The sequence below is a fragment of the Planobispora rosea genome, assembly GCF_014648175.1.
GTDB classification, from domain to species: Bacteria; Actinomycetota; Actinomycetes; order Streptosporangiales; family Streptosporangiaceae; genus Planobispora; species Planobispora rosea.
Map to the genome: position 1 here is coordinate 1 of NZ_BMQP01000054.1, position 53,870 is coordinate 53,870.

At 69.5% G+C, this 53,870-nt stretch carries 59 protein-coding genes, 2 tRNA genes, 1 pseudogene and 1 riboswitch (1 of these 63 running past the window's edge); of the genes and pseudogenes, 34 read left to right on the forward strand and 28 right to left on the reverse strand.

Annotated elements, in window-relative coordinates; all coding sequences use genetic code 11:
- Window positions 1–303 precede the first annotated feature (303 nt).
- From IEZ08_RS34765 to IEZ08_RS34780, 4 genes are all read left to right on the forward strand, one after another.
- A complete protein-coding gene (locus tag IEZ08_RS34765) occupies window positions 304–531 on the forward strand; it encodes a hypothetical protein (RefSeq protein ID WP_189243871.1) in 228 nt (75 codons plus the stop codon).
- Entirely contained in the window at window positions 512–1,027 is a 516-nt protein-coding gene (locus tag IEZ08_RS34770) for a DUF6879 family protein (RefSeq protein ID WP_203863648.1), read from the forward strand. Before IEZ08_RS34765 ends, IEZ08_RS34770 begins: the two co-directional genes overlap by 20 nt.
- Window positions 1,028–1,036: 9 nt before the next feature.
- Window positions 1,037–1,891 carry a helix-turn-helix domain-containing protein gene (locus tag IEZ08_RS34775; protein WP_189243872.1) on the forward strand — a complete coding sequence of 285 codons (855 nt, stop codon included), beginning with the start codon at window positions 1,037–1,039 and terminating at the stop codon, window positions 1,889–1,891.
- Window positions 1,892–2,554: 663 nt separating this feature from the next.
- Window positions 2,555–3,517, forward strand: a complete 963-nt coding sequence (locus IEZ08_RS34780) for an ankyrin repeat domain-containing protein (RefSeq protein ID WP_068920527.1) — start codon at window positions 2,555–2,557, stop codon at window positions 3,515–3,517.
- On the opposite strand, the gene IEZ08_RS34785 is transcribed toward IEZ08_RS34780, so the two are convergent.
- Complete coding sequence (locus IEZ08_RS34785) at window positions 3,468–3,761, reverse strand: hypothetical protein (protein ID WP_141703463.1); 294 nt, start codon at window positions 3,759–3,761, stop codon at window positions 3,468–3,470. The genes IEZ08_RS34780 and IEZ08_RS34785 overlap by 50 nt on opposite strands.
- A 232-nt stretch (window positions 3,762–3,993) precedes the next feature.
- Between IEZ08_RS34785 and IEZ08_RS34790 the strand changes: the two genes are divergently transcribed.
- Both IEZ08_RS34790 and IEZ08_RS34795 read left to right on the forward strand, forming a co-directional pair.
- Window positions 3,994–4,536 (forward strand): RNA polymerase sigma factor, encoded by a 543-nt coding sequence (locus IEZ08_RS34790; protein WP_068920528.1) that lies wholly within the window; start codon window positions 3,994–3,996, stop codon window positions 4,534–4,536.
- Entirely contained in the window at window positions 4,533–5,522 is a 990-nt protein-coding gene (locus IEZ08_RS34795) for a hypothetical protein (protein ID WP_176728338.1), read from the forward strand. The genes IEZ08_RS34790 and IEZ08_RS34795 overlap by 4 nt, the downstream gene beginning before the upstream one ends.
- 31 nt (window positions 5,523–5,553) lie before the next feature.
- Here the strand turns inward: IEZ08_RS34795 and IEZ08_RS34800 are convergent, their stop codons facing one another.
- The 3 genes from IEZ08_RS34800 to IEZ08_RS34810 form a co-directional block, all read right to left on the reverse strand.
- Window positions 5,554–5,907: a VOC family protein gene (locus IEZ08_RS34800; protein ID WP_068920530.1), complete on the reverse strand. Its 354-nt coding sequence runs from the start codon at window positions 5,905–5,907 to the stop codon at window positions 5,554–5,556.
- 253 nt (window positions 5,908–6,160) lie between these two features.
- Window positions 6,161–6,778 (reverse strand): LysE family translocator, encoded by a 618-nt coding sequence (locus tag IEZ08_RS34805; RefSeq protein ID WP_068920531.1) that lies wholly within the window; start codon window positions 6,776–6,778, stop codon window positions 6,161–6,163.
- Window positions 6,779–6,812: 34 nt separating this feature from the next.
- The gene (locus IEZ08_RS34810; protein ID WP_068920532.1) at window positions 6,813–7,136 is read right to left on the reverse strand and encodes a DMT family transporter; all 324 of its coding nucleotides are present in this window, start codon (window positions 7,134–7,136) and stop codon (window positions 6,813–6,815) included.
- Window positions 7,137–7,155: 19 nt separating this feature from the next.
- Window positions 7,156–7,222: riboswitch (guanidine-III (ykkC-III) riboswitch) on the reverse strand.
- Window positions 7,223–7,336: 114 nt separating this feature from the next.
- Here IEZ08_RS34810 and IEZ08_RS34815 point away from each other — a divergent pair.
- Window positions 7,337–7,951 (forward strand): cadmium resistance transporter, encoded by a 615-nt coding sequence (locus IEZ08_RS34815; protein WP_189243873.1) that lies wholly within the window; start codon window positions 7,337–7,339, stop codon window positions 7,949–7,951.
- 83 nt (window positions 7,952–8,034) lie between these two features.
- Here IEZ08_RS34815 and IEZ08_RS34820 read toward each other — a convergent pair whose 3' ends face one another.
- Window positions 8,035–8,634: a hypothetical protein gene (locus IEZ08_RS34820; protein WP_229803848.1), complete on the reverse strand. Its 600-nt coding sequence runs from the start codon at window positions 8,632–8,634 to the stop codon at window positions 8,035–8,037.
- A gap of 250 nt (window positions 8,635–8,884) precedes the next feature.
- On the opposite strand from IEZ08_RS34820, the gene IEZ08_RS34825 reads away from it, so the two are divergent.
- Both IEZ08_RS34825 and IEZ08_RS34830 read left to right on the forward strand, forming a co-directional pair.
- The gene (locus IEZ08_RS34825; protein ID WP_068920534.1) at window positions 8,885–10,108 is read left to right on the forward strand and encodes a sensor histidine kinase; all 1,224 of its coding nucleotides are present in this window, start codon (window positions 8,885–8,887) and stop codon (window positions 10,106–10,108) included.
- Window positions 10,105–10,764: a response regulator gene (locus tag IEZ08_RS34830; protein WP_068920535.1), complete on the forward strand. Its 660-nt coding sequence runs from the start codon at window positions 10,105–10,107 to the stop codon at window positions 10,762–10,764. The genes IEZ08_RS34825 and IEZ08_RS34830 overlap by 4 nt, the downstream gene beginning before the upstream one ends.
- 39 nt (window positions 10,765–10,803) lie before the next feature.
- Here IEZ08_RS34830 and IEZ08_RS34835 read toward each other — a convergent pair whose 3' ends face one another.
- From IEZ08_RS34835 to IEZ08_RS34850, 4 genes are all read right to left on the reverse strand, one after another.
- Window positions 10,804–11,535, reverse strand: a complete 732-nt coding sequence (locus IEZ08_RS34835) for a nuclear transport factor 2 family protein (RefSeq protein WP_189243874.1) — start codon at window positions 11,533–11,535, stop codon at window positions 10,804–10,806.
- A 170-nt stretch (window positions 11,536–11,705) separates the two neighbouring features.
- Window positions 11,706–12,569 (reverse strand): NUDIX hydrolase, encoded by an 864-nt coding sequence (locus tag IEZ08_RS34840; RefSeq protein ID WP_068920537.1) that lies wholly within the window; start codon window positions 12,567–12,569, stop codon window positions 11,706–11,708.
- A gap of 152 nt (window positions 12,570–12,721) precedes the next feature.
- The gene (locus IEZ08_RS34845) at window positions 12,722–13,132 is read right to left on the reverse strand and encodes a hypothetical protein (RefSeq protein ID WP_189243875.1); all 411 of its coding nucleotides are present in this window, start codon (window positions 13,130–13,132) and stop codon (window positions 12,722–12,724) included.
- A gap of 98 nt (window positions 13,133–13,230) precedes the next feature.
- A complete protein-coding gene (locus tag IEZ08_RS34850; RefSeq protein WP_189243876.1) occupies window positions 13,231–14,583 on the reverse strand; it encodes a hypothetical protein in 1,353 nt (450 codons plus the stop codon).
- Window positions 14,584–14,762: 179 nt separating this feature from the next.
- On the opposite strand from IEZ08_RS34850, the gene IEZ08_RS34855 reads away from it, so the two are divergent.
- Entirely contained in the window at window positions 14,763–15,215 is a 453-nt protein-coding gene (locus IEZ08_RS34855; protein WP_068920540.1) for a hypothetical protein, read from the forward strand.
- Between the two features lie 137 nt (window positions 15,216–15,352).
- Here IEZ08_RS34855 and IEZ08_RS34860 read toward each other — a convergent pair whose 3' ends face one another.
- Window positions 15,353–15,787 (reverse strand): DoxX family protein, encoded by a 435-nt coding sequence (locus IEZ08_RS34860; protein ID WP_068920541.1) that lies wholly within the window; start codon window positions 15,785–15,787, stop codon window positions 15,353–15,355.
- A gap of 261 nt (window positions 15,788–16,048) precedes the next feature.
- Between IEZ08_RS34860 and IEZ08_RS34865 the strand changes: the two genes are divergently transcribed.
- Together IEZ08_RS34865 and IEZ08_RS34870 are read left to right on the forward strand one after the other, a co-directional pair.
- Window positions 16,049–17,005, forward strand: a complete 957-nt coding sequence (locus IEZ08_RS34865; RefSeq protein ID WP_189243877.1) for a GlxA family transcriptional regulator — start codon at window positions 16,049–16,051, stop codon at window positions 17,003–17,005.
- Between the two features lie 171 nt (window positions 17,006–17,176).
- On the forward strand, window positions 17,177–17,800 hold the full coding sequence (locus IEZ08_RS34870) for a DJ-1/PfpI family protein (protein WP_068920543.1): 624 nt from the start codon (window positions 17,177–17,179) through the stop codon (window positions 17,798–17,800).
- A 114-nt stretch (window positions 17,801–17,914) separates the two neighbouring features.
- Here IEZ08_RS34870 and IEZ08_RS34875 read toward each other — a convergent pair whose 3' ends face one another.
- The gene (locus tag IEZ08_RS34875) at window positions 17,915–19,084 is read right to left on the reverse strand and encodes an amidohydrolase family protein (protein ID WP_189243878.1); all 1,170 of its coding nucleotides are present in this window, start codon (window positions 19,082–19,084) and stop codon (window positions 17,915–17,917) included.
- A gap of 292 nt (window positions 19,085–19,376) precedes the next feature.
- A complete protein-coding gene (locus IEZ08_RS39985) occupies window positions 19,377–19,841 on the reverse strand; it encodes a M15 family metallopeptidase (RefSeq protein WP_229803850.1) in 465 nt (154 codons plus the stop codon).
- A 1-nt stretch (window position 19,842) separates the two neighbouring features.
- Here IEZ08_RS39985 and IEZ08_RS39990 point away from each other — a divergent pair, with 1 nt between their 5' ends.
- Window positions 19,843–20,301, forward strand: coding sequence for a hypothetical protein (locus IEZ08_RS39990; protein ID WP_229803852.1), 459 nt, complete (start codon window positions 19,843–19,845; stop codon window positions 20,299–20,301).
- Between the two features lie 441 nt (window positions 20,302–20,742).
- Window positions 20,743–21,915, forward strand: a complete 1,173-nt coding sequence (locus IEZ08_RS34885; RefSeq protein ID WP_425312286.1) for a DUF8462 domain-containing protein — start codon at window positions 20,743–20,745, stop codon at window positions 21,913–21,915.
- 40 nt (window positions 21,916–21,955) lie between these two features.
- Here IEZ08_RS34885 and IEZ08_RS34890 read toward each other — a convergent pair whose 3' ends face one another.
- A complete protein-coding gene (locus IEZ08_RS34890; RefSeq protein WP_189243879.1) occupies window positions 21,956–22,942 on the reverse strand; it encodes a MauE/DoxX family redox-associated membrane protein in 987 nt (328 codons plus the stop codon).
- Window positions 22,943–22,974: 32 nt separating this feature from the next.
- On the reverse strand, window positions 22,975–23,925 hold the full coding sequence (locus IEZ08_RS34895) for a hypothetical protein (RefSeq protein WP_068920547.1): 951 nt from the start codon (window positions 23,923–23,925) through the stop codon (window positions 22,975–22,977).
- A 379-nt stretch (window positions 23,926–24,304) separates the two neighbouring features.
- Between IEZ08_RS34895 and IEZ08_RS34900 the strand changes: the two genes are divergently transcribed.
- Window positions 24,305–24,850, forward strand: a complete 546-nt coding sequence (locus IEZ08_RS34900; protein ID WP_229803853.1) for a SigE family RNA polymerase sigma factor — start codon at window positions 24,305–24,307, stop codon at window positions 24,848–24,850.
- 45 nt (window positions 24,851–24,895) lie between these two features.
- Here IEZ08_RS34900 and IEZ08_RS34905 read toward each other — a convergent pair whose 3' ends face one another.
- The gene (locus IEZ08_RS34905; protein ID WP_189243880.1) at window positions 24,896–25,474 is read right to left on the reverse strand and encodes a MarR family winged helix-turn-helix transcriptional regulator; all 579 of its coding nucleotides are present in this window, start codon (window positions 25,472–25,474) and stop codon (window positions 24,896–24,898) included.
- 96 nt (window positions 25,475–25,570) lie between these two features.
- Here IEZ08_RS34905 and IEZ08_RS34910 point away from each other — a divergent pair, with 96 nt between their 5' ends.
- The 6 genes from IEZ08_RS34910 to IEZ08_RS34935 all read left to right on the forward strand — a co-directional run bounded on the left by IEZ08_RS34910 (window position 25,571) and on the right by IEZ08_RS34935 (window position 30,846).
- Entirely contained in the window at window positions 25,571–26,131 is a 561-nt protein-coding gene (locus IEZ08_RS34910) for a YceI family protein (RefSeq protein WP_068920549.1), read from the forward strand.
- A gap of 434 nt (window positions 26,132–26,565) precedes the next feature.
- Window positions 26,566–27,087, forward strand: a complete 522-nt coding sequence (locus tag IEZ08_RS34915; protein ID WP_068920550.1) for a hypothetical protein — start codon at window positions 26,566–26,568, stop codon at window positions 27,085–27,087.
- A gap of 147 nt (window positions 27,088–27,234) precedes the next feature.
- A complete protein-coding gene (locus tag IEZ08_RS34920; protein ID WP_189243881.1) occupies window positions 27,235–27,783 on the forward strand; it encodes a hypothetical protein in 549 nt (182 codons plus the stop codon).
- Between the two features lie 130 nt (window positions 27,784–27,913).
- Window positions 27,914–28,003: transfer RNA gene (locus tag IEZ08_RS34925), tRNA-Ser, on the forward strand.
- Window positions 28,004–29,221: 1,218 nt separating this feature from the next.
- The gene (locus tag IEZ08_RS34930) at window positions 29,222–29,590 is read left to right on the forward strand and encodes a nuclear transport factor 2 family protein (protein WP_229803855.1); all 369 of its coding nucleotides are present in this window, start codon (window positions 29,222–29,224) and stop codon (window positions 29,588–29,590) included.
- Between the two features lie 377 nt (window positions 29,591–29,967).
- Window positions 29,968–30,846, forward strand: coding sequence for a hypothetical protein (locus IEZ08_RS34935; RefSeq protein WP_068920553.1), 879 nt, complete (start codon window positions 29,968–29,970; stop codon window positions 30,844–30,846).
- Window positions 30,847–30,966: 120 nt separating this feature from the next.
- Here IEZ08_RS34935 and IEZ08_RS34940 read toward each other — a convergent pair whose 3' ends face one another.
- A complete protein-coding gene (locus tag IEZ08_RS34940) occupies window positions 30,967–31,782 on the reverse strand; it encodes an LLM class flavin-dependent oxidoreductase (RefSeq protein ID WP_189243882.1) in 816 nt (271 codons plus the stop codon).
- A gap of 214 nt (window positions 31,783–31,996) precedes the next feature.
- Here IEZ08_RS34940 and IEZ08_RS34945 point away from each other — a divergent pair, with 214 nt between their 5' ends.
- The 6 genes from IEZ08_RS34945 (at window position 31,997) to IEZ08_RS34970 (ending at window position 36,901) form a co-directional block, all read left to right on the forward strand.
- Window positions 31,997–32,326, forward strand: coding sequence for a PadR family transcriptional regulator (locus IEZ08_RS34945; protein ID WP_068920555.1), 330 nt, complete (start codon window positions 31,997–31,999; stop codon window positions 32,324–32,326).
- The gene (locus IEZ08_RS34950) at window positions 32,323–33,339 is read left to right on the forward strand and encodes an HD domain-containing protein (RefSeq protein WP_068920556.1); all 1,017 of its coding nucleotides are present in this window, start codon (window positions 32,323–32,325) and stop codon (window positions 33,337–33,339) included. The genes IEZ08_RS34945 and IEZ08_RS34950 overlap by 4 nt, the downstream gene beginning before the upstream one ends.
- 97 nt (window positions 33,340–33,436) lie before the next feature.
- Window positions 33,437–34,054 (forward strand): DedA family protein, encoded by a 618-nt coding sequence (locus tag IEZ08_RS34955; protein WP_068920557.1) that lies wholly within the window; start codon window positions 33,437–33,439, stop codon window positions 34,052–34,054.
- 22 nt (window positions 34,055–34,076) lie between these two features.
- Window positions 34,077–35,123 (forward strand): sensor histidine kinase, encoded by a 1,047-nt coding sequence (locus IEZ08_RS34960; RefSeq protein ID WP_229803857.1) that lies wholly within the window; start codon window positions 34,077–34,079, stop codon window positions 35,121–35,123.
- Entirely contained in the window at window positions 35,114–35,758 is a 645-nt protein-coding gene (locus IEZ08_RS34965; protein ID WP_068920559.1) for a response regulator, read from the forward strand. The genes IEZ08_RS34960 and IEZ08_RS34965 overlap by 10 nt, the downstream gene beginning before the upstream one ends.
- A 78-nt stretch (window positions 35,759–35,836) precedes the next feature.
- Window positions 35,837–36,901 (forward strand): serine hydrolase domain-containing protein, encoded by a 1,065-nt coding sequence (locus IEZ08_RS34970; RefSeq protein WP_189243883.1) that lies wholly within the window; start codon window positions 35,837–35,839, stop codon window positions 36,899–36,901.
- A 23-nt stretch (window positions 36,902–36,924) separates the two neighbouring features.
- Here the strand turns inward: IEZ08_RS34970 and IEZ08_RS34975 are convergent, their stop codons facing one another.
- Window positions 36,925–37,386 carry an SRPBCC family protein gene (locus IEZ08_RS34975; RefSeq protein WP_229803859.1) on the reverse strand — a complete coding sequence of 154 codons (462 nt, stop codon included), beginning with the start codon at window positions 37,384–37,386 and terminating at the stop codon, window positions 36,925–36,927.
- A 190-nt stretch (window positions 37,387–37,576) separates the two neighbouring features.
- On the opposite strand from IEZ08_RS34975, the gene IEZ08_RS34980 reads away from it, so the two are divergent.
- A complete protein-coding gene (locus tag IEZ08_RS34980; protein WP_189243884.1) occupies window positions 37,577–38,410 on the forward strand; it encodes a DinB family protein in 834 nt (277 codons plus the stop codon).
- A gap of 95 nt (window positions 38,411–38,505) precedes the next feature.
- On the opposite strand, the gene sigJ is transcribed toward IEZ08_RS34980, so the two are convergent.
- The 6 genes from sigJ to IEZ08_RS35010 form a co-directional block, all read right to left on the reverse strand.
- Entirely contained in the window at window positions 38,506–39,402 is an 897-nt protein-coding gene (gene sigJ / locus IEZ08_RS34985; protein ID WP_068920562.1) for an RNA polymerase sigma factor SigJ, read from the reverse strand.
- 91 nt (window positions 39,403–39,493) lie between these two features.
- Window positions 39,494–39,691 carry a DUF5708 family protein gene (locus IEZ08_RS34990; RefSeq protein ID WP_068920563.1) on the reverse strand — a complete coding sequence of 66 codons (198 nt, stop codon included), beginning with the start codon at window positions 39,689–39,691 and terminating at the stop codon, window positions 39,494–39,496.
- 167 nt (window positions 39,692–39,858) lie between these two features.
- Complete coding sequence (locus IEZ08_RS34995; protein ID WP_189243885.1) at window positions 39,859–40,953, reverse strand: serine hydrolase domain-containing protein; 1,095 nt, start codon at window positions 40,951–40,953, stop codon at window positions 39,859–39,861.
- 28 nt (window positions 40,954–40,981) lie between these two features.
- Window positions 40,982–41,926: an RNA polymerase subunit sigma-70 gene (locus IEZ08_RS35000; RefSeq protein WP_068920565.1), complete on the reverse strand. Its 945-nt coding sequence runs from the start codon at window positions 41,924–41,926 to the stop codon at window positions 40,982–40,984.
- Between the two features lie 300 nt (window positions 41,927–42,226).
- Window positions 42,227–43,126: a hypothetical protein gene (locus IEZ08_RS35005; RefSeq protein WP_176728342.1), complete on the reverse strand. Its 900-nt coding sequence runs from the start codon at window positions 43,124–43,126 to the stop codon at window positions 42,227–42,229.
- Window positions 43,127–43,322: 196 nt separating this feature from the next.
- Window positions 43,323–44,579 (reverse strand): esterase-like activity of phytase family protein, encoded by a 1,257-nt coding sequence (locus IEZ08_RS35010; protein ID WP_084779456.1) that lies wholly within the window; start codon window positions 44,577–44,579, stop codon window positions 43,323–43,325.
- Window positions 44,580–44,691: 112 nt separating this feature from the next.
- On the opposite strand from IEZ08_RS35010, the gene IEZ08_RS35015 reads away from it, so the two are divergent.
- Genes IEZ08_RS35015 through IEZ08_RS35025 form a run of 3 tightly spaced genes read left to right on the forward strand, consistent with a single transcriptional unit; the run spans window position 44,692 to window position 47,160 of the window.
- Window positions 44,692–45,171 (forward strand): SigE family RNA polymerase sigma factor, encoded by a 480-nt coding sequence (locus IEZ08_RS35015; RefSeq protein ID WP_229803860.1) that lies wholly within the window; start codon window positions 44,692–44,694, stop codon window positions 45,169–45,171.
- A gap of 32 nt (window positions 45,172–45,203) precedes the next feature.
- A complete protein-coding gene (locus IEZ08_RS35020) occupies window positions 45,204–46,682 on the forward strand; it encodes a hypothetical protein (RefSeq protein ID WP_189243886.1) in 1,479 nt (492 codons plus the stop codon).
- A 19-nt stretch (window positions 46,683–46,701) separates the two neighbouring features.
- The gene (locus IEZ08_RS35025) at window positions 46,702–47,160 is read left to right on the forward strand and encodes a MaoC family dehydratase (RefSeq protein WP_068920568.1); all 459 of its coding nucleotides are present in this window, start codon (window positions 46,702–46,704) and stop codon (window positions 47,158–47,160) included.
- 134 nt (window positions 47,161–47,294) lie between these two features.
- Here the strand turns inward: IEZ08_RS35025 and IEZ08_RS35030 are convergent, their stop codons facing one another.
- A complete protein-coding gene (locus tag IEZ08_RS35030; protein WP_068920569.1) occupies window positions 47,295–47,957 on the reverse strand; it encodes a response regulator in 663 nt (220 codons plus the stop codon).
- A gap of 16 nt (window positions 47,958–47,973) precedes the next feature.
- Window positions 47,974–49,104, reverse strand: coding sequence for a sensor histidine kinase (locus IEZ08_RS35035; protein WP_229803862.1), 1,131 nt, complete (start codon window positions 49,102–49,104; stop codon window positions 47,974–47,976).
- Window positions 49,105–49,292: 188 nt separating this feature from the next.
- Here IEZ08_RS35035 and IEZ08_RS35040 point away from each other — a divergent pair, with 188 nt between their 5' ends.
- A complete protein-coding gene (locus IEZ08_RS35040) occupies window positions 49,293–49,841 on the forward strand; it encodes a hypothetical protein (protein ID WP_189243887.1) in 549 nt (182 codons plus the stop codon).
- A 238-nt stretch (window positions 49,842–50,079) separates the two neighbouring features.
- Window positions 50,080–50,155, forward strand: a tRNA-Arg gene (locus tag IEZ08_RS35045).
- A gap of 357 nt (window positions 50,156–50,512) precedes the next feature.
- On the opposite strand, the gene IEZ08_RS35050 is transcribed toward IEZ08_RS35045, so the two are convergent.
- Entirely contained in the window at window positions 50,513–51,415 is a 903-nt protein-coding gene (locus IEZ08_RS35050; protein ID WP_189243888.1) for a VOC family protein, read from the reverse strand.
- A gap of 728 nt (window positions 51,416–52,143) precedes the next feature.
- Between IEZ08_RS35050 and IEZ08_RS35055 the strand changes: the two genes are divergently transcribed.
- Window positions 52,144–52,941: a type I restriction enzyme HsdR N-terminal domain-containing protein gene (locus IEZ08_RS35055; protein WP_189243889.1), complete on the forward strand. Its 798-nt coding sequence runs from the start codon at window positions 52,144–52,146 to the stop codon at window positions 52,939–52,941.
- A 258-nt stretch (window positions 52,942–53,199) separates the two neighbouring features.
- On the opposite strand, the pseudogene IEZ08_RS40720 reads toward IEZ08_RS35055, so the two are convergent.
- A pseudogene (locus IEZ08_RS40720) lies at window positions 53,200–53,424 on the reverse strand (DUF2625 family protein); the annotation flags it as partial.
- Window positions 53,425–53,452: 28 nt separating this feature from the next.
- Window positions 53,453–53,870, reverse strand: the 3' portion of a protein-coding gene (locus IEZ08_RS35065) for a transposase (RefSeq protein ID WP_229803864.1). It continues 110 nt past the right edge of the window; only the last 418 of its 528 coding nucleotides appear in the window; its start codon lies beyond the right edge, outside the window — the gene reads right to left on this strand; the stop codon is at window positions 53,453–53,455.

The window sequence follows — 53,870 nt, forward strand, 5'->3', positions numbered from 1 at the left end:
GACATCCTTTCGGGGGCGAGCCCCTGATCTCGGATGTCCGTCCAACCGGATCAAGCCCAGATGCGGGGGCCGCTCGCAACGTCGAGCCGGAACGCGCCCGCAACGGCGGTGGTGGAGGGCGACATACCCAGGACGGTAGAAACTCGCAGGCCAGCGCCTCAATGAGTTTGCTGCGCTTTGCGTATGGTCACTGTTCGACGGGCCTCCCCAAGCTGATCAAGCAAATCCAAGCAAACTCCTTGAGCAGTCGTATAAGCCGAAGCACACTCAAGCAACAACCCCCGATGCCCGAAGGAGCCTGTCATGGCCCTTGAGTTCCTCGGCAAAGACCCCAACAGCCCCAACGGCGACTCCGCCACGGTGTGGTGGGACACCGAAGCCCGGGAGTACGTCCTTCAGGGCTACATCGAGACCAATCCGGCCACGCTCACCGAACTCGGCCCCCTTCCCGTCGGAGAGGTCCGCATCCGCTTCCCTCAGCGCATGATGCAGTTCTTTCCGGAGGTGAACGGTGGTCGAGCGGACGCTTGAGCAGCACCTGGCCGCATGCACGCGCTCCGCGCTGCACCTGGAGATGCGCGACGGCTATACGCTCAACGACCCCGATTACCATGCGTGGCGGACCGGCCACCGCATCGACCTGAACGATCGCTCCTCCTGGTGGCGACCGTGGTTACAGAACATCGTGGACGCCTCCGCTCGAGGTGTGCAGGTCCGCCGGGCGCGCATCGTCTCGGAGCCGATCAGCTCCTACATCCGCTACGAGTACGACATCACCGTGCCCAACGTCCGTGCCGGAGAGCATGTGCGCTGGCTGCCTCGCCGCCAGACAACTGATCTTGCCCTACCGGGTAACGACTTCTGGCTGTTCGATGAGGAGGTGCTGCTGGTCCACCACTTCAGCGGCGAGGGCGACAAGGTCGGATCCGAAACGATCACCGACCCCAGGGTGGTGACGTTCTGCCTGACTACGTTCGAGGCCGTATGGGAGCGCGCCATCCCCCACGATCACTACCAGCCCCTCTGACTCACCGCCGTGCGATCCTCGTCTTCCAGCGCGCATCAGGCGCTTCAAGCTCTCGGGCAGCGGCTGCGCGAGATCCGCATCGACGCCGAGCTGTCTGGCCGCGACCTTGCTCGGCGAGTCGGCTGGCACTCCTCGAAGATCAGTAAAATTGAGTACGGCAAGCAGACGCCCACCATCGCCGATATACGCGCTTGGTGCGAGCAGTGCGGCGCAGGCGAACAGATCGCTGACCTGGTCGCCTCGCTGCGCGCGGTGGAGGGCATGTTCGTCGAATGGCGGCAGATGGAGCGCACCGGCCTGCGTCGCGCTCAGGAGGCGGTGCTGCCATTGTGGGAACGCACCCGCCACTTCCGGATCTACTCACCCCGAATGGTTCCGGGTCCGTTGCAGACCCGCGCCTACATCACCGCCGTGCTCACCTCGCTCACCCGGCGGCGCTCCATCCCCGACGACGTCGAGCAGGCCGTTCAGGTCCGCGTGGACAAGCAGCACGTCATCTACGAGGGCGACCACCAGTTCGCGATCCTGCTGGAGGAGAACGTCCTGCATCACCCCATCGGCGGGGCAGAGGCCATGGCCGGGCAACTCGGGCACCTGCTGACGGTGAGCACGCTGCCCTCAGTGTCACTGGGAATCATCCCTCTCGGCGCCGACCGGTCGGATATCTGGCCGGTCGAGGGCTTTTGGATGTTCGATGAGGCAGAGGTGACGGTCGAGCTGGTGTCCGGACACTTGACGATCACTCAACCACGAGAGATCGCAATGTACGGTGCAACCTTCGCCGAGATGGCCAACCTCGCGGTGTACGGCGCATCGGCTCGCACTTTGATCACTAAGGCCATCGCTGTGCTTGATGGGCAGTAGTCGGAGACGTTTGGTCTACTGACCAGGCCATTGAAGGGCGCCCTTCGATACCCGATGGGAACAAATTGGGAACATGGAAGCCGGGCATAGTCGGTTTTGATCAACGAAGATCGGCGTTCCTATGCCCTGCTGACCTGGTAAGCCACCAACGAGCAGGATTGGTCAATGGTGGCCGACTTCGACGTCAGGGGACTTGAAAACCGCTAGGTCGGGTGACCGGCCTCGTGGGTTCGAATCCCACGCTCTCCGTCGAGCACGCGAAACGGCGCCTGACCGGGGGATCCCTCGGGCCGGGCGCCGTTGATCGTTTCCAGGATGCGCAGCCGTACGCCGCCGTGAGCGATCCTCGGCCGGTGTCCGCAGAATGACGTTGGTCTCGTTTCCCCAGGTTGCGCCTGTAACGCCTCGGTGGTTGTGTCGGATCCGCTCACCGGATGCCAACCGGCGCCACGACGATGACGCCTGTCGGTATCGGCTGCGCCCTCGTGGCGGCGGGCCTACTGACTTTTGTCGGCTTCGCCCAGCCTCTCGCCAGCGGGTATGACCATGAGCGTCGGAGAGTGCCGTTCTCTCGTGAACCCACTGCGTCCGCGACCCGAATCTGTCGGCCTCGTACGCCATGATCAGCGGTTGTATATCCCGTGCATCCCCTCAAGGAGAGCCATGGTTGGCAACGACGGATCCGGGTGGTCCGGCATCGGCTGGGACGACTGGACGAACCTCAGCTTGATCCGCGCCCGGCTCGACGCGGGCGCCGACCCGAATTCGGGGGCGCACTTCCACGGACGGCCGCTCCACGCGGCGGCCGAGTGCGGATCGCCCGAGGTGGTCGCGGAACTGGCCCGGCGCGTCGACGATGTCGATGCGGAGTGCGAAGATCGTACTGCGCTCTGGGGGGCCGTCTTCGCCAACCGCCCCGACAACGCCCGTGCCCTGGTCGCCGCCGGGGCGGACCCGTGGCGGCCGATGATGAACGGCTGGTCCCCCGGACGGCTCAGCCTGGCCACTCCCACCCCTGACCTGTTCGCCCTCCCCACCGGGAAGACGGGCCTGTCCGCTGAAGAGAGCACCGCCGTGGCGGAGGCCAGACGCCTGATCGCCGCGCTGGGGGACTTCGACGACGACGGTTACAGCATCGCCTGCGTGGCCGGCATCACCGCAGCCGAGGCGGCACGGCGCCTGGAGGCCGTACCGGCCGACGACGCCGACGTCGAAGAGATCATGGAGGATCCCTGGGCGGACTTCGACGCCAGCCTGAGCATCATCGGCGTCACGGACGTGCCCGGCGGATGTGTCGTCGTCCAGCCGTGTGGATATGCCGCATCCGATCCCGGCGTCATCAAGCGCTTGTCGGTGGGCACCGTCTGCTACGGGCTGTTCGCCAATCCCAAGAGCGGCAACCAGGGGGCCGTTGCCCGCGACGGTGAGATCGAGGAATGGGACACCCACCCCGGCGGGGGGAGCACCTATTCCGGAGATTCCCCGCAGGAGATCCTCGCCACCTACCTGTACCACGGCCATGCCGAGGCCTACTGCTATGCCGGAGCGGGCCTGCGGCCGACCGACAACCGGTCGATCACAGGCCGGGCCGACATGTGGTTGAGACTGCCCGAAGCCCTGCGTTAGGGAGAACCGATCTTCCACACGCAGAAGCCATACCGAGCGCCTGAACCGCCAGCAGATCGAAGCCGAGCGCCTGCACCTCGTGATCAGTGTCCGACCACCAGCTTCGGGCCAGGACGATGACCTCGTCGGGCGCTGAGAGGGACTCGAACAGCCGGCCCATCGCGTCGACATGCTCACGGAAAGAGTTTTCGTCCCATTCGAGCAGTTCAGTGAGCAGGCCGTCAGGGAGCTGCGGTGTCGGCATGTCCTCATGCTCCCTATGGCGGATGCCGGAGACGGTAACCGGGCGGGCATCCCGGGTGAGGGTGCGAGTATGCCGAGGTGGTGTGAGAGAAGGCGATCGTATTTCGGGGAGCTTCGAGGTGCTGCCCCTCGGGACAGAGGCGCTGCCCCTCGGGACAACGTCACGACCACGCGTAATGGGATCGGCATTCCGGACATGGGGTGAATGTAGATGACCCACATAAGGAGCCCGGATGGGAGTCGATCCCGAAAGTCGGTTTGAGGAGATCTATGAGTCTTCGTACGGACTGCTCCTCGGGTACACGTTGCGTCGCTGTCTGGATCCGGACGACGCGGCCGACGTGGTGGCCGAGACGTTCGTGATCGCTTGGCGTCGCATAGAGGAGGTCCCCCAGGGGGACGAGGCGAGACTGTGGTTGTTCGGTGTGGCGAGGAGGGTGCTTGCCAACCACCGGCGCGGCGAGCGCAGGCACGAACAGCGCACCGCCGCCCTTCGCGAGGAACTGGCCGCCTCACGATTCGTAACCGAACTGCCCGGAGAGGACCTTTCCCGGATGGGACAGGTTTTCCGCACGCTGTCCGAGGAGGACAGAGAACTGCTCTCCCTGATCGCCTGGGAACGGCTGGATCCCGGACAGATATCAAAAATCCTCGGCATCTCCCGTAATGCCGTGAGGGTCAGGCTCTACCGCGCCCGTAAGCGCTTCGCCCGCGGCCTGTCCGAGGCTGGGATCGAGTACCCGCATGTCGTCACTGTCGAAGGGAGTGCGCTGTGAACATCGCCGATCTCGCCCGGTTGCGGGACGAGGACCTGGCCAGGGAGCCCGTGGGGCAGGCGTCCGGCGCGGGGGCGCGGGCACTGATGGAGGCGATCATGGCGGAGGAGCGCGCCCCCGTGCGACCGAGACCCCGGTGGGTGCGTCTTCCCGTACGCCGTGGGGCCACCTGGCGGGGCCTTCCTGTACGCCGCGGGTCCACCTGGCGGGGCTTTTCCGTACGCCAGGGGTCCACGTGGCGGCGTGGGGTCGGATTCGGTGTGGCGGCGGTCGGGCTGGCCGTGGCACTCGTCGTCGGCACGCCCTTCGGCGGTCCCGCCACCGAGTACGCCAACGCCGCCGTAAGCCTCAAGACGGGCGAGGAATTCCTCGAGGTCGTCATCAACGACCCCGAGGCCGACGCTGCGACGTTCACGGAGGCGTTCCGAGCCGTGGGTCTGGACGCCGAGGTGAAAAAGGTGCCGGTGGCGCCGGAGGACGTCGGCACGCTGGTCGGTCCGGCCACGCCGGGCGACTTCCCTCCTGGCACGGGGGTGACGACGGCCCGCAGCGGGGGGAGCTGTCCGTCCGTCTGGTGCGGCAAGATCTCCATGCCCGTCCGTTACACCGGGCGGATCGTCTTCGGGGTCGGCCGTCTCGCGGCACCCGGCGAGCCCTATGCCGTGCCCGTACAGATCATTCCGATCCCACCGGATGGCTCTCCGGATGGCTACGAGGGGCGCGGCAAACCGGTCTCCGAGGTCAGAGCCGAGATGGAGCGGCGCGGGATGAAGATCAAGTACAGCCTGGTGTGGCTGGAGCCCGATGGTTCAGGCCACGGATACACCGTCGACGCGGACCGGGTCAGGGACCACTGGATCGTCGAATCGGGCCTCAAGCGCGCCTCCGACACGGTCGAACTCCGGATCGAGCCCGGTCCGGACGTCCCGCCGGACTCGGTTCCCAGAGCGGACGAACCGCTCCCGCGTGGATGGTGGGAGGACTGAGCACTTCCGGCGCCACGGCCCACGACCCGGTTCAGCCCGGGTGGCCGACGACGTTGACGACGTTGCCGTGCGGGTCGCGGACGAAGAAACGGCGCACGCCCCACGCTTCGGTCGTCAGCGGGTGCACGATCTCGTAGCCGAGCCGGCGGGCACGGGCGTAGGCGGCGTCGACGTCGTCGACATCCACGGAGATGACCGAGTCCTCGGCGGCGGAGGCGTCCCCGGAGACGAGGCTGACTTGGGCGGTAGGGTTGCCCGGGGCGCGGAAGCCGACGACCCAGCCCAGGTCGAAGGCCTTCTCCAGACCGAGGAACTCCTCATAGAAGTCGTGGCCGGCCTGTGCGTCGGCCACGTTGAGGTTGGGCACTATCCGGTTGATCGACATCGCTCTCGCCTCTCGTGTATCAGGTCGTTACTGATCTTCTCGGCGCAGGGCTCCGCCTGTCCGGGAAATGCCGCTGCATTTTGGGATCTTCGCCTTCTGGGCGTCTGCGGACGGGAGCAGGCGATGGCAGAGGTGACGGGAGGGCGACAGCGGGAAAGGCCGGGTAGGAACGCATTCTGAGGGTACGGAAGATCGCGAGTCTGGTGCAGGACGGACGGGCGGCGGGGAGCCGTTCACAGAACGGAGAAGCCGCTCACTGGTGCTGCGTCGCCAGCCGCAGACCGAAACCGATCACGATGAGACCTGTGAGCCGGTCCAGGCCGCGCTTGACCGACGGCCGCTGCAACCAGCCGCGCACCAGACCGGTGAACCCGATGAGCAGGGCACTCCACAGCAGCCCCTCGCAGACGTGGACACCGGCCAGCAGGACGCCCATCACGGTGTGGGACACGCCGTCCGGCATGAACTGGGGGAGCGCCGCGACATAGAAGGCGCCCACCTTCGGGTTGAGCAGATTGGTCAGCAGGCCCCGGCGGAACACCGGCCACCACCGCTCGTCGCGGGGCGCGTCCACCGTCACCGCCTCGTCCGCGGCGCCCTTGCGGCTGTGCCACACCATCCGGCCGCCTATCCACAGGAGGTAGGCGACACCGGCCCAGCGCAGCACCTCGTAGGCGAGCTGGGAGGCCGCGAGGAGAGCGGCCAGACCGGCGGCTGTCAGCAGCCCCCAGAGCAGCGTTCCGACCTGGATGCCGAGAACCACGGCCCAGGCCGCCTTCTTCCCGGAGAGCAGGGAGGTACGGAGGATCAGGGCCGTGTCCAGGCCGGGGGTGAGGGTGAGCAGGCCGACCACGACGGCGAACGACGCCATAGATCCATAGATGTCCACAGTTGGTCACCGTACTTCAGTGACCGCCGCCCGCCAGGTTGAGGCCGACGACGCCGGCGAGGATGAGCACCACTGAGATGATCTTGATGGGGGACGTGTCCTCCCCCAGAAGGATCATTCCCAGGGTGGCGGTGCCGACAGCACCGATGCCGGTCCAGACGGCGTAGGCCGTACCGACATCGAGGCTCTTCAGGGCGAGCGCGAGAAGAGCGAAGCTGAGTACGGCGGAGACGGCGAAGCCCAGGCTCGGCAGCGGCTGGGAGAACCCGTCGCTGAGCTTGAGCGAGTAGGCCATGGCGACCTCGAACAGACCGGCGGCGACGACCATGAGCCAGGCCATGACGGCTCCCTTCCCTCAAGGAGCGTCGTCTTTGCAGGCCGGGTACGGCGCGTCTCGTCCGGGCGGGGCCCGGTCGGGGCCCGCACCGGTGACAACGACGGCGATTGTGCACGGATTCCCGGTGCCTCCCCACTACGCCCATGGCGGTTGGGGCCCACGAGCCGGAGTCCGTGAGCCGGGCGGGCCTACTCTGATCGGCCATGGACAACCTGTTCGCGACGGCCGGTACGGCCGCTGCCGTCTTCGCCGGGACCAACGTCGACGACATCATCGTCCTGACCGTCCTGTTCCTGTCCTCCCGCACCAGGGGGAGGCCCCGTCCCTGGCAGATCGTCACCGGCCAGTACGCGGGAATCGCCGCCCTGGTCGCGCTCTCGGCCGTGGCGGCGCTCGGTCTCACCGTGGTCCCCGACGAGTGGGTCGGCCTGCTCGGCCTGCTCCCGCTCGGGCTCGGCCTGTGGAGCCTGGCCGGGGCCGTTCGCGCCGGTGGGACGGAGGACGGGGAGTCTCCCGTGGTCGCGACCGGGTTGCTCTCGGTGGCCGGGGTCACTGTCGCCAACGGTGCGGACAACATCTCGGTCTACACCCCGGTGTTCCGCACCATCGGTCTGACCTCCAGTCTGGTCACCGTGGCGGTCTTCACCGTCCTGACCGCGCTCTGGTGTGCCGCCGGGTCGTGGCTCGGCTCACATCCGAAGGTCACCGCGGCGGTCGGGAAGTTCGGGCACTGGCTGGTGCCCGGGGTCTTCATCGTGCTCGGAGCCGTCATCGTCCTCGAATCCGGCATTCTCGGCCGCCTCGCCGAACTCCTGTGAGGCCGCTCTCGCCGCTCGCTCCGCGGGTCCCGCCGTTCCCTCCGGCAGTCCCGCCGCTCTCTCCGCGCACCGGACATCCTGTCTCACGTGCGGACGGCGCCGGGAGCGACCGGGGCGGAGACGGTGGCCCGGCGGGCCAGGGGGACGAAGGAGACGAGCAGGCAGACGGCGCTCAGCGGGATCAGGTCCTTGTCGATGAGCGGCAGGAGAGAATAGGCCAGGACCAGGACGGGAACCCATGCCCTGACGCGGCCGAGGAACGCGAGCTGGACGGCGAGGGCGAGCTGGCCGATGGAGAACAGGGCAGGGCCGACGCCGTAGACCACCGGTGAGACGCCCGGGATGGACTGGACCCGGTCGAACAGGGGACCCATGGCGGCGTGGTCGGCGGCCATGAAGCCGACCACGATGTCGATGGTGAACTGCGCGAGGAAGGCGGCGCCTCCCGCGAGGCCGGTCACGGCGCTCACCGTGGCGACGGTGTCCCGGCCCGCCATCCGGCGCAGCTGCCAGAAGATCGGAACGAACAGGATCAGTGCCGCGATGAAGGCCAGGTGGCCGGTCGTCCAGGCCAGGCCCGGTCCCCGGCTGCCGTCGAGGCCGTCGAGAATGCGGATCACCCCGTAGGCCAGGACGAGCAGGGGCGCTGCGACGAAGGGGGTGCGGAGGATGCGAGGATTCACAGGAGGGCTCCCAGGAGGCGGCACGCGTCGGCGCGCGGATCAGTGAACCAGCAGGTCGGCGGGCCAACGGCTCAGCGGGCCAGCGGGCCAGCGGGCCAGCGGGCCAGCGGGCTAGTGGGCCAGCGGACCAGTGGAATGCCTCGATTCTCGGAACCCCGCCCTCCACGGCGCATCGCCGACGCGAGGGGTCCCGGATATCCCTCGTGCGAGGGAGACGGCAGACCGGAGCAGTCCGCGATACTCGGGTGCCATGGGTCGTTTCCCCTTCATCGCACGGATCAGGGCGCTTCCTCCCCTCCTGCTGGACGTGGCGCTGGCCGTTGTGGTGCTCGTCGCGCAGTCGGTGCCGTTCCTGTACGAGACGCGCCGCCTCAGCGACGAACCGTGGACGGTGGCCCACTACCTTCCCGTCCTCGCCTCCGCGCTGCCGCTGGTCGCGCGCCGCCGCTACCCGTTCACGGTGCTGGTCCTGACCCTCCTGGCCGCGGGCGCCTACTCCCTCAACGACCCGGACAACCCCTCCCAGCCCATCTGGTACGGCATGCTCGTCGCCGTCTACACCGTGGCCGAGCGATCCTCCTGGAGGAGGGGGATCGCCGCCACCGCCATCGTCATCGGAGGTTCCCCGCTCGTCGTGGGATCGGTGCCCACGTTCGTCCGCGGGATGGTGACCTGGATCGCCGCCTACGCGATCGGCCGGGCCGTGGCGGTGCACCGCGCCTCCGCAGCGGCTCTGCAGGAGCGGGCCGTCCGGCTGGAACGCGAGCGCGAGATCGAGGCCGAGCGCGCGGCCGAACGCGAACGCGCCAGGATCGCCCGGGACATGCATGACATCCTCGCCCACGCGGTGAGCATCATGGTGGTCCAGGCCGAGGCCGGTCCGCTGGCCGTACGGGCGAACCCGGAGCGCGCGGAGGCGGCCTTCGACGCGATCGGCTCCGCCGGGCGGGAGGCGATGGCGCAGTTGCGGCGCATGCTCGGCCTGCTCAAGGAGGCCGAGGGCTCACGGGATCCGCAGCCCACGCTCGACCGGATCCCCGAGCTGGTCGGTCAGGTCGGGCGGAGCGGTCCCCGGGTGGCGCTGACCGTCACCGGTACCCCGGCCGGCCTGCCCGCCGACGCCGAGGTGGCGGCCTACCGGATCGTCCAGGAGTCGCTCACCAATATCGTCAAGCACGCCCGCGCCACCACCGCGGAGGTCCGCCTCGAATGGAAGGACGACGCACTGGTGATCGACATCACCGACGACGGCACCGGTCCCGCGCCCGCCGACCGGCCCCGCGAGCCCGCGCTCTCCGGCGGCGACGGGCTGATCGGCATCCGTGAGCGCGCCACGGCCTGCGGCGGCACCGCCTCGTTCGGCCCGGACCCGGGCGCGCACGGTTTCCGGGTGTCGGTACGGCTCCCGCTCTCCCCTCCCGCCGGGACGTCCGTACGGCTCCAGCCCGCGCAGCTCGCCGAGGTGACGCGGTGACGGTCAGTGTGGTGGTCGCCGACGACCAGGAACTGGTGCGCAGCGGTTTCGCGATGATCCTCGACGCCCAGCCGGACCTGACGGTCGTCGCCGAGGCCGGTGACGGAGCCGAGGCGGTGGAGGCCGTCCGCCTGCACCGGCCGGACGTGCTGCTCCTCGACATCCGGATGCCCCGCATGGACGGGATCGAGGCGGCCCGGGCAGTGTGCGCGGAGACCACGACCAAGGTCATCATGCTCACCACCTTCGACCAGGACGACTACGTCTACGACGCGCTCTACGCCGGGGCGAGCGGCTTCCTCCTCAAGGACGTCCGCCGGGACGACCTGGTCCACGCCGTCCGGGTCGTGGCGGCCGGGGATTCCCTGCTGGCCCCGGCGGTGACCCGGCGGCTGATCGACGACACGGTGCGCAGGCGGCCCGTGCCCGCCCCGGCGCCCGTGGGCCTGGACGCGCTCACCCAGCGCGAACGGGAGACGCTGGTCCTGCTGGGCCGGGGTCTGTCCAACGCGGAGATCGCCGCGGAGCTGGTGGTCAGCGAGCACACCGTCAAGACGCACGTGAGCAACGTGCTGATGAAGCTGGACCTGCGGGACCGGGTGCAGGCGGTGATCGCCGCCTACGAGTCCGGTCTCCTCCGACCGGGCACCCGCTGAGCGCCGCGGACCGGATCGTGCCCCGGCCCGGCAGGCTTCTCACTTGGGCGGCGGGGTCGCGGTGGGTGCCGTAGGGGTGCCGGGCGGCTGGGTCGTCCTGGGCGGTTGAGTGGTCCCCGGTGGCTGGGTCGTGCCGGGCGGCTGGGTGGTGCCGGGTGGCAGGGTCACGCCGGGTGGCAGGGTCACGCCGGGTGGCAGGGTCACGCCGGGTGGCAGGGTCACGCCGGGTGGCAGGGTCACGCCCGGCGACGGGGACGTCCCGGCCGCGCCGCAGGTACCGGCGGACCGGCGGAGCTGGACGATCTGGTCGACGGACTTGGTCCGGTACTCCTCTTCCTCCTCCGGGGGCAGGACGTACCGCCATCCGCCGTTCTCGAAGAGGAAGTCGTAGTCATAGGAGGTCGGGTCACCGGCCCGGGTGGCCGTCACCAGGGCGGAGTCACCGGTGACCGTGACGTTTGTGATCGTGAACCCCATGTCGGGGATGGGCTGCGGGCAGAGCTGGAACAGCCGTATGTACTCATCGCGGCTGATCGTCTCCTGGGCGGGCGTGCTCCAGGTGTCCCAGAACTCTCCGGAGGCGCCCGTCGCGTAGGCGTCGAACGCCGCCTGGGCGGCCAGCCGTACCGCCTCCTCCGACCGCTCCTCGTCCGGGCCGCCGGTGGCCGAGCCGCTCGGCGTGGGGACGTACTGCCCGGAGGGCGGGTTCAGTGCCGTCGCCACGGTCATGGCCGTCCCGATCAGCAGGCCGGCGACCATAAGGATGATCACAGCCAGCCCTCGACCCGTCTCACCCCTCGGTGGCTGGCCGTACTGTGGCGGCGGGTAGCCCACGTTCGGTCTCCGGGGCCGGTCGGAACAGATGGATGTTGATCGTAACGCTCCGGCCTCCGGGTCGGCCACGGGTCGCCGCCATCGGGGGACCCCGGCGCCGGACGGCCTCAGAGCTGGGAGAGGAGCCAGGTGGGTCCCGTGACCTCGGCGCCGTGCTCGGCGACCCGCTCACGCAGGGCGCGGTCGGCGGTGACCACCAGGACGTGCTCCCAGGCCCGGGCATCCTGTACGGCGCGCACGATGGCGTCGTCGCCGCTGCCCGGGGCGGGCAGGACGGTGACGCCGGGCACTCCGGCCACCTCCCGGGCGGCGCCCTCGACCACCATCAGGATCCGCGGGAACCAACGGGCCAGGGCGGGGAGATGACCGGGGACGGCGCGCAGCCCGCCGCCGGCGAGGGCACTGACCTCGGCGATCAGTTTGGCCGTGGCTCCGGCGCGGTCCTTCCACCAGCCGTGCTCGGCACGGGCGCCGATGATGTTGGCGGCGTCCAGGACGATCACCAGGGGGCGCAGCGCCCGGCTGACCACGGGCCAGGTCTCGGCGAATCCGGGATGGAGCCTCCTGGCCTCGATCTCGGGCAGTGGCAGCCAGCGCAGGTCGGCGCTCTCGCGGTTGGCGGGAGCCGCGTGCAGCAGCCCCTCCGCCTCGGCGATCACGGTCTCGAAGGACCAGCCGCCGTGGTCGTCCAGGTAGACGCCCTGCACGCGCAGGCCGTCCCCGTGCAGGGCGGCCTCCTCCCGGGCCTCGCGGAGCGCGCTGGTGATGGAGTCCTCGTGGCTGTCCCGGGCACCGCCGGGCAGTCCCCAGGTGCCGCCGTGGTGGCTCCAGAAGGAGCGTTTCTGCATGAGGACGTGCGGCACGCCCGCGGCGTCGTGGTGCACCGCGAGCAGACCGGAGGCACCGTGCACCCCCCAGTGCCGGTGCCCTCGCTCGCAGTGGGCCCAACCGTCCCCATCACCGGCCGCCATAGGTCAATGATGCACCACGGAGGAGCGCGCCCCGGAAACGGTCGCTCGCCGTACCGCCGTACCGCCGTACCGCCGTCCACAAGGCCGACGGGTCCCGCGGTCCGAGCGGGTGCTCGGACCGCGGGACCCCGGAACCGGCGCGGGCCGGTGGGTCAGCTCCGGCGCAGGCCCATGTACTGGAACTCGGCGAGGGCGAAGACCAGCAGCGCCTGGGCGACGACGAAGGCGACGCCGAGCGGGTTGGGGTCGACCCAGCCGGTGAACAGCAGGCCGATGCTGTCGACGGCCCAGAGCACGTTGACGGCGATCAGCGCCTGGACGCCGCGCTTGGGCGGAGCCGGGCGGGTCGCGAGGTAGGCGATGAACGCGGTGAGCGGCAGCAGAGCGATCCCGGCCCAGCGCAGCAGCGGCACGGGGAGGTCGAGCAGGCCGGCGAGCGGGGTCGCGGCGGCGGTCAGGATGACCGCGAACCCTCCGCCGAGGACGGCGTCGATCTGGAGCGCGCGGGTCAGCAGGGGAGTGCGGCGGGCGCTGGCGGTGGTGGCGGCGGCGGTGGCGGTCATCGGTTTCTCCCGTGTGAGTGTGTCTGAGAGTGCGTCGGCTTCCGACGTCCTCAGCACACCGCCTCACCCACTGCCAACTGCAGACATGGCACTGCCATTCACTGCCAGTTCTCCGTACGGAGATCGTCGGCGACGAGTTTGGCCGCCGTGTTCTGCCAGTTGTAGAGCGTACGTTCGGGAACTTCGCGGAGGAACCAGTCGAACGCCTGCCGCTCCTCCGGGGTGAGCCCGTTGCGCGTCGCCCCGCGCCGGTAGGGCCGGAGTCCCCGGACGTACGGGAAGTAGAGGACGTTGTAGAACCGCCACTCCTCGCTGGTGCCGAACTCGCCGTCGCGGGGCTTGAGCCGCTGGATGCTCTCCAGCAGCAGGTTCCTCAACTCGGCCGCCCGCTCCAGGGGGCTGTCGCCGGTGACCCGTTTGTCGATCACCGGAAGGTTGGCGAGCGGGCTGCTGGAGAGCTTGCCCAGATCGCCGTATCCGGCCAGGGCCCGCCGCGTCAGGCGGGTGAACTCGGCCTCGTCCATCGGGGGCGGGCCCGGCTCGCGGCGGGGCAGCGCCTCGGAGGAGTCGTGCAGCTCGGCCCGCTCGCGGCGGATCTCCGGGTCACCGGGGAAGGCGATCCGGTCCAGCGCCCGGTGCACCGGACCGGCCAGCGTCTGTACGGCGACCGCCACCGCGACCACCCCGAACAGCAGCACGGCGAGGGCGGGGGTGGGGCCGCCGAGCACGATGGCCAGAGCCACCTGCCCGCCCGACGCCAGCATCACGACCACCGCCCCCAGCAGGGAGCGCAGCATGTCGCGCCAGAGCGCCTCACCGGCCTGGAACGCGCTGGACATCGCGATGGCCACGCCCAGCAGGGCCATGTCCACGTCCACCGCCAGTACGGCGAGCAGGTTGGCCGGGCCGAGCAGGGGGAACAGCAGCAGCGCCGCGCCCAGCCCGAAGAACAGCGTGGCGACCGCCGCGAGCCAGCCGACCCGTGGCGGCCTGGCCCGCACCAGCAGGACCAGCACCCCGGCCAGCGGCCCCAGCAGCAGCACCCCCGTCACCGCCCGTACCGCGAGGCTCACCTCGGTCCCCCAGCCGGAGACCGCCAGCCATCCGAGCCCCGCGAGGGTGATCGGGACGAGCACCCTCGACCAGATCCGGTCCAGCCGCTCGCTGCCGGGGACCAGTGTCAGCATCGCGCCCGTCCACAGCAGCGCGGGCAGATAGACGAGAACGGTCTCCGCCGCGGCCAGCGCCTCGGCTCCGGTGTTCTGCAGGGTGGCGCTCCCTGCGACGGCGTCTCCCGTGGCGGCGCGCACCTGGCCGGTCGCCAGCGCGAGGCCGTACGCCAGCAACCCCAGCCCGGCCCGTCGCGGCCCGCGCTCCCGAGGGTCCCTCACGATCACGTACAGCCCGAGCCACCAGGTGAGCCCGGCCACCGTGGCGACGGCGAAAAGCATCGAAAACCCCTTTCCCCGCCGCGAGCGTACCGAGCACCGGAGGATTCCGTCCCTCGTGACCGGCGTGGCGGAGCGGGGACCCGGTCCGGCGGCACCTTCCGGAGAAACGGGTACCACTTCCTCCATTCTTCACGTACGATGTACGGTACGTTGTACGGAAACTGACGAAGGGAACCGCGATGCGACAGGAAGACGAGCGGAACGAACTGTTCACGCCGGGCGCCGAGGACCTCGCCGCCATCGACGCCTGGTTCGCCGAATACGACGCGCTGGCCGCACGGGGAGCCGTTCAGGAGATCGCCGACCTGGCGGTCTTCCCGCTCAACCTCGCCACCGACACGCCCGGCGGATTCGGCGCCGTCACCCAGTGGGACCGCGAGGAGTTCGTGCGGGTGATGAGCGATGTCATGGGCGGCGGCACGGCGGACATGGAGATGAAGTCCGTACGGACTCCGCGCTTCCTCACGCCCAACCTCGTGCTCGTCGAGACGGAGGCCACGGTCACCGCGGAGGGGCAGCGGCAGTCGATGCGCTACGCCGACCTGCTCGTGCGCACCGCGGACGGGTGGGCGTTCCAGACCATGGTCCAGGGAGGCTGGGGTCACGGCTGGCCGCCCGCGACCCGCGGATGACGCGGTCTGACATGACCGGCCCGGCCTGAAGCGGCCGAACCGATCCAACCGGCCGAACCGATCCAACGCGGACGGCCCGTGCTTCCGGAAGAAGCACGGGCCGTCCGCCCGGAGCACCCGCCGCAGCGGGGAAGAGATCAGCGGAACAGCGAGCGGACCAGGTTCCGGGTCTGCTCCCGGCGGTCCCAGGCGATCAGGGCGAAGATCAGTGCGAAGGCGGCCGGCAGCAGCGCCCAGGCCGGCTCGATGACCAGGATCTGGGTCAGGGCGGCCCCGGCCATCAGACCGATCAGCCCCGTGGCGGCGGCTCCGGCCAGCCGGGGGACCAGCAGGCCGATCCCGCCGGCCAGCTCCACGGCACCGGTCACGTAGCGGAACCACTGGCCCCAGCCGATCAGCTCGAAGGTCTCCACCGCGTCGACCTGGCCGACGAACTTGGGCAGTGCCGAGGCGACGATCAGGAACGCCGCGATGAGGATCTGGAAGACCCACAGGACCCGGCGCAGGACCCGGCGGCGGGCGGAGATCTCGGCGGTGGCGGTGCTGGCGGTGAAGGTCTGCGTGGCGGCCATGGTGGCTGTCCTTCCGGGCGGTGGTCGTTGCGGTGGTCGTTTCCCTCTTTGACCAGGCGTCGTCCGGCCGGAGGCGGAATCGACACGTCCCCGGATTTTTCTTCAAGATTTTTCACGCGCTCTCGCGGAGGCCGCCGGTGGCGGAGAAAACGCAGCTCAAAAGGGTGCAGTTCCACCGGCCGACACCGGTCACCGTCATGGCGCAATCTGCAATATCTGTGTCGTGGACGCCACCTCCCCACGCTGACCATGATGAATGCCATGCGGCGAGTGGTGGCGGTGACCTACGAGGGCTTCCAGCTCCTCGACCTGGCCGGTCCGGCGGACGTGTTCTCCGGGACGAGCCTGCTCGTCCCGGAGGACGGCTACCGGGTGGAGGCCGCCTCGGCCCGTACCGGCGCCGTGACCGCCTACGGCGGGATCGCGATCACGGTGGGAACCGCTCTGCGCGACATCGACGGACCGGTCGACACGCTGCTGGTGGTGGGCGGCCTGAGCGCCCGGGACCAGGTGGACGACCGGGAGCTGGTCGGGCAGATCGCCCGGCTGGCGGGGGTGGCCCGCAGGGTCGCGTCGGTCTGCACCGGCGCCTATCTCCTGGCCGAGGCCGGGGTGCTGACCGGCCGGCGGGCGACCACGCACTGGCTGGCGGCCGCGGACCTGGCACGCCGTTACCCGGACGCGGAGGTGGACGCCAACCCGATCTACATCCGGGACGGCGACGTCTGGACCTCGGCCGGGGTGACCGCCGGAATCGACCTCGCGCTCGCGCTGGTGGCCGAGGACCACGGACACGCCCTGGCCCGGAAGGTGGCCCGCGGGCTCGTGATGTATCTGCACCGGCCGGGAGGGCAGGACCAGTTCAGCGTGCCGATGCGCGCCGCGGCGCCGCGAGCCGAGCCGTTGCGCGAGCTGCAGGCGTTCATCGACGGCAATCCCGCCGACGACCTGAGCGTGCCGGCCCTCGCCCGGCGCGCCGGGATGAGCGAGCGGCACTTCTCACGCGTCTTCACCGAACAGACCGGGGTGTCTCCCGGACGGTACGTCGAGCGCAGCCGCGCCGATCTCGCCCGCCGGCTGCTGGAGAGCACGGCACACCCCCTCGACCGCGTCGCGAGGGAATCCGGGCTCGGCACGCCGGAGACCCTCTACCGCGTCTTCCGCCGCCACTGGCGGATCGCCCCCGGCGACTACCGCCGCCGGTTCCAGGCATTCTGAACGCCTCCCGGATGTTTCCCAGACACTCCGGGCACTCCCCGAAGTCTCCGGCGTGCTCCCCGATTCCCGGGGCTTCCCCGCGCTTCCCGGCCCTCCCGAACTCCTCGTGTCCTCGGCAGTCCCCGGCGTTCGCAACGGCCCTGAACAGCTTCATCCGAAGGAGAGCTGACCATGCACGTCGCCGTCCCCCTCTACCCCCGGTTCACCGCCCTCGACGCGGTCGGTCCCTACACGGTTCTCGCCTTCACGCCCGGCTGGTCGGTCACGTTCGTCGCCGCCGTACCCGGTCCGGTCGTCGACGACAACGGCAAGCTCTCGATCACCGCAACCGCCGCCTTCGAGGACGTGCCCCGGCCGGACGTGATCCTGGTCCCCGGCGGTCCGGGCACCGTCGCCGCCATGGGCGATGAGGGACTCCTCTCCTGGATCCGCGCCGCTCACGAGCACACGAGGTGGACGACCTCGGTCTGCAGCGGTTCGTTCGTCCTCGGCGCGGCGGGTGTGCTGACCGGCCGGAGGGCCACGAGCCACTGGGGCTGGGTCGACCAGCTCTCCGCCGTCGGTGCCCAGCCCGTCAAGGAGCGCGTGGTGATCGACGGCAGGATCGTGACGGCCGCGGGAGTCTCCGCCGGTATCGACATGGCCCTGGCCCTCCTCGCCGAGGCGGCGGACGAGGAGACGGCGCGGACCGTACAGCTCGCGATCGAATACGACCCGCAGCCGCCGTTCGGCGGCGCCGACCCGCACACCGCCCCCGGCGCCCGGCGCGAGGCCGCGCTGAGCTTGATCTCCTGATCTCCCACGCTCCGCGCGACCGGTGAGGCCCGCCGGATGACCTCAGCGGACACAGGGGCCTCAGCGGACACAGGGGCCTCAGCGGACACAGGGGCCTCAGCGGACACAGGGGCCTCAGCGGACGCGGTGGCCGAGCCGGAACACGGCCCGCACGTCGAGCAGGGCGGCCGGATCGGTCAGGGGATCACCCGCCACCGCGAGGATGTCGGCGTCCATCCCGGGCGCGAGGCGTCCCTTGCGCCGGTCGAGGCGGCACAACCGGGCCGGCAGCGAGGTGACCGCGCGCAGGGCCTCCACCGGGGTCAGGCCGAGCGTGCGGACCGTCATGCCGACCGTGTGCGGCAGCACGTCGTGCGGCTTCGGCGGGCCGATCCCGGCGTCCGTACCGAAGACGACGGTGGCCCCGGCCTTCCGGAACCGTGCGAAGAGGTCGGTCAGCGCGGCCAGCCTGGCGGTGATGCGCGGCGGTATCGCGGCTCCCGGGACCGCCCCGAACGTCGCCGACACCACCACCCCGGTGCGGGCCATCTTCTCGATGACCTCCGGCCTGGCCTCGACGCCGTCCTCGGTGAAGAACGAACAGTGCTCGACGGAGTCGACGCCCGCCTCGACCGCGTCCGCGATCGCCTGGCCCGCGTGCGCGTGCGCGGTGATCGGCAGGCCCCGCCGGTGGGCCTCGTCGACGGCCGCCCGCAACTCGTCGATCCCGTACTGGGAGAGATGGGAGCGGGTTCCGGGGGTGAGCTCGCCGCCACTCGCCATGATCTTGATGACGTCCACTCCCCGCTCGGCACGGGCGCGCACCGCCGCGCGCACGCTCTCGACGCCGTCCGCCTCACCGCCCAGGTACCAGCAGTGGCCGCGGGTGGTGGTGATCGGCGGTCCGGCGGTGAGCAGGTGCGGGCCCGCCGCGGGATCACGGGCGGACTCCGCGCGCAGCAGCAGCCCGAGGTAACCGCGGTCACCCAGGTCGCGCACGGTGGTGATACCGGCGGCCAGCGCGGTACGGGCCGCGGCCCGCATGCCCTCAAGAGCCTGGGCATCGTCACGTGCGGCCAGCGCGCCGACGGGATCGGCACCGGCGTCGAAAGCGAGGTGCACGTGGGCGTCGATCAGGCCGGGCAGCAGCGTCGCGTCACCCAGATCGACGAGCGCGGCCCCGGAGGGCACGGAGCCGTCATGCCGTACGGACACGACACGACCGTCCTCGACGATCACAGTGGGCTCGCCCGCCAGAACCGTCTCGTCACCGTCGAACAGGCGAGCCGCCCGAATGGCCTGCATCGGTCGTCCTCCTCGCGTCATGGGCGATGGCCGAACGGACGGCCGTGGAGGGGTACGGATCCCTCCGGGTGTGATGAGAACATCTCATCCCCAGCTCGGATTGTCGCGGCATCTCCCACGGTTCCCGAGAGGGGATCCATGGAGTGACGGCCGACGTCGTCGCCGAACGCAGGACGGGCGTGCATCCGACCTGACGCCGATCTCCGCTGCGCGGTCTCAGCTCAGGCGACATCCGGCGGTTCCTCGGTGACAGGCAGGCACCCCGTTCGCGACAAGACCGGGCCTTCAGGGATCAGCCGCCGCCCTTGCTGAAGTGCTGGTAGTCCTTGATGCCCGACCAGTAGCCGCCCCACTCCCAGCCGAGGCGGGCGAAGGCCTTGACCACCCGGTCGCCGGGATTGATCACGCCGGGGGCGTCCACCGGGCGCCTGGCGAACTTGCGGGCGTTGCGGTGCGCCACCGAGCCGTCGGAGGAGACGTAGGGGTTCTCCCGGGGGTTGATGTCGATGGCCTTGCCGTAGGCGTGCCGGGACCAGCTGCTCGACCCGGTCGCCGGGCGGCAGTTGAAGGCCGAGGTGTTGTCGGCGTCGATGGAGTCGAAGTCGTCGCCCTTGTAGACGTCGACGAGCTCCATCCGGTAGATCGGCCAGCGCCAGCCGTACAGGCGCCGGAAGACCGTGACGACGTCGTCGGCGACGTCCTCGTGGACGACCAGCTCGCCGATGTGCGGCCGGTCGTCGAAACCCCAGTAGGTCATCGTGATCAGCCGCAGGTCGCGGACCGGGACCGGGCAGCCCGAGCGCCAGGAGTGCTCCAGCCGCTCCCGGGCGATCCGCGAGATCTTCGCGGAGAACTCGGGAGGGCCGGCCGGAGGCGGGGTCGAGGTCGGCTCCGGAGGCGGCGACGGGGAGAACGGGGCCGGGGACGGCGGGAGCGAGGACGGCGCCGCGGGAGAACCGGGGGAAGGGGACGCCGAGGGCGACGGGGAGGACGACGGAGAGGACGGGGTGGGGGACGGCCGCGACGGTGAGAACACGCTGGGCCGTACGGAGTTCCGCGCCGGCTCCTCCGTGGGCACGGCGACGGGGTCCGAGGTGCCGCAGGAGGCCATCACCAGACAGGCCGTCACCGCCAGGGCGGCGCGGCCGGACGTTCCGGACGCAGAGCTTCTCACCCGTCACCCCTCACATCGGAGGAATCCACCAGCACCAGCGTAGTCTTCCCGATACGAGAAGTGACGGGAGTCCGGATCTCCGCCGTGTGCGGTCTCCCCCCGGGCGAGGATGGGCTCGTCCGGACGGAGGAAGCAGGTCCGTCCGGACGTTCGCGGACCCGCCGCAGACCCTTTCCGGTCCTCTCCGGTCCTTTCCGGTTCGACGCCTGACCGGTCTTTGGGTGAGCTTTTCTCGGAAGCTCTCGTCATTGTGTTCGATGCCGCGCTACAGTCGTAGGCATCGGATCGAACACCGGTTCGGGCGCCGTCCGATGCTGTCCGTCCAGGTGAGGGGTGTGCCATGACGATGCTCGCACCGTCCTCCACCCCCGGCCCGCCCGCGCCGCGCGGTCCTGTGCGGCGGCGTGCGACACGCCGTAGCCCTTTCTACGGAAATCTAAGACGACCGCTATATCCCGTCATACAGTCCGAGACTGTGGACCCCGTGCGCAACCCCTATGCCCCCGGCGCGGGCCAGCGCCCCCCGGAGCTCGCCGGGCGTGACCGCGAGCTGCAGCAGTTCGAGGTCGTCCTGGAGCGGGTGGCCCGGGGCCGTCCGGAGCGCAGCATGGTCGTCACCGGCCTGCGCGGTGTCGGCAAGACCGTCCTGCTCAACACCTTCAAGTCGATGGCCATGCAGCGGCTGTGGGGGACCGGGAAGATCGAGGCCCGGCCCGACCGGTCGATCCGGCGGCCGGTGGCCGCCGCCCTGCACATGGCGGTCCGCGAGCTGGCCCCGCGGCATCGCGCGCCCGAGCGCATCGAGGAGTTCCTCGGCGTGCTGAAGGCGTTCGCGATGCGCGACACGTCCGCGGCCAAGGGCACCTCCCACTGGTCCCCCGGGATCGACGTGCCCGCCGCGCGCGGCCGGGCCGACTCCGGCGATCTGGAGATCGACCTCACCGAGCTGTTCGTCGACGCCGCCGCCGTCGCCACCGACCTCGGTGTCGGGATCGCCCTGTTCATCGACGAGATGCAGGACGTGCAGGTCGAGGACGTCTCGGCGCTCTGCGCGGCCTGTCACGAGCTCTCCCAGAACGGCGGCCCGCTGATCGTGGTCGGCGCGGGTCTGCCACACCTGCCCAGCGTGTTGTCGGCCAGCAAGAGCTACTCCGAGCGGCTGTTCCGCTACGCCAGGATCGACCGGCTCGACCGGGAGGCCGCCGATCTGGCGCTCATCGTCCCGGCGGCGGAGGAGGGCGTGGAGTTCACGCAGGAGGCCCTCGACGCGCTCTACGAGGCGGCCGACGGCTACCCGTACTTCGTCCAGGCCTACGGCAAGGTCGCCTGGGACCTGGCGCCGCGCAGCCCCATCACCGCCGAGGACGTCCGGGTCGCGGCGCCGGAGGCCGAGGAGGAGCTCGCGGTGGGCTTCTTCGGCAGCCGCTACGAGCGGGCCACCCCGGCCGAGCGCGACTACATGCACGCGATCGCCTCGATCGGGGACGAGCCGGTGGCCACCGCCGAGGTGGCCGAGCTGCTCGGTCGCAAGCCGTCCAGTCTCTCCCCGGCCCGTGACAGCCTCATCAAGAAGGGCCTGATCTACAGCGCCGAGCGCGGCCTGATCGCCTTCACCGTCCCCCACTTCGGAAAGTTTCTGCGTTCCCAGCCCATCTGAACAAATGTTCGATATACTGAGGGTGGGCCTGGCGACGGCCCTAGCCCTCTATACGGCTCTCTAGTGGGGAAGCTAGAGAGCCGTATAGAGCTGAATCGTGTCTGGCGTGCGTCCATTCACCCTGGACAGAGGCAGGCTCGCCGGGGGACTCGATGCCGACCGTACGGCCTGCGGCGTCGACCACGGCCACGCGCACCGCCGGGCGACGGCCGCTCAGCCGGATCGCGAAGACCACGTCCACCGGCTCGCCCGGTCCTCCGGCGCGGAGTCCCGGATGGATACCCGGATAGACGAAGAACCTCCAGCAGAGCTCCCGCCAGCTGTCGACCGGCTCCGCTCTCGCCAGCAGCCAGGCATGCGACTGCCAGACCGTGCTCGCCCGAAGTAGTGACTCGGCCTTCGCCGGATCCGAGGGGCGGTTCTCACAGGGAGCGCGATACCGGAGCCGGGAGGCGATCTCCTCGATCTCCGGTGAGAGCGCGGCGATGAGCAGCAGCCCGATGACCATGGCGAGCGCCGTGATCCAGGAGATTCCGGCCAGCACCGACCATCCGGAGACCGGGCCGGCCCAGACGGTGCCTGCGGCCATGGCCGTCAGGACCGCCGTACGGGCCAGCGAGCGGAAGCCCACCGGGACCGCGCTGACGTCACCGAAACAACCGCAGCCCGCATCCGGCCGGCGACGCCGAAGTTCCCACAGGACGTAGGTGGAGATCGTGAAGAAGGCGGTCGTGCCCCATCGGAAGAGCGGGTGCCCGGTGGCCATCAGACCGCCCAGCAGGACCGCCTCCCCGGCCGCGCAACCGAGCATCGCGGGCGCGTGCCACCGCTCGGCCAGCAGGACGGCCGGTCCGAGCCCGCTCATCCCGCCGGGCTGCGTGCCCTTCGCGACGGTCCGCACCTTGGCCGCGGTGCCCAGCGCCAGCAGCACGCTCAGCACGGGGAGCTGGGCCGTGGCGACAGTCATGGCGAGCTGCGCCGCCTCCGTCATCTGCGTTGCCTGTGCCACCTCGGTTGTCTGCGCCATCTGGGTTATATGCGCCATCTGTGTCATCTGTGTCACTCCAATCCGACCCGGGCGTTGAAGCACCCCTTGGTCAGGTCCCCACCGAGTTCCACGAAGGAGGACGGCGCCAGCTCCACGATCCGGCCGCGCGGAGAGGTGCCGCACTCCAGGCACCGGTCACAGAACCGACCGGTGAGGCAGCCGCACGCCACGATCGGCACGATCGAGGTGCGTCCGGCGCACACGTTGCGTACGTCGAGCGTCGAGCCCAGCGAGAGGTAGGGCAGCCCGGCGCAGGACACCCCGGTGTCGGCGCAGTCCGCGTCGGAGGACTCCAGCATCGGATAAGCGGCCCCCCGCTCGCCCCAGTCGAAGGCGTCGGACCAGGTCGCCGTGCCCGAGACCCGGGGTTGCGCGCCGCCGTACGCCGGAGGGGGCGGAGGTACGGACGGCCAGCGGTAGGGGGGCTGCGAGGTCGCGGGCAGCCGGGCGTGGGCGACCCCGTCCTCGCGGACCCCGATCGCGTCGAACAGGTAGCCGGGCTCGAACTTCGGGTGCCGGACCCGGATCCGTCCCGAGGCGCGGTAGGGGACGACGACGGTGCGCCGCCCCCGGTGCGGGCCGCAGTAGAGCTCCATGGTGACGTCACCGGGGCCCCGGCCGATCTCTTCGATCACGCCTGTGATCCGGGTGATGTCCGCCCAGATCCGCTCGGCGACCTTGCCCTCCTTCAGCGCCTTGACGATCACCTGTGCGCCCACCGGCAGATCGGCCGGGGTGACGGTGTCGCCGCGCCAGGCGGTGGCCCACGGCGCGATGACGAGACGCTCATGTCTTCCGTCCGGTGTCTCGATGGTGATCAGGTGCGGGCTGACGTCCAGGATCTCGCCGGTGACGGCGTACAGGATTTCGCCTTCGTCGGAGACCGGCCCGGGATCGTCGAGACTCCGGCCGAGCGCGGCCGCGGCCAGGACGCGGCGACGGTCGACGCTCCGATGGGGCATCGTGGTTCTCCCTGCTCTCACGCGCTGCTGTCATGCGGGGGCCCGGGTCCCGCTCTCCCGCGTTCCGGCTGTCGCGGGGGTGTCCGGGGGCTCCGGGTCGTTCTGCTGTTCCGGTAGCGTCACATGCTTTGCGCCGGGCTGCGGTCCGCCCCCGCCAATGATTCCGGCAGGCGCCCTACCGGGTAGCAAAATTCACATCCCCGGTAGAACGCCTTATCGCCTATCTCTGGTCAAACCCATATCTAACGTCTCTCCGATGCCCCGCCACCCAGCTGAAGCGATCTTTGCACTGGGCAGGGTGAAACCTGGATTCAGGTTCATCGGGATCTGAGCTTCCGGCTGCGATTCTGACCACGAGACGCCCCATGACCACAGGCTGGTGATCGCGGTGACCGGCGGGATCCACGACGAGTTCCATGAGTACGTCGTTGCTCGCGGACCGGCGCTGCTGCGCGCCGCCCGCCAGGTCACCGGCGACCATCACGAGGCCGAGGACCTGCTCCAGGCGGCGCTGGTCAAGACCTACCTCGCCTGGGAGCGCATCGAGGACAGGGCCGCGCTGGACGGGTACGTGCGCCGGGCGATGGTCAACATCAACATCTCCTGGTGGCGCCGGCGGAAGCTGGAGGAGTATCCCTCCGAGGAGCTTCCCGAGCCGGTCCACGCGAGTGCCCGGGGGGACCTGCCCGGTATCCACGGACACCTGCCCGAGCGGGTGGAGCAGGCGCTCGATCTCCTGCCGGCCAGGATGCGGGCCGCGATCGTGCTGCGCTACTACGAGGACATGACCGAGCCGGAGATCGCCAAGGTCCTGGGGATCAGCGTCGGCACGGTCAAGAGCACGGTCTCGCGCGGGATGGCCAAACTCCGCGGAGCCCTGGTGATCTCAGAGCCCCCGCGTCTCGAGCCGCAGCCTCAGTCCTGAGCGCGCGGGCAGGCGGGGCCGGACGGACGGGCGCGGGCCGGCGCCTCAGCCGACGGACCCGGCTCCGGGTACGGCTTCGGTTCCGGCTTCGGCTTCAATCCCGGTTCCGGTCCCGGGGTCGGATTCGGGCTCGCGTTCGGAACAGGCGGACGGGGTCCGGGCACCGGCCGTGGCGCACGGCCGTACGGCATCGCGGATGATCGTGAGCGTGTTGAGGAAGGTCGACAGCTGCTCGGCGGTGAGCCTCCCGGTGAGCCAGGTCTCGATGTCGGCCAGGTGCTGCGGGAGCACGGCGGTGAGCCGGTCGGTGCCGGCCTCGGTGATCGCGGCGTAGGAGGCGCGGCGGTCGGTGGCGCAGGCCTGCCGTACGACGAGGCCTTCGCGCTCCAGGCGGTCGACGACGCGGGTCACCCCGCTGGTGGACATGTTGGTCTGAGCGGCCAGGTCGCTCATGCGCAACCGCCGGCCGGGTGAGCGCGCGAGCCGGATCAGCGTCTCGAAGTCGATCTCGGAGAGCCCCCCTTCGGCGAGGGAGGGCAGCGTCTTCGCAGACAGGCCGGTGGCGACCTCGGCGAGGAGGCCCATCGCGGTCAGCCGCGGGTCGTCGAAGGAGAGCACGTTCATACTGTATCGGACGATAGTTGACGTGCGGAATATTCCTCATGTAGAAATGTGTTGACGCAAACGTCCTCGCAACAAACGTCTCTTCGGGAGCCCTCCATGACCACTCGCACCTGGGAAAACCTCCAGATCCCCACCCCCGGCACCTTCACCCTCGACACCGCCCACACCCGCATCGGCTTCGTCGTCAAGCACATGATGGTGAGCAAGGTCCGCGGCAACTTCGCCGACTTCTCCGGCACCGTCACGATCGCCGAGAACCCGCTGGAGTCCTCCGCCGAACTGACGATCAAGACCGCGAGCATCAACACCGGTGTCGCCGACCGTGACGGCCACCTCCGCGGCGACGACTTCCTCGCCGCCGAGAAGTTCCCCGAGCTGACCTTCCGTAGCACCCGCGTCACCGGCCACTCGGGTGACGAGTTCACCGTCGTCGGCGACCTGACCATCCGCGACGTCACCAAGGAGGTCGAGCTCACCGTCGAGTACGGCGGCGCCGGCACCAACCCGTGGGGTCAGGAGCTCTGGGGCTTCTCCATCACCACCGAGATCGACCGCGAGGAGTTCGGCCTCACCTGGAACCAGGCCCTGGAGACCGGTGGCGTGCTCGTCGGCAAGAAGGTCAAGATCGAGATCGAGGGCGAGGCCAACCGCGCCTGACCTCTGCGGTGCACCGCCTGCCCACAACTTTTCCACAACTGGTCGGCAGCGACTCTCCGGCTCCCCTCCCGCTCGGGAGGGGAGCCTTTCTGTGTTCACTACCTGAGATGCTTCGTCTTGAATCACAAGAATCCACAGCCTTCCGCCGCTCCGGCCTGGAAGTCTGTGAATCTGTCCACAGATGTGGAGGAAGTTATCCACAGCGGTGGACAACTCGCCGGGCATGGTCCGGGTGTTGCCTGGTCGGTCCCGCGGGGCGGGTAGTCGGGGCTGATGCGCCGGATGGCGCGACCCGCTCACGGAAGGGCCGGCAGAGGCTCTTGCACAAAGTTCAAAAACCCTCTTGCACTTTGTTCAAGTACTGCCCTACATTTCTATTGCACTTAGTTCAAGTCCTTGGCGACCAGCTGGGACACGGAAATGAGGAGAGCCCTATGAGCAACGTCCTGATCGCTGTGATGCAGCTGCTCGTCGCCGCCGCGTTCGTGAGCATCCCGCTGGTTCGCAACCGCTACGGGGCCCGCGCGATGGCCCGGGCCGAGGCGGAGCTGGCCCGCCAGGGCGTGCGGACCACCGTACTGACCGAGAACGGCATGCGCTTCGACGCCGGCGGCCACGAGACGTGGGCCCCGGGAGGCATCGCCGCCATCATGACCGCGCTGGCCGGGCTCAACCTGGCCGCCGTCTCCTGGGCCGGCACCGCGACCTGGGTCCTGCAGTCGCTCGTCCTGCTCGGCAACTGCGTCATCCTCTACAGCCAGCTCACCGCCGTCACGTCCGTGCAGGCCGCCTTCGCCCGCAAGGGCGACCCGGAACTGGCCCGCATCGACGTGCCCGTCCTGCTCAAGGCCGCTGAGGCCGGCTTCCCCGCCTGGACCTGGACCCTCCAGAACGTGCGTCACATCGTGGTCTTCGGCGCCTCGATCGCCGCCCTGGCGGTCCTGGCCCTCACCTGATCCGCAGGGCGTCCCGCCCCGCTCCCGCCTTCCCGCCGTGCCGGCCGCTCCCCACTCCCCGCTCCCGTTCCGCCCTCCCGGCTTCCCGCCGCACCGGCCGCTCCCGTGCCCCCGCCGGCATTCACCGCGACTATCCCGGAGGTCACCATGCCGCTCCCTGTTGCGATCGCCGCCACCCTGCAGCTCCTGCTCGCCGTGACCTTCCTCGTCATCCCCGTCACCGTATGGTTCACCGGCACCGCCGCCCAGCGAGCCGCCGAGGCCGAGGTGGCCCGACAGGGCCACTCGCCCGACGTCCTGGCTCGCCACGGCATCCGGTTCGCCGAGCGGGCCTGGGAGTTCATGCTCGCGCTCACCATCGCCGCGATCCTGATCGTGCTCGCCGCACTCAATCTCACCGGCAGCCCGAGCGGCCGCCTGCTGTCGTGGATCGCCGAACCGCTCATCCTCCTCGGAGCCGGTCTCATCACTGCGGGCCAGGTCTTCGCCACGCGATACACCCAGGCGGCCTTCAAGAGGTCCGGTGACGCCGCCACACGGGCGATCGACGCCCGCCTGGTGATCGCCGCCGCGAGCTCCGGGTTCCCCGCCTGGCTGCGCCCGCTGGTCCTGGCCCGCTTCGCTCTCACCGTCCTGGGCTCGCTCCTCGTGATCATCCTCCTGGCCGTCCCGGCCGCAGGCGCGTACTTCGGATGACCCGGGCCGCAGGCCCTGGAACCGCCATCGTCACGGGGAGCCCACAGGGACCACCTGGGCGACGCGCCCGGCAATCACTTTGCCGCCTCGCCCGATGGCCGGTACTCTGTGCTGAGCCACATGGCTACCAGGAGGCTTCGCCTAGTCAGGTCTATGGCGCCGCACTGCTAATGCGGTTTGGGTTTACCGCCCATCCGGGGTTCAAATCCCCGAGCCTCCGCAGACGGAAGGCCCTCTCCCAGATCCGGGAGGGGGCCTTTTTCGATCTCCGAGAGCCTCATAGTTGCAGCCCTCGTTGCAACGGCTCACGGTTTCCCCCAGAGTGCCGAGGCCAGCCGCTCACCGGCATCCCGCATAAGCGGTGTGGACACATGCGCATAGCGCTCGATCGTGGTGACCCGCGTGTGGCCGAGCACCTCCTGAACCACCCCAGATGTTCACGCCCTGCTCGATGAGCAGCGTCGCGGCGGTGTGCCGGGCATCGTGCACCCGGACATCCCTCACCCCGGCCTGTTTGAGGATCACCTTCCAGGTCTTCCGGTCCTCGGTTCACTCGACTGGGCCGCCGTAGCGGGTGGCGAAGACGAGGTCATATTCCTCCCAGCGGTCTCCGGCCTGCTGTCAGCGGAGCCCGAGCACCTCACCCTGCCGGATGCCGAGCGCCGGGGCGACCGACCAGCGGGCACCGTTCCGCCGGGTGCCGGCCACGTCGAGGTACTGGGGCATCCACTGGGGCCGGTCACGGTCGGGGCCGCACCCGGGCCCACCCGCCGACCGCCGGCCCCGCCGCACCCAACAGATCCGCCGTACTGAGGCCGCACCGCCGCCCCAGCTATCGGCGCCGAACCAGCACTACCCACACCGCAGTCACGACGACCACCACCAGGACGACAAAAAACAACACTTCAAACCAGCCCAAGCCGAACACAGACGCCCCTCCTCGGTCGCGATCATTCGAACTCACGGTGGTCCTCTGAGTGACCTCGGTCAAGACCCTTCGCCTGCGGCGGGGGCACTCCAGCTCCGGGATAACCGCCGAAGGTGTGCTTACCACCGCCACAGCCTGTCGGTGGCAGGCGGGCGGAGTGCGCGGCATGAGGCCACGTTCTCCCTGTGCTGCCTCACAGCGACACGGTCGAAGAAAGGCCGACGTGTCCGGGTGGATCACCTACACCATGTGTCACTTCTCCCTGGTGTGCCCCGACTCCACGGAAGGCGGGGCACACCACCGGCGTTCGCCGTACGGGTCGGAGTGTCGGAGCGCTCGGCTTCACGGACACGGCGGATCAGCTCGGCCGGGCCGTCCCGGTCGAGGAGGGTGTTCAGAGTCGTTGTCAGGGGACGTCGAGAATGACATGGCCGCTCCGACTTTCCTGCGGGGAACCGTCGGTTCGTACGGCGGTGCCTCATGGAGAGCACTCGATTCGAAGGAGCGGACATGTCACGGAACATCGAGACCGTCAACAGATATCTGGACGGGTTCCGCAAGAACGACCACGAGCAGATCCTGTCCTGCCTGACCGACGACATTCAGTGGACCGTCTTCGGGGCCTTCCACCTGACCGGCAAAGACGCCTATGACAAGGCCATCGACGGCCCGCCCGATTTCGTCAACCCTCCCCGTCTGGAGGTCGTGCGCATGGTTGAGCAGGGTGATGTCGTCATGGCGGAACTCACCGGGACGGTGAAGCGGGTCGCGGGCGGCGAGATGCGCATGTCCATGGCGGAGGTGTTCGTCATGCGCGACGGCAAAATCGCCGAGCGTCGCGCCTGGGTCATCGAGCTGAAGGAGAACGACTACCGCTGACCGGGGAGTCGGATGCCGGGCGTCACTTTCGTGGCGTCCGGCCCTTCTGGCGGGCCGTCGGCGCCGGAAGCCCCGATCTCCATGAACTGGGGATCCAGCGACTTGCCGATGAGCGTCGCCGAGGAACGAACCTGTTGATCAAGAAGGCGGAGCTCCCCCGCGATCGCAACCTGAACCGAATCGCCTGCTCACCGGCCATGTTGATCAACTTATGGTGTGGTGCCTCCGACGAGGAGCGCTGGCGGCATCTCAAGCCGGGTAGGGCCGCCGCCGGTGAGATCAAAGCCAACTTCTCGGACGAAAGGGCCACCTCCTGTCAACCGAACGTCTTCGTGCCCCGTCTCTCCTGTGCACCATCTGCCACAGCAGGAGCCGCCGTGCGCATCCGATCGATTTTCTCAGCCGTCATCCTGGCCGGCGGATCGGCCCTGTTCTGCCAAGCGGCGCATGCCACCGCCTCTGATGCGCGGCAGGATACCGTCGTCGTCACCGACATCGTCGACTATCTGTGCACGGCGGTCGGCACAGGCGAGACGCAGGCCATCAAGGTCAGGATCGAGTTGACGATGCCGACCGACGCTGTGGCGGGCGAGCAGATGTCCATCGGCTGGCGCGGAACCTACGTCAACGCCACCGGCCTGAAGGCGCCAAGCACGGGCCTGGCCGCCGGCAGCAAGCTCTACGCGTACGCGGCGATCAGCGACCTCCCCCGGCTGACCTCCGCCACCGGAGTGAGTGAGCTCACCACGCCCGACGCGGGCGAGGCCGTTCCCCTGCCGCAGACCGCAGTCCCCCTGAAGACCACTTCCTCCAACGCGGGTACCGCGACGGTACGGCCGGCCGCCCTCAACATCGGCGTCCGGCCCAACGAACCGTCGATCGAGTGCGAAGTACGGAACGTCGACGCCCTGACGACCTACTCCCTCACCGTCGCTCCCGCGGACGGGCAGCCGACCGTTCCCGTCCCGGTGACGCCGACCCAGACCGCCACGGCGACCGCAGGTGCCCGGCCGACCCGGACCGTCACCGCGACCGTGACGGCTCAGCCGGTCGAACCCGCCGCGACGGCGGTGACGGAAGCCCGAGCGGAGCAGGATGGCGGAACGATGAGGACCCCGCTGGGAGGAGCCGCGACCGGAGGCGGCGGTGCGGCCGGTCCCGACGGGCGGGTGCTCATGTCGGCCGGCTTCCTTCTCACCCTCGCCGCCGTCAGCGGACTCTTGCTGCGTCGCCGTAGTGTTCTCAGGAGACCGTAGGTTCCGGTGGACGTGTTCCGCCTCGCGGAGCAGATCACCCGCGGGATGTACGAGTCCGCCCCACGGGACCGCTCGGAACACGGCGGTACGGCTCACGCCCGGTAGACCTCGGGACCGGTGTCAGCGGGTGACGGCGGGTGGTCCCTGGAGGATTCGGGAGGCGGCGGCGGTACGGTCGCCCCGCCACCAGCCGAGTGCCTCGATCCACCAGGTCATTCCGGCAGCCGCGTAGGGGGCGATCTGCGCTGCCGCCGACGCCGCTTCGGTGGCTCCCTCCAGGGCGATGTCGGGCTGCCCGTTTCCCCGGGCGATGTCAGGCTGCCCGGCGGTGAGCGTCCGCACGAACGACGTGGCCTCGGCGAACTCGTCGACGGCGACGTTGCGTGTGCGCTGCTGGTCGAAGGTCGGCATCGCGCCGTCGAAGCGCGCGGCGCGGCGCAGCCCGGCCCGATGCGGCCAGCGGCCCCCGCACCAGACGGGGACGCGCGGCACGCCCCACCGTGCCCACAGCTCCGTCAGGCGGTCGAGCCGTTCGTCCAGGGCCCGGCCCCGGGCGCGCATATCGGGGTCGAGCCCGAACTCGGTGTACTCACGGTCCATGGATCCGATGGTGGTGAGCACGGTCAGGCGCCGTCCGGAGAGCGCGTCGATGGCCGCGGTGTCCTGAGCCACCTCCTGCACCTGCCGACGGGGGAGCACCACGGTGAGGATGATCCTGATCCGGCCGGTGGCGGCCGCGATGGCCGCCGCGGCGACGGTGGAGCTGGTCACCGGCCAGCCGGGCTCGTGGTAGAGCACGTGGTCCCACAGGTGCACGCCGTCCCATCCGTGCCGCTCAGCGCTGACCGCGAGGTCGACCAGGCCCCTGACGTCACCGAAATCACCGACCGTGGGCAGTCCGATGGCGTACTTCACACCCATGGGTGAAAGATCCATGGGCGAACTCTACTGACGATGATCTCGGCCGGGTCTCCGACCGTCATGCATCGGATCGTCATGCATCGGACCACGTGTCCGATCATCGTGGACCGCCGCCCCTTCGGCTCCTCCGGCTCCTCCGGCCTCGGAGGCAAGGGAACCGTCCCTTCCGGGAGACACTCTGCGACTTGTTCCCCTATGTAGAGTTCTACCTATGTCGATGAGCCCGCGGATGACCATGCAGGTTCAGGCGGTCCTGCAGGTGTTCCTCGCCGATCCCGTACGGCAGCGCTACGGCCTGGAGCTGTGCGAGGAGACCGGCCTGCCCAGCGGCACGGTCTACCCCATCCTCGCCCGGCTGGAGCAGATCGGCTGGCTCGACACCCGCTGGGAGGAGCCCGACGCGCACGTGGACGCCGGCCGTCCCCGGCGTCGCTACTACACGATCACTCCCGACGGCGTCGAGAGCAGCCGCGACGCGATCGCCCGGACCTACGCCTCCCGCCGGCGGCCCGTGCCGGGCCGGCTCCGCCGTCCGAGACCGGCAGGAGGCGCGTCATGACGGAGAGCGCGGGGATCACCCACCACCTCGACCCGCTCCTCCGCGTCCTGCCGCCCTCCCTGACGGCTCACCAGCGACAGCTCGTCGAACGCGCCTACACCGTGGCGGCCTACTGGCACCGGGGGCGGCGGCGCCGCAGCGGTGATCCGTACATCACCCATCCGGTGGCGGTCGCCGTGATCCTGGCCGAGCTCGGCATGGACCACGAGATGCTGTGCGCGGCTCTGCTGCACGACGTTCTCGATGACACCGGTTGCCCGGAATCGGAGCTGGTCAGCGAGTTCGGCGAAAGGATCACCGGGCTTCTCGCGGGGCTGCGGACTCTCGATGGCTCCGATCTCCGTACGGACGACTGGGAGAGCTCGGCCGACGACCGCGTACTGGTGCTCAAACTGGTCGACCGCCTCCACAACCACCGGACGATGCGGTTCCTGCCCCCGGAGAAGCAGAGGGCCACGTCGCAGGAGACACTCGACGTCCTGGTTCCTCTGGCCGTACGGCTGGGCCTGGAACAGGTCGGAGAAGAACTCCAGCGGCTCGCGGCCGCGAGGCCGGCACCGCCGCCGGATCAGGCCGGAATCCGGACGTCCTTCCGGACGATCGCCGTCGGCGCTCTCCTCCTGCCGCCCGGAGACCGGGCCCGCTGGCTGGAAGAGTGGCTGGACCACCTCCACGGGTTGCCCGACGGGCGTGCCCGGCGGCGCTTCACCGTTCAGCTGCTCATGGGCATGCCCAGACTGGCGGTGATCCTGCGATGGCCACTGTCCGAACCCGCACACCTCACGGCTCAGGTGCTTCGCCGGGTGGCTCGCTGGGTCATCTCGTCGAACGTCCGGACGTGGTCCCTGCTCACCCCGTTCCTCGTCTGGATGACCGTCGAAGCCGCGGCGAGCAGCCCGTGGGAGGCCGCAGGGCTTCTGGTCACCGTTCCGCCGGTCCTCGGCGCGGGCGTCAGGACCCTGCGCGAACGGCTCCACGTGGCGGAAGGACGGCCCCGGCACCGCCGGGAGTGAGCCCGGCGCCCGTGGTTTTCCACTGCGGTTTTCCACATCTCCGAACGGCCATGCGCCTCATGGTGGCCATATCCTGATCATCCTTAGTCTCAGACGCATGACGGAATGGCTTATCGACCTGATGGAGACCCTCGGCGCGCCCGGAGCCGGGATCGCGATCGCGCTGGAGAACCTCTTCCCGCCCCTCCCCAGCGAGGTGATCCTGCCGCTGGCGGGCTTCACCGCCTCCCGGGGGGAGATGAACCTGCTCGCCGTCCTGCTGTGGACCACGGCCGGTTCGGTGATCGGGGCACTGGCGCTGTACTGGGTGGGCGCGTTGCTCGGTCGCGAGCGAACGCTGGCCCTGGCTGCCCGGATCCCGCTGCTGAAAGTCTCCGACGTCGCCAAGACCGAGGCGTGGTTCCTCAAGCACGGGCGCAAGACGGTGTTCTTCGGCCGGATGATCCCGATCTTTCGCAGCCTGATCTCCGTTCCCGCCGGAGTGGAGCGCATGCCGCTGGGTGTCTTCACGTTGCTGACCACGGCCGGGAGCCTGCTCTGGAACACCCTCTTCGTGCTGGCCGGCTGGATGCTGGGGGAGAACTGGTCACTGGTGGAGGGCTACGTGGGCGTGGGCACCAACGCGGTCGTCGCCGTGGTGGCGCTGGCCGTGCTGGTCTTCGCGGGAGTTCGGCTGGGTGAGTGGCGCAAGGGACGGCATGCGCTGGGCGATTAGCGGGCTGAGACTTGTCGGGGCGGTGACCGCTGGTGCGGTCACCGCCCTTGTGGGGTTGCTCTTCGTCCTGGTGGCGGCACCGTTCGCCGGCCGTCCCGCCGTACGCTCGGCGGCCGCACGGCTGACCGGGCTGGAGCTCCGGCGGCTGCGCCTGGACCTCCCGGACCGTGACGAGGAGGGCGTGCTGCGCTACCTGGCCGCCCGGGTCCCCGTGGGACTCCTGGGCGGCCTGATCGTGCTGCTGCTGATGGTCGGCATCGGTACGGCGGCCAGGCTGGCGTGGTCATGGGGCCGGGGAGAGGCGGTGGACGGCATGCTGCCCACCCCGGCGCTGCTGGCCTACGCCTTCCTGGCGGGCTGCGTCCTGCTGTTCCTGGACGTGTCCGGGCTGGTGGGGGTGGACGAGCTGGACCGGCGCCTGGCCGTACGGCTGCTCGCTCCCGACCCGACCGAGGCGCTCCGGCGGCGGATCGCCGAACTGACCGAGAGCCGCGCCGGGGTGGTCGCGGCGGTCGACACCGAACGGCGGCGCATCGAGCGTGACCTCCACGACGGGGTGCAGCAACGGCTGGTGGCGCTGTCCATGCTCGCGGGACGCGCCCGCCGGGGCCGCCCCGAGCTGCTGGAACAACTCCACGAGCAGGCCCGGCAAGCACTGGTGGAACTGCGCGAGGTGGCCTGGCGGGTCTACCCGTCGGGACTGGACGCGCACGGGCTGACGGAGGCGCTGTCCGGGGTGGCCGAGCGGGCCGCGGTCGCGGTCGAGGTGACCTGCGAGCTGCCGGAGCGCCCCCCGGCGGCGGTGGAGACCGCCGCCTACTTCGTGGCCAGCGAGGCCGTGACGAATGCCGCCAAGCACTCCCGGGCCACCCTGGTCACCATAGAGGTGCGCCAGGAGGGCACCATGATCATTGTGCGAGTGCGGGACGACGGCGTGGGCGGAGCCGACGCCACCGGCGGCGGGCTGACCGGACTGGCGCGGCGGGTGGCCGCGCTGGACGGCCGGTTCACCATGACCAGCCCGCCCGGCGGGCCGACAGTGATCGAAGCGGAGCTACCGTGCGTGTGATGCTGGCCGAGGATTCAGCCCTGCTGCGTGAGGGCCTGGTGCGCCTGCTGAAAGAGGAGGGTCACGACGTTCTGGCCGCGGTGGGCGACGCCGACGCGCTGCTGGAGGCGGTGGCCGGCGAGCGGCCCGAAGCCGTGGTGGTCGACGTGCGGATGCCGCCCACCCACACCGACGAGGGCCTGCGCGCCGCCCTGGAGATCCGGCGGTGCTGGCCGGAGGTCAAGGTGCTGGTGTTGTCGCAGTACGTCGAGAAGAAGTACGCCACCGAGCTGATGAGCGGCAGCATCGACGGCGTCGGCTACCTGCTCAAGGACCGCGTGGCCCAGGTCGGCGACTTCCTGGACGCGCTGGACCGGGTGGGCGCGGGCGGGACGGCCTTCGACCCGGAGGTGGTGCGCCAGTTGCTCGCGCGCACCAGCCACGCCGACCCGCTGGCCCGGCTCACCGCCCGCGAGCGTGAGGTGCTGGAGCTCATGGCCCAGGGCCTGACCAACGCCTCGATCGCCCAAACCCTGCACGTGTCGCAGAGCGCGGTGGAGAAGCACGTCAACGCGCTGTTCGACAAGCTCGCGCTGTCGCACACCACCGGGTACAGCCGCCGGGTCCTGGCGGTGCTGCGCTACCTCGGCTCCTGAATCGCTGGGGTTTTCCGCAGGAGGAGCGGGCGGGGCACCGCATTCCGCCGCGAAGCCGATCTCCATAACGTTGATCACATGATGCAGACGATGATGAACGTGCTGGTAGCGGCTGTTGTCGCGGCGGGCGGCCAGGCGGTGGACGTACGGCCCGAGCTGGAGGAGATCGTGGCGGGCGACGGAGCCACGGCGGCCCTGGCACGGGTCTCCGACGGCGGCCGCACGTGGTCGGGCGCGGTGGGCGTGCGCGACATCGAACGCGGAGGACGACCGTCGCCCGACGGACACTTCCGGATCGGAAGTGTCACCAAGACCTTCGTCGCGACCGTGGTGCTCCAGCTCGTGGACGAGGGCAAGGTCCGGCTCGACGACCCCGTCGAGGCGCACCTGCCCGGCCTGGTGCCGGGCGGTGAGCAGATCACGGTCCGCCGGCTCCTCAACCACACCAGCCACCTGTACGACTACATGAGCGAGCCCGGATACTCGACCAACCGCTGGCGCGGCGACGCCCGATTCCGCTCCTACCGGCCGCACGAACTGCTCAAGGTGGCCTTCGCCGGGAAACTCCCCGACGACGGGAAGTGGCACTACTCCAACACCAACTACGTGGTGCTCGGGCTGCTGGTGGAGAAGCTGACCGGCAACCCGTACGGCGAGGAGGTGACGCGCCGCATCCTGCGCCCGCTGGGGTTGCGCCACACGGTGGTGCCGGGTGACCGGTCGGGGCTGCCGTCACCGCACGCCAAGGGGTACGAGCCGCTGCCCGACCTGGTGGACGCGACGCGGATGAATCCTTCGCTCGACTGGGCAGCCGGGGAGATGATCTCGACTGCCGCGGATCTGGAGCGGTTCATGTCGGCGCTGCTCGGCGGCAGGCTGATCAGCAGGGCGTCCCTGCAGGCGATGCGGACGACGGTGGAAACGGGCGCCGGGTTCGGCTACGGGCTGGGGCTGCAGGCCTACCCGCTGCCGTGCGGCACGGTATGGGGGCACAGCGGAGAGCTGATCGGATACCTGACGTTCGCGTTCCGCTCGGACTCCGGCAAGTCGCTGACCCTCTCGATCAACCCCTCGACCCGCAACCCGTCCACCGCGGAGGTCATGGAGATCGCGGTCAAGGTGTTCTGCGGACCGGCGAGCTAGCCTCGGTCACGCGTGCCGGGATGTCAGCCGGCGGCCCGCCCGCCGGCCGCGGCCTCGATCGTCTGCTTCATCTCCGCCGCACCGCGTTCGACGCGGATCCGGATCTCGGCGGCGAGCGCGTGCGGCAGGACGTCGGTGGTCCAGATCAGCCGTCCCGTCCCGTCGCCCCGGGCGAGAACCTCGAACGAGGCGTGGTGGTGCGTGAGCGGCGGCCGGGAGCCCTCGACGACGGAGTAGGCCAGGCGGCGGGCGTCGTCGTCGATCGCGACGATCAGCTCACGGATCACGTGTCCGTCGGGAAAGGTCAGGAACCGCTGGTCGCCCTCGATCCGGGTGGCGGTGACGCGGCCGGGCAGCAGACGCTCGTGCACGGCGCCCACATCGCGGAGCACGTCCCAGATGTGATCGGGGGAGGCGTCGATCACGATCTCGTGGCGGATGGAGGCCATGGCGTCGGGAGGTTCCTCTCGGAGTGGGGACGTCATGATCAATGTAGTCGGAACGCGCTGGAACCGGCACCGCCGTACGATTCGTGCCCCTCCGGAGCCGGGGTGCCGGAACAGGTCGAGGGACGGCGTGAGCGGCGGCAGGTCGAACGGCGGTGTGAGCGGCGCTCATGAACCGGTGAACCGGCTTCGTCCGGCAGAACAGAATAATGTTCGATACAGTCGGGGTATGCCTCAGGGAACGGACATCCTCGATGATCTCGCGGCTGAGTACCGGCAGCTCGATGCCGTACTGGCGGCCCTGACCCCGGAGATGTGGGCACGGCCGTCCGCCGCCGCCGGATGGAGCGTCTCCGACGTGGTCCTGCACCTGGCCCAGACCGAGGAGTCCGCCCTGGCGTCCGTCGCCGGGGGACGCGGCACCGGAGAGCACGGCAGCGGAGAGCACGGCAGCGGGGCGCGTGATTCCGGGGGACGTGCTGCCGGAAAGCGTGATGCCGGGGAGCGCGACATCTTCGTCCGGCAGGACGGTGGCACGGTGGACGATCTCGTGGACAGGTGGGTCGCCGCCGAGCGTGACACGCCGCCCGACCAGGTGTTCGCCCGCTGGCGGAAGGCCACCGCGGCGACACCCGGGGCCCTGGCGGGCTGCGCGCCCGGTGACCGGCTGCCGTGGATCGCCGTCCCGCTGTCCCCGCGCACGCTCGCCACGACCCGGCTCGCCGAGCACTGGGCCCACGCCCTCGACATCACCGTCCCGCTCGGCATCGACTACCCGGACACCGCGCGGCTGTGGCACATCGCCCGGCTGGCGCAGCGCACCTTGCCCTACGCCTTCACGGTGGCCGGTGAGGAGGGCGGTCCGGTGCGGTGCGAGCTCACCGGCTCCGACGGGGACCTGTGGCGGTTCGGAGATCCGGACGCCCCCTCGGTGATCAGCGGGTCCGCGGCCGAGTTCTGCCGCGTCGGCGCGCGCAGGCTGGCACCGCAGGACACCGGCCTGACGGCTGAGGGTCCCCACGGGGCCGTCGCCCTCAGGGTCCTGCGCAACTACGCGGCCTGAAGGCCCCGGGACACCGGGCGGCCCCTTGAAGGCTCCGGGGACACCGGCTCGCCGGTGCTGCGGATATGCCGGTGACCTCCAAGGGGCTCCGAGGGTCAGCCGTCGAGGACGGTCAGGTCGAGATGGCGGAGGCGGTCGGGGTCGGCGAGGATGTCGATGGCGACGATGCGCCCGTCACTGATCGTGAAGCCCATGACCGCGATCGGCTGCCCGCCGGCGACGGTGACGAGCCCGGCGGCCCCGTTCACCAGCGCCGGCCGGGCGAAGCGGCCGAGTCGCTGGAAGGCGAGCGCCTGCCGGGCCACGGCCGCCGCGCCGCGGATCTTCCTCAGCCCGCCCTCGGGCGCGGCGCCGTGGTCGGCCCGCAGGGCGACCTCGGAGTCGAGGACGGCGACCAGCGCGTCGAAGTCACCGTCGCGCGCGGCGGCGAGGAAGGCGGCGACGACCTCCCGCTGGCGCGTCAGGTCGGGATCGGGGACGGGGGCCGATCCCTGCACCCTCCGGCGTGCCCGGCTGGCCAGCTGCCGGGTCGCGGAGGGAGTGCGTCCCACGATCGGGGCGATCTCCTCGAAGGGCAGGGCGAACATGTCGTGCAGCACGAACGCCAGCCGTTCGGCGGGGGTCAGCGTTTCGAGAACCACGAGCAGCGCGATACCGACCGCGTCCGCCACCAGCACCTCGTGCTCGGGGTCGGCCCCGGAGTCGCGGCTCACGATCGGGTCGGGCAGGTGCGTGCCCGGGGGCTCGTCCAGGGGAGCCTCACGTCGCGAGGCGCGTGAACGGAGCATGTCCAGGCAGACCCGCCCGACGACCGTGGTCAGCCAGCCGGCCAGGTTCTCCACGGCCCCGGCGTCGGAGCGGCTGAGCCGCAGCCACGCCTCCTGAACGGCGTCGTCGGCCTCGCTCAGGGAACCGAGCATCCGGTAGGCCACCGCCCGCAGGCGGGGCCGGTGCGTCTCGAACCGCTCGGCCAGAAGGTCGTCCCCGCTCATCGGTCACTCCTCTCGCTTCCTGCCGCCAGAGGGGTGACGGACCGGACCCGGCGGATGTGACGGGATCCGCGCGACTCCGCACTCCGGCGTATCAGTACGCCTCGTCGTCGCCGCGCACGCTCTTGTAGATCCCGTACATGAACTCCAGCCCTCCGACGACCATCAGGATCACTCCGATCTTGGACGGCGTGAAGATGAAGATCTCTTCGTCGAGTCCGAACAGCCACAGCGCCAGTCCCGCCACAAAGGTGATCGAACCGGTGAAGAGCGTCTTGCGGGCAGAGGCCATGACCGAGCCTTTCGACTGAGGGGAGGTGGCGCCGGATCTTCGAAAAGCCTAGTCAGACGTGGATTGCCCGGCCTCCTGCCGGTTGAGGAGGCCGGACTACACCCTTCGGCTGACACCGCCTCGGCACCCCCGGCACCCTCGGCACCCCCGGAGCCCCGGCGGCCGTGTCAGGCGTCTGCCACGATCCGGGCCACCCGCTCGACCGTGCTGAAGTCCCCGAGGGAAGCACGGTTCTTGGTCACTCCGACCGCGATACCCGTGGCGGTGTCCGCGAACGCCGCCGTCCCCCCGCTGCCGGCCATTCCGAAAACGGTGGGGCTGCCCAGCGCCTGGGGGAAGCCGAGGGTGTATCCCAGTCCCCAGGTCGCGGGCGTTCCGTTGACCTCGTCCATCCCGGACACGGCGGCCGAGGTGACCTCGCGCAGCCGTCCGGCCGAGATCAACCCGTTCATCAGCGCGTCGTACACGCGGGCCAGCGCCCGCGCGGTCATGGTCGCGCCCGAGTCGGAGGTCAGGATGTCGGGCCGGTTGCTGTAGGCGGCGTCGGGCATCGCCTTCAGCGGCGCGGCCGTGCAGCCGTGGACGACCCTGAAGAACGGGATCTGGGCGAGCATCTCCGCGGGCATCTCCATCGGGGGCTGTGCGTCCTCGATCACGGCCAGCCTCGGTAGCTCGGCGGGCGGCACGGCGAAGAACAGCTCGCCGGAGAGGCCGAGCGGCCCGGCCACCTCCTCGTGGAGCACCTGGGAGACGCTCTTCCCGGTCGCCCGGCGCACGGTCTCGCCGAGGATGAAGATGAAGGTCTGCGGGTGGTACCCCATCGCGGTGCCCGGCTCCCACCAGGGCTCGGCGGCGGCGACGGCCGCGCACATCCGGTCCCAGTCGGCCAAGTCCTCGGGCGTGGTGTCGACGGGCACCCCGGGGACGCCGACCGTGTGCGTGAGCGCGTGCCGTACGGTCGCCCTGTCCTTGCCGCGGGCGCCGAACTCGGGCCAGTAGGAGGAGATCGGCGCGTCGTAGTCGAGCACCCCTCGTTCGGCGAGCACGTGCACGACGGCCGCGATCACCCCCTTGCCGGTGGAGGTGACGTAGACCGGCGTGTCGGAGGTGAAGGGGCGGCCGGTCGCCGGGTCCGCGACGCCCGCCACCGCGTCGACCAGGAGCTCGCCGCGGCGGTAGACCGCGACCTGCACCCCGCGCTCGGCTCCGGACTCGACCAGCTCGTCGATCGCGGCCTGCACGTTCTTCTGAAGATCGGCCATGGTGGATTCCCTTTCTCGATACCTGTTCCTAAGACGAACGGGCGGCGGAAAAGGAATCGGGGAGGCCGAACGCGGGGAACAGGTCCCGGCCGTACGTGGTGATCTGGGCGATCAGTCCGTCCTCGATCCGGAGGACGGCGATCCAGTACGGCCGGTACAGCGAGTCGACGGGCCTGCGGAGATAGGCGGCGACCGCGGGCTGCCGGTTCGCCCGCGTGGCCACCAGCCGCCAGTCGCCCCACGACCCCTCGCCGACCATGGCGGGCGTCCAGGCCGCCAGGAACGCCTCGCGGCCGAGGATCCACATCGGCGCGGGCGGCATGGTCTGGTAGACGTCCTCCCGCAGCAGTCCGGGGAGCAGGGACGGGTCCGCCTTCTCCAGGGCGTCGATGTACCGCTGGACGACGGCCATCTCCTCGGCCGTCGCCGACGTCAGCCGCTGTCCGGGCAGATGCTCCCGCAGAACCGGCCGGGCCCGCTGCAGCGCGCTCTTGACCGCCGCCACGCTGATCTCCAGGGCTTCGGCGGTCTCCTGGGCCGACCAGCCGAGGACGTCGCGGAGGATCAGCACGGCGCGCTGCCGGGGCGGCAGGTGCTGGACCGCGGCCAGGAACGCCAGCTCGATCGTCTCCCGCTCGATGACGGTGTCGAGCAGGTCGTCGGGGTACGGCTGCAGCCACGGCACCGCCGTCCTGACCGGCCAGTCCAGCCATGAGTCCGCCACGACGGGCGCCTCCCGGGGCTCCGGCCGCCGGGGGTTCGCCCTGAGGAAGTCGAGGCAGGCGTTCGTGGCGATCCGGTAGAGCCAGGCCCGCAGCCCCGCCTCGCTCTGCAGTGTGTCCTGCCTGCGCCAGGCCCGCAGGAACGTCTCCTGGACCATGTCCTCGGCCTCGTCGAGCGAGCCGAGCATCCGGTAGCAGTGCACGTGCAGCTCCTGCCGGTGCTTCTCGATGGCATCGCCGAAACCGTCCACTGGTGCGCCCTTCGGAAATCCGGTCACCGCCTACGGCCGCGGGCCGTACGCGATCGACCCGAACCGGTATACGACATGATCCATTTTTGCCGACGGATCATCTGCGTGCTGCAGAATCCGGATTTATAAGGCTTATGGTGCTGTTGTTAAGGTTCTGCGCCGTGGAGCGTCGTTCCGTACGGGACCATACGCGGAACGCCGGACCGGGGAGGTTCCCGATCCGGCGTTCCGTGTGTCCGTCGCCGTCTGCCACTGTCTGTCACTGTCCGGTCCCTTGCGGGTCCGGGCGGGACTGAGCGGTCAGCCCTTGTCCTGGAAGGTCGTGGTGACCTCACGCAGCAGCGGTCCGTGCTCGGTTCCGCGGTCCTCCAGAGTCCAGGCCAGGACCTGGTGGAAGTCGTTCTCGCCCTCCACGAGGGTGACCCAGTAGGCGATCGGCACGCCCTGCGCCGTGCCGTGCAGCTCGTACTGGATGGCGGGAGCGTTGTTGATGGTCAGCTGCTGGGGAGACCCGGCGCTGGGGTTGGTCAGGTTCTTCTTCATCTGCTCGATGACCACCTGGCCGTAGCCGGTGAGGTCGAGATCGAAGCTGGCCTGAGGCTCCGTGATCACCATCAGGTACTGCTCCTTGCCGGCGTTGCCGACCTGGACCTGGGCGTCGTTGTGGAGCTTGAGCGTGGCCCAGTCCTCGGGGACCGTGATCTGGCTCTTGCCGTCGGTCGCGGTGACGGTCTGGCCGGCCGGGGCGGTCGGGGGCGCCGTCGTCGGCTCCTCGGTCGCCGGGGACGTGGGCTCGGCGCTCGTGGCCGCCGGGGTCGAGTTCGTCGCGGTGGGGGTCTTCGGATCATCGTCGGGAATCAGGACGATGACGACCACCAGGGCGACGACGACCGCGACGGCCACACCGACGATCCACGGCCAGACGGGCTTGCTCTTGGGCGGACCGGCCGGAGGCTGCCAGGGGCCGCCGGGACCCTGCTGTCCCTGGGGGAACTGCCGGGTCGGGTCGTAGGGCTGCTGCTGGCCATATGGCTGCTGCTGCTGCTGGCCGTACGGGGGCAGCTGCTGGCCGTACGGCGGTTGCTGCTGGCCCGACGGGTAGTTCGGTTGTTGCTGCCAGGAACCGTGGGAAGGCTGCTGCCCGTGCCCACCCGGGGGCTGCTGGCCCTGAGGTTCCTGAGGAGATGATGGAGGCCACATGGACGTAACCGTTCCCTTTGTCAGTCTCTGGAGCGTTCCTTGAGGATATGTGCTCCTGGCATCAGGACGGTCTCGTTCGTGGTACAACCGCCCTCGGACTCCACCATTTTCCGACGTATCCCCGCCGGGGAGAAATCCGGTCCCCACCGGAGAGAAATCCGGCGGGGACGGACGGGCCCGTCAGCGGTGGGCGCGCTTACCGGTAGACGCGCGGATCGGCCTGGAGCGTGCGCGACAACCGCACTGTGATGAATTCGTTGTCGTCGGGCTTTCCGGCCGTACGACCCGAGGAGAACGGGAAGTTGTTGTCGTCGAGGATTCCCAGGGTCCGGTCGTTGAGGATCACGACGTCCTCGATCGTCTGGAAGGGGAAGCGGAAGGTCTCCCCGAAGCCGCCGAGGCCGCGCGGGTTGGCCAGGTCGAGCAGGTCGGCGACGAGGGTCTTGCGCAGGGTCGCGCCGCGGGTGTCCGCGAGGTAGACCTTCTTGACCTTCGCGGCGTCACCCTGGAGGTTGTCCCGCTCGATGACCAGGAACCGGTGCCGGTCCACCGCGATCATGTCGCCGATCGCGTGGCCGGGGTCGTCCAGCTGGTAGGTCCAGCGCTTGCCGGTGTAGGCCCGCTTGCGCAGGTCGAACTCCATCATCCGCAGGGCGCCCGCCGGGTCGCCCTCCACGGTGCCCTCCAGCAGCGGGTAGAGCGTGCGCCCGTCGACCGAGCGGGCCATGCCCTCGAAGCCCTTGCTCCGGCCGAGGTTGGGCCGGCCGCCGTCGAGGTGGGGGTTCTCCGGGGCCATGACGCCGGGCAGCGGGACCGGGGCCTCCAGCAGCGTGCCGGAGGAGGAGAAGTGCAGCAGGAACGGGCCGAACTCGTCCCCGATCCAGTAGGTGCCGTCCGCGGCCCGTACGATCGACTCCACGTCGAAGTCGGCGCCGGTGAGCGTACGGTCGGCCCGGGTCAGCGGCCAGGTCACGTGGCCGTCCGGGTCGCTGAGGTTGAACCCGCCCAGCACCGCGATCGTGCCCGTGCGGAAGTCGGGCCTGATCCGGTGCAGGCGCAGCAGGAAGTCGGCGCTGTTGTTCTTCGCGCCGTAGCCGTTGTCGGACAGCACGTCGAAGGTGCCGTCGTGACGCCGCACGATGCCGCTGAAGCCCTGGACCGGCTGCCCGGTGAACGGCGGGGTCAGCCCGTTGACCGGGGCCGTGCCCAGCTGGGAGCCCGAGGGCTCGCTGCCCGGCACGAACGTCTGCGCGGGCAGGGCGGCGAAACCGGTCAGCGTCGCCCGGCCGAAGCCTCCGTGCCTGCCGCCTCTGTCGTGTCCCTGAGCGTTCACCGGCGTCGGCGTCGCGTCCGGGCTGGGAGTGGGGGCGTGGCCGGGGTCGGCCGCGGCCGGAGCGGCCAGGCCGAGGGCGAGTACGGCTGCGCCGATTGCGGTGGCGGTGCGGAGTTTCATGGCGCGAACGGTAGGAGTCGTGAATGAAGTGATGAATAACGTGGGATGTCCGTTCGCAAGCCGTACCCGAATCTCATGCAACAGAACGCGACCCGAGAACGTCCCTGGTTCCGTGGAGTTCGCAGAGTTCGTCGCCGCACGGGCGAGCGCGCTGTACCGGTATGGCTATGTCCTCACCGGCAACGCCGAGGACGCGGCCGACCTGGTGCAGGAGGCGCTGTTGCGCCTGGGCGACGCGTGGCCCCGGATACGCCGGCGAGACGACCCCGAAGGGTACGTCCGCACGACCATGGCGCGCCTGCACATCAGCGCCTGGCGGCGGTTGCGCCGGGAACGGCTGGTCGCGCAGGTACCCGAGAAGCCCTACGTCGAGGACGGGTTCGACGGCGACGCGGAGCTGTGGCAGGAGCTGAAGGGACTGCCGCCGAAACAGCGGGCGGTCCTGGTGCTGCGCTACTACGAAGGGCTGCCGGACCAGGAGATCGCCGAGCTGCTCGGCATCTCGCGCGGGACGGTGCGCAGCCAGGCCGCGCGGGCTCTGGACAAGCTCAGGGTGCGGGTGGCGGAGCTGGAGACGGGGCGGGTGCGATGAACCGGTCTGGAGACGGAGACGGGGCGGAACCGATGAACGGCTCTCGGGACGGGACGGAACCGATGTACGGCAGGAGCGAGGCGGATCTCGTCCGCGCGTTCATGAGCGCGGCGGACGCCGCACCCGAGCCGGTGGGGAACCTGCTCGGCGCGGTCGAGCGGCGTCGCGTGCGGCGTACGCGCAGGCGGGTGCAGTCGGTCCTGGCGGTCGCCGCGGTGATCGTGGTGGCCGGCGGTGGTACGGCGGTGGCGAGGGGGGTCTTCTCCCACAGGGGCGGGGAAGGCCCGATCCTCGCCGACGCCGCCGCGACGGCGACGGCGACACCCGAGAGGTCGGCGTCGTCCACGCGGAAGCCCACACCGTCGCCGTCTGCGGGAAGGGCTCCGGGAGCCGACATCCGTCCGGCGGCCGAGGTCTGGCCCGCGGCGGTGTCGACGATCCCGGCGAAGGCGGCGGACGGCTGGAGATACCAGCCGATCACCGCGCTGAGCGCCACGGAGGTGCTGCTGGCCGCCGAGTCGTCCTTCGAGAAGGTGGGACGGCTGGAGACCTACGACACCGCGAGCGGGAGCCGTACCGTGTTGACCGAGATGCCCGGTCCCGAGGGGGTCGAAGAGTACTTCGTGCAGAGCATCGACGCGGGAGCCGCGCACATCGTGTGGTACGGCACGACTCCGAACAACGGCGACAGGTGGGCCGACTTCTGGGTCGCCCCCCGGTCGGGCGGCACGGCGCGGCAGGTCGGCGAGGTCACCGGGGAGCAGGCTGAGGTGGACGCGGTCGGGGTCACCGCCGACTCGGTCGTCTGGTCGGTGAGCGGGGGCGGGGTCTACCGCATGCCGCTGGGCGGCGGGACTGCGGAGCGGATCGGGGGCACGGACGGGCTGCACCTGGTGTCGTGGCCGTGGGCCGCCGACGTCGGCGAGCGTGACTTCCAGAAGAAGCAGACGAAGCTGGTCAACCTGGAGACGATGCAGGTCGTCGAGGTGAAGGCCCCGGACGGGCTGGAGACGTTCCGCTGCGGCCCGGAATGGTGCTTCGGATCGGGAAGCAGTGAGAGCAACCAGGTCATCGCGGAGCGGCCGGACGGCTCGCAGCGCAGAGTCCTGCCCGGCCTGCACGTCCAGGGTCAGCAGGACATCCTCGCGCGGAACCTCGGGCTGTTCCACGTCTCCACCGTGGTGGGCAGGGACAAGCGGGGCGAGGAGATCGAGGATCACTCCGTTCCCCTGATCGCGCTGTACGACCCGGCCACCGGGACGCTGGCCGGGGCCGGGAGGCGCGACCCGAAGGGCGGGAGCTACGGTTACGGCAACTCCTCCTCACCCAGCTCGATCGTCTACTGGGACCAGGGTGAGAAGACCGTGGAGAGGTGCAAGACGGTCGACGCCGAGGATCTCCGCCGGCCTTCGGGAGTCCCCACCCCCACCGGGAAGACCAGATACTGCGAGACGACCCAGGAGGGCGGCGGGAAAGAACTCACCGTCGTGAACCTTCTCGCGATCCCCTGAGCGGAATAAAGTTCCGGATATGAGGATCTTCGCGAACGTCCAGGAGCTCAAGGCCGCCGTCGGCGAGCAGTTCGGCCCCACCGAGTGGCGGACCGTGACCCAGGAGCAGGTCAACCTGTTCGCCGACGCCACCGGCGACCACCAGTGGATCCACGTCGACGCCGAGGCCGCGGCCAAGGGCCCGTTCGGCGGGACCATCGCCCACGGCTACCTGAGCCTGTCGCTGCTGCCCTCGTTCATGATGGAGCTGATCCGGGTGGACGGCCTGGCCATGGGCATCAACTACGGGCTCGACAAGGTCCGCTTCCCCACACCGGTCCCGGTCGGCGCGCGGATCCGGGTCCGGGCCGAGCTCGTGGACCTCAAGGGCACGCCCTCGGGATACCTGTCGAAGCTGCGGATGACCGTCGAGGTCGAGGGCAGGGACAAGCCCGCGTGCGTGGCGGAGACGCTCTCCCTGTACGTCCCCGCCACCTGACGGCCGGCGTCCCGCGTCCTGTCCTCTCGGGCGGGACGCGGGGCGGTCGCCTATCGGGCGCGGTGGTCGCCTACGGAGCGCAGGGCGATCATCTACCGGGCGCAGGACGATCATCTATCGGGTTGGGCGATCACTTACCGGAGCGCGGGGTGATCACCGTCCCCCGTCCCGGTGGAGAGCTCCTGGGCGAGGATGGCGGCCTGGACGCGGCTGCGCAGGCCCAGCTTGTTCAGCAACCGGCTGACGTGGGTCTTCGTGGTCGCCTCCGCCATGTCCAGCTCGCGGGCGATCTGCGCGTTCGACAGGCCGCGGCCGATGCACTCCAGCACCTCGCGCTCGCGCGGGGTCAGGTTCCCGACCTCCTGCGGGTGCCGCTGCGGTACGGCCGAGCCGAAGGCCGAGATCAACCGCCGGGTGACCGAGGGCGAGATGAGGCCGTCGCCCCGGGCCACCACCCGGACGGCCTCCACCAGCGCGTCGGCGTCGGTGTTCTTGAGCAGGAACCCGGCCGCCCCCGCGCGCAGCGCCCCGAACACGTACTCGTCGATGTCGAAAGTGGTCAGGATCAGCACGTCGGCGATCCCGCTCAGCTCACGGGTCGCCGAGATCCCGTCCAGTTTCGGCATCCGGATGTCCATCAACACCACGTCGGGCCGCTCGCGCACGGCCATGGCGACGGCCTGCTCGCCGTCCGCCGCCTCGCCGACGACCTCGATGTCGTCGTGACCGCCCAGAATGAGGACGATCCCGGCCCGGACCGCGGCGTGGTCGTCGGCCACCAGAACACGGATGCTCACGAACTCTCCTGAACTCTCACGATCTCTCAGCGGTGGGGAGTACGGCGTGCACCCGCCAGCCCGTGTCGTGCGGCCCGCTCTCGGCGAGCCCGCCGACGAGCGCGGCCCGCTCCCGCATCCCGACGATCCCGGCGCCGGCGCCGGGAAGACCGGACCGTACCCCGTCGACGGGGTTGTCCACGGTCAGCACCACCTCGTCCGGCCGGTAGCCGACCACGATGTCCGCTTCCTTGCCGCCGTGCTTGAGCGCGTTCGTCAGCGCCTCCTGGAGGATCCGGTACCCGGCGAGGTCCACCGGCGCGGGCAGTTCCCTGGCCGCGCCGTCCACGCGGAACCGTACCTCCAGGCCCGCCTCGCGCGCCCGCTCCGCCAGCCCGTCCGCCTCGGCCAGCCGCAACCGGACCGCCTCGACCTCCTCGCCGTCCTGCCGGAGCAGCCCGATCATCGAACGCATCTCCGCCATCCCCTGGACGCTGTTCTCCCGGACGGACTCCAGCACCCGCCGTACGGCCGCCGCGTCCAGGTCCTTGCGTGACAACACGGCCGTGGACTGGATGGCGATCGCGCTGAAATGGTTGGCGATCATGTCGTGCAGTTCCCGGGCCATCCGGGCCCGCTCGGCCTGAACCGCCGTCTTCCGGTCCAGTTCCGCCAGGCGCGCCACCTGCTCGGCCCGGGCCCGCTCGGCCACCGCCTGGTCCTCCAGCTGCCGCATGAACAGCGCGGTGAGGACGGGGGTGACGCCGACGAGACCCGCCTGGACCAGCGCGATGGCGAAAGCCGCCAGATCACTGAAGATGAACCCGGCCACCGCGCCGCCGACCACGGCGATGACCGAGGTGATGCTGAGCATCCACCGGCCCAGCGGACGCGGGCCGTATCTGACGGCCGCGTAGAGGTTGTCGGTGACGATCAGGATCGTGCCCAGGGACGGGCCCAGCGCGAAGTCGCCGAGGAACGCCACGACCCCGAGGCCCAGGGCGAGAACCGGCCGGCTCCGCCGTACCGCGACCCCCAGGCACGTGATCAGCAGTGGGCCGATGAGCAGGTAGGAGGGTACCGGCCGGCGGATGTAGGCGTCCGCGGCGAGCAGGATGAGGCCGACGGTGAGGGACGCCGCCGCCCACAGCAGGTCGTTGTGTCTCACCCGGTCCAAGGCCGTCTCAAACGACCCCGTGTGCCTGACCCGCGCGGCCCGTCCCATGCCCTCCATCTCACCACCTCCGGACGGCCTGTTTGTCCAGCTCCGGTGCCGCTTGCCGTACATAAAAGGATGTATGCCGATTCATCAGCACGAACGTTGTTCGCGATCAGGTGTTCGGTGACGATTTCCCTATGATTCTTGCGATCATCATCGGCTGCGAGATCGCGTTCTGGGTGCTCCTCGTCCTCGGTCTGGCCTTCCGCTACCTGTGGGGGAAGCGTCGTCTCAGTACGGTGCTGCTCATCGCTGTGCCGCTGCTGGATCTGATCCTCCTGGCCGCCGCGGTGATCGACATGCGGGGCGGAGCCGTGGCCGGCTGGCACCACGGCCTGGCCGCCGCATATCTCGCCTACTCCATCGTGTTCGGCCACCGTACGATCCGCTGGGCCGACGCCAAGTTCGCCCACCGCTTCGCCGGAGGCCCCGAACCCTGGAAACCCCCCGCGGGCGGCAGGGCCAGAGCCCGCTACGAGTGGGGCGTATGGGTCAGGATCCTCATTGCGTACGGCATCGCGTGCGGCCTGCTGTTCGGACTGATCTGGCTGGTCGACGACCCGTCCAGGACGGAGGCGCTGATCCAGATCATGAGGGATCTGAGCAGGGTCCCGGTGATCGCCGCCATCTGGCCGGTGAGCCACACCCTGTTCCCGAAGAAGGTCCCCAGCGACTCCGCGGCATGACTTCCGCCTCGACGCCGCAGCACAGTATGAACCACCCGCCCCGGTCATGCCGGGACCATCATCACACCGCTCCCTCTTTACCTCGGCGGCACCGGCAACCGGAGTGCCGGCACGGGGAGACGGCGTGCTCCGGGGCACGCGGTGGCACGGACGGGAGCCGTTATTGGCTCAAGCACCCATGTCGGGTCTGGTAGAGTTCTCTCTGTCGCCGATCACCCCAGGTGCACGCGACAGGCAAGCGGCCGTAGCTCAATGGATAGAGCATCTGACTACGGATCAGAAGGTTAGGGGTTCGAGTCCTCTCGGCCGCGCCACACCAAGAAGGCCCTTGAACAGGCATTACGCCGTCAAGGGCCTTTCTGCTTTCTCGATCATTCGGTCTCTTTGCTAACCCCCTTGCTAACAGGGTGGCTCCCGGGTGGCTCCCCTCACTCACCCATCACCTTGGCGAACATGTCTGCCGGGTCTCGGGTCTGTCCAGTGAGTTAACGGCTCTGTCGCAGATTGGGGTGTGCGACAACGGCCGCACCAGCTGCAGCGTCTTCCGATGACGCCTCCGACTACACCGAGCACGTCGGCCCCTTCCCCACCGCCTGATGGGAGCTACCGGATCGGCCTCGCCGCTTGACATCCAACGTCCAGGGGAGGGGTGACCCTGACGCCGTGCCGGATCAGTCGTAGGTGGCGATCTCGATGAGGTTGTGGTCCGGATCCCGGATGTACAGGCTGGTGATCGGGCCGAGCGCGCCGGTTCTGGGGACCGGCCCCTCCTCGACGGGGACGCCCGCCGCAGCCAGGTGAGCGGCCACCTGGTCCAGGGAAGAGCTGGTGATCAGGCAGAGGTCGGCGCTGCCGGGCACCGGACGGAGGGCGTGCGGCCGGATCGCGTGCCCGGCCGCGTGCAGGTTGATCTTGCTGGAGCCGAAGGTCAGCGCGTGGCGGCCGTCACCGAAGGTCACCGGCTCCATTCCGAGGGCGTCCCGGTAGAAGTCGATCGTCCGGGAGATATCGGCCACGGTCAGGACCAGGTGGTCGAGGCTGGCGATGCGGACCGCGAAGGTCTCCTTGACGGTCTCCCAGGCGACCGGTGGCAGCAGATCCCGGTTGCGGGTGAAGAACGCGTGCAGCGCTGCCCCGTGCCGCGCACGGATGTCCGGGTTGTGCCGTACGACGTCGATCTCGTTCGCGGCTGTGATCAGGACGAATGCCCGGAGCTCGGCATCGGAGGGGTCCACCGGCCGGCCCGTGAAGCGATCGGCGAAGCGCAGGGCGGGATAGGTCGCCGTACGGTCGCAGGAGGCGTAGAGGTACACCAGTGCCTCGGCCCGGGGCCCGATCAGCTCGACCAGCGTAGCCCGATCGGCGAGGTCGAGAAGCCGCCGGTCGAAGCCGTCCGTGCCGTAGGTCGCGTGGCACAGTCCGGCCAGTCGCACCTCTTCGGCCGCTCCCCAGGCGTTGAGCTGGGCTGCGACGCGTTGCAGGTGCTGCAGGAGCGTTCCACCGGGGTGGGAGATCTCGGCGGCGCCCTTGGAGATGAGGAATGTCGTCGAATCCGTGAAGGTATCCGCTGTCATGACCCCGGTTATACGCCTCCGGGCGAACACCGGCGCGGGCGGGGCGGAAGGTAGCCATCGTCACCAACGGGACGGCGGACAACCAGCTCGGCAAGATCCAGCGGGCAGGACTGGCTGAGGCTGTCGACGCCTACGCGCTCTCGGGGCTCGAAGGGATCCGTAAGCCCGACGTCGCTCTGTTCGAGATCGCGGCCAAGCGCTGTGGGATGACTCTGGCAGCCGGGGGATGGATGATCCGTGATCACCTGGTCGCCGACATCGGCGGGGACGGGCCGCCGGCCTTCGGACGGTCTGGATCGACCGGGGAACGTGGCCAGACCAGGAACACGAGGCGGACCACGTCGTCACAGACGTACTCCAAGCGATGGAGATCCTCTCTTCACAGACATAGATGATCAAGATAGATCAATCGCAGGGGGTGGGGCTTCATCATGGGGAGGTATCGCGCCGGGTTGGACGGCGGGAGTTGCCGTAGGAGCGCTGTCAGGCTTGGCTCCCTTGCAGGATTGTCCTCATATGTATACAAACTAATAGTTTTAGAGTTCCCTTGTGAAGGGTTTGCTCCTGCTAGAGCATTTTGATTGATATCATCACTTTCTTGCCCATTGGTAACGTTCATCTAGTTGCATCAAGAGTCATTTCTGTATCGATTGAAAAGCGTCTGATGAGTTGATCTTTCGGGGCTGCTTAACCTGCCTTATCCCTACTAGAAGACCATGGGGGAAGACATGACTGAGCAGGCAGCACAGGCGATCGTCGGCGACGGGCAGGCCATCAGCTCGCCGGAGGCTCCCAAGGGGAGCGGAGGGTCTCCCGTCAAGAACAAGAGGGAGGCGGGGACGAAGGCTCTCCCGAAGTGGGAGGCTGATGCGCGGGACCGCGTGCGAACGGCGGTGCGTCGCTACTCCAAGCCGCTCGTCGACCTAGTGGCCCGTGACGCCAACGAAGGAGACACTCGCCTCCTCATCACGGACTTCCTATGCGAAGGGCTCGGATACGACAAGTACGAAGACCTCACCACGGAATATCAAGTCAAAGGTGAGTTTGCCGACTACGGAATCCGTATTGACAAGCAGCTAGTCGCCTTCATAGAGGTGAAACGCTGTAGCCAGAAGCTCAACGCCAAGCATCTGCGGCAGGTTCAGATGTATGCCGTCAATGAGGGTGTTGAGTGGATGATTCTCTCCAATGGGCAAGTCTGGCAGGTCTACCACATGACTGCGGGGCTGCCTGTGATCATCGACATGGCTCTTGAAGTCGACCTGCTCAGTGATGCCAGCTTGGCGGCGAAGACCGATGCACTCTTCTATCTCACAAAGGAAGCATTCAAACGTCGCCTCATCGACGATCTCTGGAGAGCACGGGCCGCGACCTCGCCGAAGTCCTTGGCGCAGGTGCTTCTATCTGATGTGGTGGTGGAGGCTGTACGCAAGGAAGTCCGACGCCAGACGAGTTACAACGCCGATGTCACGGAGATCCATCGAATCTTGCGAGAGGAAGTACTCCGGTCGGAGATACTGTCCTGAGTTGATAGGTGAATCGCTGATCCTTTGTGGCTGAGACGGTATCAATCCTCGTCGGGGACACATCGTGGCCGCACCGAGATCACGCTTCACGGCGGCCTGATGCGTGATCTTGCTAACGCGATTGCTAACAACAGGTCTGAACAGCCATGGACGGCCATGGACTGAGGAACCCCGGAGGGCCCGCCAGACCACTCCCAGAAATCGGCCGTGGACGGTCCTGGGCGATCGTGTCCTCACCCGTAATGAAGATGTCGCAGGTCAAGCGAGACCAGGGTCAGGAAGGCCGAGCCGCCGGGAGACCTCACTGCGCAGATCGAATAGCTCGGTCAAGTGAACAGGACTCCGATCGGTGGCGCTGATGTCGTGCTGGGCTTCGGCGGACCACAGGGGCGGAGCGAACGAAACTCCCTGATCGAGAGCGAGGGAAGCCGTCTTCTTCCACCAACCCGGCCAGCGGAAGCTCTCATAAAAACTCGTCAGCCGCCCTGGTACTGAGGTTGAAAGGCGGGTGTTACGGCGGTTCGAGGACGAAGCCGGTCTGAGCGATGAAGCCGTCCAGCAGGCCGTGGCGGTATTGCATCCGCTTGAGCTTCGTCTTGACCACCGCGGCGAGCTCGTCGGTGTCGCGGGGCGCGAGGTTGGCCAGGCCGCGCTTGAGAACCGACCACACTCCCTCGGCCGGGTTCAGTTCAGGCGCGTATGAGGGCAGCTGGAAGACCGTCAGCCAGGGCCGGGCGGTGATCGCCGCGCGCATCGCCGCCGACAGATGACGGCGATCGTTGTCCCACACCAGCACGATCGGCCCGCCGAGTTGCTGATGGGCGGCATCCAGCAGGGCGGCCAACTGCCTCGGACCGAAGCCCTTGACCTCGCCGGGACGCCCACGCCGGATCAGTGTCCGGTACATCAACCGGGTGCGCTGGCCGGGT

What these genes read in the sequence shown, in the direction of transcription:
- IEZ08_RS34765 (WP_189243871.1), top strand. Translation starts at nt 304, where the DNA reads ATGGCCCTTGAGTTCCTCGGCAAAGACCCCAACAGCCCCAACGGCGAC.
- IEZ08_RS34780 (WP_068920527.1), top strand. Translation starts at nt 2,555, where the DNA reads ATGGTTGGCAACGACGGATCCGGGTGGTCCGGCATCGGCTGGGACGAC.
- IEZ08_RS34785 (WP_141703463.1), bottom strand. Translation starts at nt 3,761, where the DNA reads ATGCCGACACCGCAGCTCCCTGACGGCCTGCTCACTGAACTGCTCGAA.
- IEZ08_RS34790 (WP_068920528.1), top strand. Translation starts at nt 3,994, where the DNA reads ATGGGAGTCGATCCCGAAAGTCGGTTTGAGGAGATCTATGAGTCTTCG.
- IEZ08_RS34800 (WP_068920530.1), bottom strand. Translation starts at nt 5,907, where the DNA reads ATGTCGATCAACCGGATAGTGCCCAACCTCAACGTGGCCGACGCACAG.
- IEZ08_RS34805 (WP_068920531.1), bottom strand. Translation starts at nt 6,778, where the DNA reads ATGGCGTCGTTCGCCGTCGTGGTCGGCCTGCTCACCCTCACCCCCGGC.
- IEZ08_RS34810 (WP_068920532.1), bottom strand. Translation starts at nt 7,136, where the DNA reads ATGGCCTGGCTCATGGTCGTCGCCGCCGGTCTGTTCGAGGTCGCCATG.
- IEZ08_RS34815 (WP_189243873.1), top strand. Translation starts at nt 7,337, where the DNA reads ATGGACAACCTGTTCGCGACGGCCGGTACGGCCGCTGCCGTCTTCGCC.
- IEZ08_RS34825 (WP_068920534.1), top strand. Translation starts at nt 8,885, where the DNA reads ATGGGTCGTTTCCCCTTCATCGCACGGATCAGGGCGCTTCCTCCCCTC.
- IEZ08_RS34840 (WP_068920537.1), bottom strand. Translation starts at nt 12,569, where the DNA reads ATGGCGGCCGGTGATGGGGACGGTTGGGCCCACTGCGAGCGAGGGCAC.
- IEZ08_RS34845 (WP_189243875.1), bottom strand. Translation starts at nt 13,132, where the DNA reads ATGACCGCCACCGCCGCCGCCACCACCGCCAGCGCCCGCCGCACTCCC.
- IEZ08_RS34850 (WP_189243876.1), bottom strand. Translation starts at nt 14,583, where the DNA reads ATGCTTTTCGCCGTCGCCACGGTGGCCGGGCTCACCTGGTGGCTCGGG.
- IEZ08_RS34855 (WP_068920540.1), top strand. Translation starts at nt 14,763, where the DNA reads ATGCGACAGGAAGACGAGCGGAACGAACTGTTCACGCCGGGCGCCGAG.
- IEZ08_RS34860 (WP_068920541.1), bottom strand. Translation starts at nt 15,787, where the DNA reads ATGGCCGCCACGCAGACCTTCACCGCCAGCACCGCCACCGCCGAGATC.
- IEZ08_RS34865 (WP_189243877.1), top strand. Translation starts at nt 16,049, where the DNA reads ATGCGGCGAGTGGTGGCGGTGACCTACGAGGGCTTCCAGCTCCTCGAC.
- IEZ08_RS34870 (WP_068920543.1), top strand. Translation starts at nt 17,177, where the DNA reads ATGCACGTCGCCGTCCCCCTCTACCCCCGGTTCACCGCCCTCGACGCG.
- IEZ08_RS34875 (WP_189243878.1), bottom strand. Translation starts at nt 19,084, where the DNA reads ATGCAGGCCATTCGGGCGGCTCGCCTGTTCGACGGTGACGAGACGGTT.
- IEZ08_RS39985 (WP_229803850.1), bottom strand. Translation starts at nt 19,841, where the DNA reads ATGACCTACTGGGGTTTCGACGACCGGCCGCACATCGGCGAGCTGGTC.
- IEZ08_RS34890 (WP_189243879.1), bottom strand. Translation starts at nt 22,942, where the DNA reads ATGGCGCAGACAACCGAGGTGGCACAGGCAACGCAGATGACGGAGGCG.
- IEZ08_RS34895 (WP_068920547.1), bottom strand. Translation starts at nt 23,925, where the DNA reads ATGCCCCATCGGAGCGTCGACCGTCGCCGCGTCCTGGCCGCGGCCGCG.
- IEZ08_RS34905 (WP_189243880.1), bottom strand. Translation starts at nt 25,474, where the DNA reads ATGAACGTGCTCTCCTTCGACGACCCGCGGCTGACCGCGATGGGCCTC.
- IEZ08_RS34910 (WP_068920549.1), top strand. Translation starts at nt 25,571, where the DNA reads ATGACCACTCGCACCTGGGAAAACCTCCAGATCCCCACCCCCGGCACC.
- IEZ08_RS34915 (WP_068920550.1), top strand. Translation starts at nt 26,566, where the DNA reads ATGAGCAACGTCCTGATCGCTGTGATGCAGCTGCTCGTCGCCGCCGCG.
- IEZ08_RS34920 (WP_189243881.1), top strand. Translation starts at nt 27,235, where the DNA reads ATGCCGCTCCCTGTTGCGATCGCCGCCACCCTGCAGCTCCTGCTCGCC.
- IEZ08_RS34930 (WP_229803855.1), top strand. Translation starts at nt 29,222, where the DNA reads ATGTCACGGAACATCGAGACCGTCAACAGATATCTGGACGGGTTCCGC.
- IEZ08_RS34940 (WP_189243882.1), bottom strand. Translation starts at nt 31,782, where the DNA reads ATGGATCTTTCACCCATGGGTGTGAAGTACGCCATCGGACTGCCCACG.
- IEZ08_RS34945 (WP_068920555.1), top strand. Translation starts at nt 31,997, where the DNA reads ATGACCATGCAGGTTCAGGCGGTCCTGCAGGTGTTCCTCGCCGATCCC.
- IEZ08_RS34950 (WP_068920556.1), top strand. Translation starts at nt 32,323, where the DNA reads ATGACGGAGAGCGCGGGGATCACCCACCACCTCGACCCGCTCCTCCGC.
- IEZ08_RS34955 (WP_068920557.1), top strand. Translation starts at nt 33,437, where the DNA reads ATGACGGAATGGCTTATCGACCTGATGGAGACCCTCGGCGCGCCCGGA.
- IEZ08_RS34970 (WP_189243883.1), top strand. Translation starts at nt 35,837, where the DNA reads ATGATGCAGACGATGATGAACGTGCTGGTAGCGGCTGTTGTCGCGGCG.
- IEZ08_RS34975 (WP_229803859.1), bottom strand. Translation starts at nt 37,386, where the DNA reads ATGACGTCCCCACTCCGAGAGGAACCTCCCGACGCCATGGCCTCCATC.
- IEZ08_RS34980 (WP_189243884.1), top strand. Translation starts at nt 37,577, where the DNA reads ATGCCTCAGGGAACGGACATCCTCGATGATCTCGCGGCTGAGTACCGG.
- sigJ (WP_068920562.1), bottom strand. Translation starts at nt 39,402, where the DNA reads ATGAGCGGGGACGACCTTCTGGCCGAGCGGTTCGAGACGCACCGGCCC.
- IEZ08_RS34990 (WP_068920563.1), bottom strand. Translation starts at nt 39,691, where the DNA reads ATGGCCTCTGCCCGCAAGACGCTCTTCACCGGTTCGATCACCTTTGTG.
- IEZ08_RS34995 (WP_189243885.1), bottom strand. Translation starts at nt 40,953, where the DNA reads ATGGCCGATCTTCAGAAGAACGTGCAGGCCGCGATCGACGAGCTGGTC.
- IEZ08_RS35005 (WP_176728342.1), bottom strand. Translation starts at nt 43,126, where the DNA reads ATGTGGCCTCCATCATCTCCTCAGGAACCTCAGGGCCAGCAGCCCCCG.
- IEZ08_RS35010 (WP_084779456.1), bottom strand. Translation starts at nt 44,579, where the DNA reads ATGAAACTCCGCACCGCCACCGCAATCGGCGCAGCCGTACTCGCCCTC.
- IEZ08_RS35020 (WP_189243886.1), top strand. Translation starts at nt 45,204, where the DNA reads ATGAACGGCTCTCGGGACGGGACGGAACCGATGTACGGCAGGAGCGAG.
- IEZ08_RS35025 (WP_068920568.1), top strand. Translation starts at nt 46,702, where the DNA reads ATGAGGATCTTCGCGAACGTCCAGGAGCTCAAGGCCGCCGTCGGCGAG.
- IEZ08_RS35040 (WP_189243887.1), top strand. Translation starts at nt 49,293, where the DNA reads ATGATTCTTGCGATCATCATCGGCTGCGAGATCGCGTTCTGGGTGCTC.
- IEZ08_RS35050 (WP_189243888.1), bottom strand. Translation starts at nt 51,415, where the DNA reads ATGACAGCGGATACCTTCACGGATTCGACGACATTCCTCATCTCCAAG.
- IEZ08_RS35055 (WP_189243889.1), top strand. Translation starts at nt 52,144, where the DNA reads ATGACTGAGCAGGCAGCACAGGCGATCGTCGGCGACGGGCAGGCCATC.